This window comes from Gleimia hominis, from assembly GCF_032085515.1.
GTDB classification, from domain to species: domain Bacteria; phylum Actinomycetota; class Actinomycetes; order Actinomycetales; family Actinomycetaceae; genus Gleimia; species Gleimia hominis.
Window position 1 is genome coordinate 1291367 of record NZ_JASXSX010000001.1, and the last position, 57671, is coordinate 1349037.

General features: G+C 57.8%; 47 protein-coding genes (2 of these 47 running past the window's edge). 26 read left to right on the forward strand and 21 right to left on the reverse strand.

What is annotated here, in order from left to right:
- The 5 genes from QS713_RS05510 to QS713_RS05530 all read left to right on the forward strand — a co-directional run.
- Positions 1–25, forward strand: the 3' portion of a protein-coding gene (locus QS713_RS05510) for a DUF3046 domain-containing protein (RefSeq protein ID WP_102215906.1). 197 nt of this gene lie to the left of the window's left edge; 25 of the gene's 222 nt are visible here — the last part of the coding sequence; the start codon falls outside the window, past its left edge; its stop codon occupies positions 23–25.
- A 72-nt stretch (positions 26–97) separates the two neighbouring features.
- A complete protein-coding gene (locus QS713_RS05515) occupies positions 98–1219 on the forward strand; it encodes a diacylglycerol/lipid kinase family protein (protein ID WP_313273143.1) in 1122 nt (373 codons plus the stop codon).
- Between the two features lie 237 nt (positions 1220–1456).
- The gene (gene recA, locus QS713_RS05520; protein WP_313273145.1) at positions 1457–2593 is read left to right on the forward strand and encodes a recombinase RecA; all 1137 of its coding nucleotides are present in this window, start codon (positions 1457–1459) and stop codon (positions 2591–2593) included.
- On the forward strand, positions 2593–3171 hold the full coding sequence (locus tag QS713_RS05525; protein WP_313273146.1) for a regulatory protein RecX: 579 nt from the start codon (positions 2593–2595) through the stop codon (positions 3169–3171). Before recA ends, QS713_RS05525 begins: the two co-directional genes overlap by 1 nt.
- A gap of 51 nt (positions 3172–3222) precedes the next feature.
- A complete protein-coding gene (locus QS713_RS05530; RefSeq protein WP_102215902.1) occupies positions 3223–3714 on the forward strand; it encodes a CinA family protein in 492 nt (163 codons plus the stop codon).
- A 145-nt stretch (positions 3715–3859) separates the two neighbouring features.
- Here QS713_RS05530 and miaB read toward each other — a convergent pair whose 3' ends face one another.
- Complete coding sequence (miaB, locus tag QS713_RS05535) at positions 3860–5377, reverse strand: tRNA (N6-isopentenyl adenosine(37)-C2)-methylthiotransferase MiaB (protein WP_313273149.1); 1518 nt, start codon at positions 5375–5377, stop codon at positions 3860–3862.
- A gap of 126 nt (positions 5378–5503) precedes the next feature.
- Between miaB and QS713_RS05540 the strand changes: the two genes are divergently transcribed.
- Positions 5504–6202 carry an MgtC/SapB family protein gene (locus tag QS713_RS05540; protein ID WP_102215901.1) on the forward strand — a complete coding sequence of 233 codons (699 nt, stop codon included), beginning with the start codon at positions 5504–5506 and terminating at the stop codon, positions 6200–6202.
- Between the two features lie 99 nt (positions 6203–6301).
- Here the strand turns inward: QS713_RS05540 and QS713_RS05545 are convergent, their stop codons facing one another.
- On the reverse strand, positions 6302–6772 hold the full coding sequence (locus QS713_RS05545; RefSeq protein WP_313273151.1) for a YbjN domain-containing protein: 471 nt from the start codon (positions 6770–6772) through the stop codon (positions 6302–6304).
- Positions 6765–7235 (reverse strand): hypothetical protein, encoded by a 471-nt coding sequence (locus QS713_RS05550; RefSeq protein WP_313273152.1) that lies wholly within the window; start codon positions 7233–7235, stop codon positions 6765–6767. The genes QS713_RS05545 and QS713_RS05550 overlap by 8 nt, the downstream gene beginning before the upstream one ends.
- A 62-nt stretch (positions 7236–7297) precedes the next feature.
- Here QS713_RS05550 and miaA point away from each other — a divergent pair, with 62 nt between their 5' ends.
- Complete coding sequence (gene miaA, locus QS713_RS05555) at positions 7298–8203, forward strand: tRNA (adenosine(37)-N6)-dimethylallyltransferase MiaA (RefSeq protein ID WP_313273153.1); 906 nt, start codon at positions 7298–7300, stop codon at positions 8201–8203.
- Here miaA and QS713_RS05560 read toward each other — a convergent pair.
- Complete coding sequence (locus tag QS713_RS05560; protein ID WP_313273155.1) at positions 8170–8790, reverse strand: class I SAM-dependent methyltransferase; 621 nt, start codon at positions 8788–8790, stop codon at positions 8170–8172. The genes miaA and QS713_RS05560 overlap by 34 nt on opposite strands.
- A 65-nt stretch (positions 8791–8855) precedes the next feature.
- Here QS713_RS05560 and hflX point away from each other — a divergent pair, with 65 nt between their 5' ends.
- From hflX to QS713_RS05575, 3 genes are read left to right on the forward strand one after another with little or no spacing between them, the layout of a single operon-like run.
- Entirely contained in the window at positions 8856–10382 is a 1527-nt protein-coding gene (hflX, locus tag QS713_RS05565; protein ID WP_313273157.1) for a GTPase HflX, read from the forward strand.
- Positions 10372–12276, forward strand: coding sequence for an ATP-dependent DNA helicase (locus tag QS713_RS05570; protein ID WP_313273158.1), 1905 nt, complete (start codon positions 10372–10374; stop codon positions 12274–12276). The genes hflX and QS713_RS05570 overlap by 11 nt, the downstream gene beginning before the upstream one ends.
- 33 nt (positions 12277–12309) lie before the next feature.
- Positions 12310–13302 (forward strand): L-lactate dehydrogenase, encoded by a 993-nt coding sequence (locus tag QS713_RS05575; RefSeq protein WP_233187290.1) that lies wholly within the window; start codon positions 12310–12312, stop codon positions 13300–13302.
- Between the two features lie 195 nt (positions 13303–13497).
- Here QS713_RS05575 and QS713_RS05580 read toward each other — a convergent pair whose 3' ends face one another.
- The 5 genes from QS713_RS05580 to QS713_RS05600 all read right to left on the reverse strand — a co-directional run bounded on the left by QS713_RS05580 (position 13498) and on the right by QS713_RS05600 (position 22321).
- The gene (locus QS713_RS05580; protein ID WP_313273164.1) at positions 13498–18381 is read right to left on the reverse strand and encodes an endo-alpha-N-acetylgalactosaminidase family protein; all 4884 of its coding nucleotides are present in this window, start codon (positions 18379–18381) and stop codon (positions 13498–13500) included.
- Between the two features lie 287 nt (positions 18382–18668).
- Positions 18669–19508: a class II fructose-bisphosphate aldolase gene (locus QS713_RS05585; RefSeq protein WP_313273166.1), complete on the reverse strand. Its 840-nt coding sequence runs from the start codon at positions 19506–19508 to the stop codon at positions 18669–18671.
- A gap of 32 nt (positions 19509–19540) precedes the next feature.
- Positions 19541–20473, reverse strand: a complete 933-nt coding sequence (locus QS713_RS05590) for a 1-phosphofructokinase family hexose kinase (RefSeq protein WP_313273169.1) — start codon at positions 20471–20473, stop codon at positions 19541–19543.
- Between the two features lie 10 nt (positions 20474–20483).
- Positions 20484–21440: an ROK family protein gene (locus QS713_RS05595; RefSeq protein ID WP_313273172.1), complete on the reverse strand. Its 957-nt coding sequence runs from the start codon at positions 21438–21440 to the stop codon at positions 20484–20486.
- On the reverse strand, positions 21440–22321 hold the full coding sequence (locus QS713_RS05600) for an SIS domain-containing protein (protein ID WP_313273175.1): 882 nt from the start codon (positions 22319–22321) through the stop codon (positions 21440–21442). Before QS713_RS05600 ends, QS713_RS05595 begins: the two co-directional genes overlap by 1 nt.
- A gap of 188 nt (positions 22322–22509) precedes the next feature.
- Here QS713_RS05600 and QS713_RS05605 point away from each other — a divergent pair, with 188 nt between their 5' ends.
- From QS713_RS05605 to QS713_RS05625, 5 genes are all read left to right on the forward strand, one after another.
- Positions 22510–23301: a DeoR/GlpR family DNA-binding transcription regulator gene (locus QS713_RS05605; RefSeq protein WP_102215888.1), complete on the forward strand. Its 792-nt coding sequence runs from the start codon at positions 22510–22512 to the stop codon at positions 23299–23301.
- A 53-nt stretch (positions 23302–23354) separates the two neighbouring features.
- Positions 23355–25604, forward strand: a complete 2250-nt coding sequence (gene gnpA / locus QS713_RS05610; protein WP_313273178.1) for a 1,3-beta-galactosyl-N-acetylhexosamine phosphorylase — start codon at positions 23355–23357, stop codon at positions 25602–25604.
- A gap of 123 nt (positions 25605–25727) precedes the next feature.
- Entirely contained in the window at positions 25728–27050 is a 1323-nt protein-coding gene (locus QS713_RS05615; protein ID WP_313273180.1) for an ABC transporter substrate-binding protein, read from the forward strand.
- A gap of 87 nt (positions 27051–27137) precedes the next feature.
- Entirely contained in the window at positions 27138–28124 is a 987-nt protein-coding gene (locus QS713_RS05620; protein ID WP_313273182.1) for a carbohydrate ABC transporter permease, read from the forward strand.
- A gap of 8 nt (positions 28125–28132) precedes the next feature.
- Positions 28133–29056 (forward strand): carbohydrate ABC transporter permease, encoded by a 924-nt coding sequence (locus tag QS713_RS05625; RefSeq protein WP_313273789.1) that lies wholly within the window; start codon positions 28133–28135, stop codon positions 29054–29056.
- 410 nt (positions 29057–29466) lie between these two features.
- On the opposite strand, the gene lexA is transcribed toward QS713_RS05625, so the two are convergent.
- Positions 29467–30213: a transcriptional repressor LexA gene (lexA, locus tag QS713_RS05630; protein ID WP_313273184.1), complete on the reverse strand. Its 747-nt coding sequence runs from the start codon at positions 30211–30213 to the stop codon at positions 29467–29469.
- Between the two features lie 190 nt (positions 30214–30403).
- Here lexA and QS713_RS05635 point away from each other — a divergent pair, with 190 nt between their 5' ends.
- Positions 30404–30928, forward strand: coding sequence for a LysM peptidoglycan-binding domain-containing protein (locus QS713_RS05635; RefSeq protein WP_313273185.1), 525 nt, complete (start codon positions 30404–30406; stop codon positions 30926–30928).
- A gap of 73 nt (positions 30929–31001) precedes the next feature.
- Positions 31002–31475, forward strand: coding sequence for a transcriptional regulator NrdR (gene nrdR / locus QS713_RS05640; protein WP_313273186.1), 474 nt, complete (start codon positions 31002–31004; stop codon positions 31473–31475).
- A 156-nt stretch (positions 31476–31631) separates the two neighbouring features.
- On the opposite strand, the gene QS713_RS05645 is transcribed toward nrdR, so the two are convergent.
- The 3 genes from QS713_RS05645 to QS713_RS05655 form a co-directional block, all read right to left on the reverse strand.
- The gene (locus QS713_RS05645; protein WP_313273188.1) at positions 31632–33635 is read right to left on the reverse strand and encodes an AMP-binding protein; all 2004 of its coding nucleotides are present in this window, start codon (positions 33633–33635) and stop codon (positions 31632–31634) included.
- Between the two features lie 119 nt (positions 33636–33754).
- The gene (gene serA, locus QS713_RS05650) at positions 33755–34966 is read right to left on the reverse strand and encodes a phosphoglycerate dehydrogenase (protein ID WP_313273190.1); all 1212 of its coding nucleotides are present in this window, start codon (positions 34964–34966) and stop codon (positions 33755–33757) included.
- Positions 34967–35053: 87 nt separating this feature from the next.
- Complete coding sequence (locus QS713_RS05655; protein ID WP_313273191.1) at positions 35054–37255, reverse strand: HelD family protein; 2202 nt, start codon at positions 37253–37255, stop codon at positions 35054–35056.
- A 167-nt stretch (positions 37256–37422) separates the two neighbouring features.
- Here QS713_RS05655 and QS713_RS05660 point away from each other — a divergent pair, with 167 nt between their 5' ends.
- Positions 37423–38439, forward strand: a complete 1017-nt coding sequence (locus QS713_RS05660; RefSeq protein ID WP_313273192.1) for a PAC2 family protein — start codon at positions 37423–37425, stop codon at positions 38437–38439.
- A 22-nt stretch (positions 38440–38461) separates the two neighbouring features.
- Here QS713_RS05660 and QS713_RS05665 read toward each other — a convergent pair whose 3' ends face one another.
- Positions 38462–39277, reverse strand: coding sequence for a spermidine synthase (locus QS713_RS05665; RefSeq protein ID WP_313273193.1), 816 nt, complete (start codon positions 39275–39277; stop codon positions 38462–38464).
- 122 nt (positions 39278–39399) lie between these two features.
- Here QS713_RS05665 and dinB point away from each other — a divergent pair, with 122 nt between their 5' ends.
- Together dinB and QS713_RS05675 are read left to right on the forward strand one after the other, a co-directional pair.
- Positions 39400–40635 (forward strand): DNA polymerase IV, encoded by a 1236-nt coding sequence (dinB, locus tag QS713_RS05670; protein ID WP_313273196.1) that lies wholly within the window; start codon positions 39400–39402, stop codon positions 40633–40635.
- 129 nt (positions 40636–40764) lie between these two features.
- Positions 40765–41157, forward strand: a complete 393-nt coding sequence (locus QS713_RS05675) for a DUF3040 domain-containing protein (RefSeq protein ID WP_313273197.1) — start codon at positions 40765–40767, stop codon at positions 41155–41157.
- A gap of 257 nt (positions 41158–41414) precedes the next feature.
- Here the strand turns inward: QS713_RS05675 and glgC are convergent, their stop codons facing one another.
- Complete coding sequence (gene glgC / locus QS713_RS05680; protein ID WP_313273200.1) at positions 41415–42653, reverse strand: glucose-1-phosphate adenylyltransferase; 1239 nt, start codon at positions 42651–42653, stop codon at positions 41415–41417.
- A 98-nt stretch (positions 42654–42751) separates the two neighbouring features.
- On the opposite strand from glgC, the gene glgA reads away from it, so the two are divergent.
- From glgA to QS713_RS05705, 5 genes are all read left to right on the forward strand, one after another.
- On the forward strand, positions 42752–43969 hold the full coding sequence (gene glgA / locus QS713_RS05685) for a glycogen synthase (RefSeq protein ID WP_313273202.1): 1218 nt from the start codon (positions 42752–42754) through the stop codon (positions 43967–43969).
- A gap of 122 nt (positions 43970–44091) precedes the next feature.
- Positions 44092–44889 carry an ABC transporter ATP-binding protein gene (locus QS713_RS05690; RefSeq protein WP_313273205.1) on the forward strand — a complete coding sequence of 266 codons (798 nt, stop codon included), beginning with the start codon at positions 44092–44094 and terminating at the stop codon, positions 44887–44889.
- Positions 44890–44965: 76 nt separating this feature from the next.
- Entirely contained in the window at positions 44966–46294 is a 1329-nt protein-coding gene (locus tag QS713_RS05695; protein ID WP_376779559.1) for a glutamine synthetase family protein, read from the forward strand.
- Between the two features lie 3 nt (positions 46295–46297).
- The gene (locus QS713_RS05700) at positions 46298–49405 is read left to right on the forward strand and encodes a bifunctional [glutamine synthetase] adenylyltransferase/[glutamine synthetase]-adenylyl-L-tyrosine phosphorylase (RefSeq protein ID WP_313273207.1); all 3108 of its coding nucleotides are present in this window, start codon (positions 46298–46300) and stop codon (positions 49403–49405) included.
- A gap of 13 nt (positions 49406–49418) precedes the next feature.
- A complete protein-coding gene (locus QS713_RS05705) occupies positions 49419–50129 on the forward strand; it encodes a histidine phosphatase family protein (protein ID WP_313273210.1) in 711 nt (236 codons plus the stop codon).
- 253 nt (positions 50130–50382) lie between these two features.
- Here QS713_RS05705 and QS713_RS05710 read toward each other — a convergent pair whose 3' ends face one another.
- The 5 genes from QS713_RS05710 to QS713_RS05730 form a co-directional block, all read right to left on the reverse strand.
- The gene (locus QS713_RS05710; RefSeq protein WP_313273212.1) at positions 50383–51168 is read right to left on the reverse strand and encodes an amino acid ABC transporter ATP-binding protein; all 786 of its coding nucleotides are present in this window, start codon (positions 51166–51168) and stop codon (positions 50383–50385) included.
- Positions 51165–52103 (reverse strand): amino acid ABC transporter permease, encoded by a 939-nt coding sequence (locus QS713_RS05715; RefSeq protein ID WP_102215869.1) that lies wholly within the window; start codon positions 52101–52103, stop codon positions 51165–51167. Before QS713_RS05715 ends, QS713_RS05710 begins: the two co-directional genes overlap by 4 nt.
- Before the next feature lie 5 nt (positions 52104–52108).
- Positions 52109–53050 (reverse strand): ABC transporter substrate-binding protein, encoded by a 942-nt coding sequence (locus QS713_RS05720; protein WP_313273214.1) that lies wholly within the window; start codon positions 53048–53050, stop codon positions 52109–52111.
- A 169-nt stretch (positions 53051–53219) separates the two neighbouring features.
- Positions 53220–53930: a DUF4191 domain-containing protein gene (locus tag QS713_RS05725; RefSeq protein ID WP_313273217.1), complete on the reverse strand. Its 711-nt coding sequence runs from the start codon at positions 53928–53930 to the stop codon at positions 53220–53222.
- Between the two features lie 12 nt (positions 53931–53942).
- Positions 53943–55280, reverse strand: a complete 1338-nt coding sequence (locus QS713_RS05730; protein WP_313273220.1) for an MFS transporter — start codon at positions 55278–55280, stop codon at positions 53943–53945.
- A gap of 284 nt (positions 55281–55564) precedes the next feature.
- Here QS713_RS05730 and QS713_RS05735 point away from each other — a divergent pair, with 284 nt between their 5' ends.
- The gene (locus QS713_RS05735) at positions 55565–56986 is read left to right on the forward strand and encodes a protein kinase domain-containing protein (RefSeq protein WP_313273223.1); all 1422 of its coding nucleotides are present in this window, start codon (positions 55565–55567) and stop codon (positions 56984–56986) included.
- 182 nt (positions 56987–57168) lie between these two features.
- Here the strand turns inward: QS713_RS05735 and sucB are convergent, their stop codons facing one another.
- Positions 57169–57671 carry the end of a 2-oxoglutarate dehydrogenase, E2 component, dihydrolipoamide succinyltransferase gene (sucB, locus tag QS713_RS05740; RefSeq protein WP_313273226.1) on the reverse strand. It continues 1291 nt past the right edge of the window, so 503 of the gene's 1794 nt are visible here — the last part of the coding sequence; its start codon lies off the right edge, out of view; its stop codon occupies positions 57169–57171.

Consider the following 57671-nt stretch of genomic DNA (forward strand, 5'->3'; position numbering starts at 1 on the left):
CCGGCAACCACAGCCCGCGCGTTAACATCACACTGTGGCTAACTTGAACGAAACTAATCGGACGAACAATTCCGAGGCTGGTTCGCGAGCTGATCGTATGAGCGGGGCGACGATCGGTTCGCCCGATGAATCGGTGGCCGGTCCGGCAGTTTCTAAGCCCGACTGCGGAGCGTACCTGATTGTTAATCCTCGGGCTGGAAAGCAAAAGTTACACAGTCGCGTGGTGCAGCTTCAAAGTCACCTTGCGCGGGCGCTTAACGTCGACCACGTGCCCGTGTATTTCACCCACGGACCGTGGGATGCTCCGAATATCGCGAGTGATCTAATTGCCCGCTCACCGCGCGCGTTGATCGCCGTGGCAGCTGGTGACGGAACTATCAGCGAGGTGGCGCATGCGCTGGTTGGTTCGCGCGCTCGGTTGTTGGCGCTACCGTATGGGTCCGGAAATGACCTCGCTCGATCCCTATACCGCGGGCATGCGCACCGTCCTCATCAAATTATTGACGCTATTGCCACTGGTGGCTTAGAGACGTACCGGGTGGATACCCTGCGGGTTCGTGCACCTCGATACCGGCTGGGCCGAGCCCGGCAGTGGCGCACCAACTTGGACCGCTACGTTATTAACGCGGTTTCAATCGGCTTGGACTCGCGCGTAGCGGCGATTGCGAACAGCATTCAGCGGCGGTGGCCCGCGTTGTCGAACGTTAGCTATTTTCTTGGCGCTGCTGTAGCAATGGTGGGGCGCAAGCCGTCGGCCATGCAAATGGGCCACAGCGACCCCAAGGGTAAGTGGCGCAACAAAGCGCGGTCCTACGACTTGTGCGCGGTGTGTAACGCGTCTTTCTACGGCGGCGGGTTCGAACCAAACCGCAGGGGCCGGTTGAATGACGGCATGATCGACGTGTATTGGAGTAAACCGCTCAAACTAGAGCAGATTATCCGACTCGTGGGGCGGTTCAAGACAGGTAAGCCGATCGATACGCGCGTGCTGGAGCGCTACCAGGGGGAACGGTTCGACTTCGAATCTCTCAGTAACGAACCTCTCGTTCTCACGCTGGACGGCGAAGTGGCTTACGTGCCGAAAGCGTACGTGCAGGTTGTGTCGCACGCCGTTAATGTGTCCTTACCACGCGTTTGGGGCACCCCATTGGGACTGCGTCCCGGAGCAGATGATTCCATATCGAACGCGCGCGTTCCGGGTGTTTCCAAAGCTGATTAGGGGGCCGCGCGGATCTGGTTGATTTTCAACAGGCGCTGGATTCGATTTCTTATTCGAACAGGTGTTCGGTTAGACTATTGGTGTTCGTGCACTTCGAAAGTTATTCACAATTTTACTTTTGAGGGTTTACAGCTCCTGGTCGGCTAGGCACGATAGGGGTATCCCGGAGAGGGAAGTATCCCTGTAAGACCAGCCCGGTAGTGCGCGGAGAGCGCGAGAGTTAAAGGAAGGGTTTCCATGGCCGCAACAACAGATCGTAATAAAGCACTAGAACTGGCTCTGAGCCAGATCGATAAACAGTTCGGTAAGGGTTCAGTAATGCGCCTGGGGGAAGACACCCACCGGCGAGTGGAAGTTATTCCCACCGGATCCCTTGCGCTCGACATTGCCCTCGGGGTGGGTGGGCTCCCGCGCGGACGTGTCATCGAAGTGTACGGTCCGGAATCGTCTGGTAAAACCACGGTAGCCTTGCACGCGGTGGCGCAGGCACAAAAACAGGGTGGTAACGCCGCATTCATCGACGCGGAACACGCATTAGATCCTGAATACGCGAAAAAACTTGGGGTTAACACCGACGACCTCCTAGTGTCCCAACCCGACACCGGTGAACAGGCACTTGAGATCGCGGATATGCTGATCCGCTCCGGCGGAATCGACATCATCGTCATTGACTCCGTTGCCGCACTGGTGCCGAAAGCAGAAATTGAAGGCGAAATGGGTGACTCCCACGTGGGCTTGCAAGCACGACTCATGTCGCAGGCGCTGCGGAAAATTACCGGCGCCCTTTCTGGAACCGGTACCACCGCGATTTTCATCAACCAGTTGCGTGAAAAGATCGGTGTTTTCTTCGGCAGCCCCGAAACCACGACGGGTGGTAAAGCCCTGAAGTTCTACGCTTCGGTCCGTATCGATGTGCGCCGCATCGAGACCCTCAAAGAGCAGGGGAACCCGGTGGGTAACCGCACGCGCGCGAAAATTGTTAAGAACAAAGTGGCGCCCCCCTTCAAACAAGCAGAGTTTGACATTCTCTACGGTAAAGGCATTTCTCGCGAAGGGTCGATTATCGACATGGGGGTTGAATCGGGCATTGTGAAGAAATCAGGATCCTGGTTCACCTACGGTTCTGACCAGCTGGGGCAAGGCAAAGAGAATGTCCGTAACTTCCTGCGCGACAACCCGCAGCTAGCGGACGAAATTGAAAATAAGATCCTGATCGAATTAGGCATCCGGGAAGATCCAAACGCGGTTTCGGTCGAGGCCGAATCCGATAATAAAGCGGAACCCGAAACTGCGGGCAAGAAGTCCGCGCGCGGAAAAGCGAAGAAGAATAACGCTAAAGTCGCCTCCGATCCGGCGGCAGAGGCTGGTTTCTAGTGAATCTTTCTTACGATCTAGACGAGCACGTAGTTAAGAAACGTCGGGATTGGAAAAAGCAGCAGCGCCGCCGGGAAGAACGCCGTGAGTGGGCCGCCTCGCTAGAAGGGGAGCAGGCAGTGGAGCAGGCAAAAGAGGTGGCGCTGCGGATGCTTGACCGGCAAGACCGCTCAGTCGGGCAGTGCCGGGCCCGCCTAAGTGAACGCGGGTTTCAGCCCGAACCCATCGAGGAAGCACTGCAACGCCTAGTGGACGCGAACATCCTCGACGATGAGCGGTACGCCCGCATGCTCGTTAGAACCCGACACGCGGAACGCGGCCTCGTGGGGCGGGCCCTGGTGGAGCAACTGCGGCGCAAACTAATCCCACCGGACGTGATTGAACAAGCGTTAGACGAAGTGGATGAAGATAATACCGACCGTGTGGCGAGTGAACTCGTGCGGAAACGATTGCGTACGATGGGGGGAGTGGATCAAAAGAGGCAACGACAGAGGCTACTGTCAATGCTGGCACGAAAAGGGTATCCACCTTCACAAAGCATTCGGGTAATATCCGAAGTGATGGAAGAAGACAACTAATAAAAGGCGGGAAAACCCGTCAACGGTTCCCAACAGACGAGCGGAGCGCAAGTGGCTAGTACAGCACGGCTGATTATTCGTGAACTCATCGAGAAACATGAGACCGTGGCAGTTGCCGAATCCCTCACCGGCGGTTTACTGTCCGCAGCGCTAGTGGATGTGCCCGGCGCGTCCGCGTGTTTGCGTGGTGGGGCGTGCACGTACGCGGTAGACACTAAAGCACGCGTGCTGAACGTGAGTGGCGCCGCCTTGGAAGAAACCGGGCCAGTGGATCCAAAAGTCGCGATGCAGATGGCACGCGGAGCAACGGAACTATTCGACGCGCGATACGGCCTGTCCACCACCGGGGTGGCCGGCCCAGGGGCCGCCGATGGTCATCCAGCTGGCACCGTGTACGTGGGTTTTCACGATCGCGAGGCAGGTACCTCAGCGGCAACCCTATTTTCACTAAGTGGAAACCGGATGGAAATCCGCCAAGCAGCCACCCAAGCGGCACTGGACTACTTCTACGACCAACTCAGCGGCGTCGAAGCCCTGTTCTAGCAAGCAAAAGCCTGTTCTAGAAAGCAAAAGCCTGTTCTAGAAAACGTGCGGTCCCCACTGGTGCTGAACTACCAGCGCTAACGTGATTCCTGAGGGGCGCGCTGAGGCCAATCCGTAGGGAAGTGCTAACAAGTCCCCACTAGTGTTAGCTGCGCGGGCGGATAGTGGGCATTCCCAAACCAACTTTACGGGCCTGTTCGGGCGTCGGATTAGCTTGCTGCCAAATGTCACCCGCCCGGGTGCGGCGAACCTCAAACAGCCCGTTTTCAAGTGCTGAATCTGCGATCAAATGGTGCGGCGCCCCGTGGGTGACGCGCGCACTCACCAAATCACCGGGACGCACATCCACCCCGAACTTCACGCCCGCCGGCAAGCCGACGTGCACCAGCCGGTTATCGCGCGCCCGCCCAGACAGACGGGCAGAAGCTGCATCCTTCTTCCCGTGATGCTCACTGACGAGCACCTCAACCGTTTGCCCCTCCAGTGCACGCGCATCCTCGGTGGAAATCCGGTCTTGTAACGCAACTAGACGCTCGTAACGTTCCTGCGCCACCTGCGGCGGTACCTGATCGGGCATGTCCGCCGCCGGCGTGCCAGGCCGCGGCGAGTAAATGAACGTGAATGCAGACGCGAATCGAGACCGCTCAACCACGTCCAGGGTCTGTTGAAAATCCTCTTCCGTCTCACCCGGGAAGCCAACGATAATGTCCGTGGTTATCGCTGCATTCGGAATCGAGGCCCGTACCTGCTCCAAGATTCGGTCAAACCGGCGGGTGCGGTAAGATCGGCGCATTGCCCGCAAAACCCGGTCTGACCCAGATTGCAGCGGCATGTGCAGGCTAGGCATAACCGTGGGGGTCTGTGCCATAGCTTCAATCACGTCCTCACGGAACGCGGCCGGATGCGGACTGGTGAAACGCAACCTTTCCAACCCGGGAATCTGACCGGCTTGGCGCAGCAAATCCGCGAACGCCCCGCGGTGGCCGAAATTGACGCCGTAAGAGTTCACGTTCTGCCCAAGTAACGTAACCTCGATTGCACCTTGAGCTACAACCGCTTCAATCTCCGCCAGAATCTCACCGGGCCGACGGTCCCGCTCCTTACCGCGAAGGTGCGGCACAATGCAGAACGTGCACGTATTATTGCACCCCACTGAGATGGAAACCCACGCGGAATAACTGGATTCGCGCCGCGTGGGAAGCGTGGAGGGAAACACTTTGAGGGACTCTTCAATCTCCACCGCGGCCTCGCGGTTGTGTGCAGAACGTTTTAACAATACGGGCAGCACATCGATGTTGTGCGTGCCGAACACCACATCCACCCAAGGAGCTTTTTGCACAATCTTTTCGCGCATCTGCTGCGCTAAACAGCCACCCACTGCGATCTGCATGTCGGGGCGTTCACGCTTCACAGCAGCTAGCTGCCCGAGGTTACCGAACAGTTTATTCGCCGCATTTTCGCGCACCGAACACGTGTTAATTACGACCACGTCCGCACCTTCGTCACCAGCTTCCGTGGCGCGCGCAGCCGCTTGCGGTACTTCTTGAACCCGCACCAGGCCCTGTTCTTCGAGCAAACCGGCCATACGTTCGGAATCGTGTACGTTCATTTGGCAGCCGAGCGTACGGACCGTGTAGGTTTTTGGGGAAATTGCAGTATTCATCGCCGCCATTGTAATAGACGGGTAAGCGAATGGGAATCTGAACTGGCGGCGCTGATGGGCGCGTCACAACGCATAAAGCGGTAGGCTCAAAGAGGTACGTAACTGAGTAATTTTGTCGGAGGTCTGGTGGATCCACGAATCTACGTGATGCCCGCTTTGGGATCACTACTGCTAGCGACCACGCTGTGTGGCCTAGTTGGGTTGGAACGGCAGATTCGACACAAGAACGCGGGGATTCGCACGATCGCGCTCGTCGGGTTAGGGGCGTGCCTGTTCACGCTCACCGGCCGGTTCGGTTTCGTGGTGCATGAGGCGGTGGCGGGTGACATGACGCGTATCGCCGCGCAAGTGGTTTCCGGAGTTGGTTTTCTGGGTGCCGGGCTGATTTTCGTCCATCGAGATTCCGTGCGCGGCCTAACCACCGCGGCTTCCATCTGGATTTCCGCTGCCATCGGAGTTACCTGCGGGGCGGGCCTGACATATATTGCGTTGGCGGGCACGCTCGTGTACTTCATTCTCACCTTTATTCTGCCGCCGCTGATTCGGCTGCTGCCCAAAGCGGATCCGCAGCGAGTGGTTGATATTGAGTATTTGGAGTACCCCGGCACGCTGCGGCGGTTACTGCTGATCGCATCCGATCTGGGGTTTGATGCGCAAATAATTGCTTCGCGGCGGCTCAATAAAGAAAAACCACCGCTCGTAAACGTGTCGATTCGCTTCACGGGCAGACTTCATTTAACCGAGCTGGCGGCCGAACTGGGGGCCACCGAAGGGGTAGAGGCCATCCACATTGAAGACACCCCAGAGATCGCGGATGCAGATTAGTCCCCATAAATGTTGCGTGACTATTCGGCGCAGGACACTTTTACGTTATGTTTTGCGAGTTTAGGCAAATATGACGCCAGGTTCGGGAATCAGGGGAGGCTACGCCGGGGGAATCAGTTCGGGCAGTTCCTCCATGGCTTGTTTGATGCATGACCGGGCTGTGTTGAAAGCCAACTGGAACTGTTCAATCGTCAATCCAGCTTCCGCGTAGAACGCGCAGTCAAGGCGGATCACCCACTGTTTCCCAACGCGCGCTAGGTACGCGTTCGGGTAGTGACACCGGGCGTTCCACTCATTTGTCGCATCCGTCAGCAGGTGCAGGGCTTTTTCCACGTCCTCGAGCGTGTCGTCCGGTTGCCCGCCGAAAGAAGCGCCGGGGGAGGGCACGGGAAATGATGATTTTATGAGCATCCACACGTGATCGCTTGACACTCCCACGTTTAACGCCATGTCGTCGACCACCACGTCGAATGCCGTTTCTTGCTGCGCGACTATTTGGATTTGGCACAGTTCTAAGAGCTGGCCTAACCGATTCATATCAAGGGGGTAGAACAGTTGGTGGTTACGCATCGCTATCGGGCCTTTCACTCTCCCACGGATCCGGAAATGCGGTGTTGAGCTGGCTTAAAACGTAGTTTGTGGAACCAATAATAAGGTTGAGTTCTTGCAGGATCTGCGTATCTGTTGCCCCCGCGCTCCAGTTGAAAGCCCACGAGGCATTGAACCGGATCTTCCCTTCATCCATCACGTAGTAGGCGATTTTGGGGGCGTAGATAGTGCCGTTTAATCGCTGCACCACGTCCTTAACTTCCCGCAGGTACGCGATGTTCACCGACCGAGCCCAAGGAGCGTGGATGCGCCACAGGTACTGTCCGTTTTCAATCGCCGAGTGTCTGAGTTCCATGAAATGACCGTAGAACGGGATGATTGCGCGACCGTCCGTGCCGGCGACACACTGAACCTTCGCTTGCTCTAATGCGGCGTACACCCGTTGCGGGGTTACCGCTTGCAAAGATGCGGCTTGGTCGAACATGCGTCTAGTCTAGTGGTTTTTTGTTTGGTGAGAAACCACGGGCCGGCCGCTAAGCTGTATGCGTGATAGGGATCGTTGGTTCAACCGCCTCAGGTAAGTCCGCGCTCGGCATGGCGTTAGCGCAGCATCTGCAGGGTGCGATTATTTCCGCGGACGCGTACGCGCTTTACCGGGGGATGGATATTGGAACGGCGAAGCCCTCGGCGCAAGATCGCGCACAAGTACCTCATTATCAAATAGACGTTTTAGATATTCATGAGGTCGCGTCGGTGGCTGCCTACCAGCAGTACGCGCGGGCGGACGCGGATGCGATTGAGGCGGACGGGCAGGTGCCAATCGCGGTGGGTGGTTCCGGATTGTACGTGCGGGCACTGTTCGACCAAATGCATTTTCCGGGTACGGACCGGCAGATCCGCGCGCGGCTCCAAGCGGAAGCGGACGAGTTAGGGAGCGCGGCTATGCACGCGCGGTTAGCGGCGGCCGATCCAAAAGCGGCGCAGCGACTGCACCCAAATAATGCGCGCCGCATAGTGCGGGCCCTGGAGGTAATTGAGCTAACCGGCCAGCCATTTAGTGCAACACTGCCGAAAGAAGAGTTCGTGCGGCCCAGCGTACTCATCGGGGTGAGGCGCGAAAATGACGACGTGGACCAGCGGATAACTGCCCGCACTAAGCAGATGTTCCAGGCGGGGTGGGTGGAAGAAGTGCGCGTACTTATGCGCCGCGGGTTCGCTGCCACACCCACCGCGGTGCGGGCCACGGGCTACCGAGCAGTCATGGACCTCATAAACGGCGAGCTAACCCCGCAGGAAACGGTGGATGCCGTGTGTTTACAAACCCGTCAGCTGGTGCGCCGGCAAGTAAAATGGTTCCGTAAAGACCCGCGCATCCACTGGCTGAACGCCACCGAGATGAGCCAAGACCAGCTGGTGGATCAGGCGTTGCGCATAATCCGCAAAATGCGGTAACCCTTCTTCGAGGCGGCGCGCTGTGCATCCCAACCCTGCGCCGCGGCCCAGCGTTGGAACGAATCCGCACCGAGGTTCCGGGCGATCACCAACCAGGCTTGACCGTTTGGTGACAAGTGCTGCATCCACTGCGTGATCATGGTCTGTAACGCGTCTTTCCCCACGCGGATCGGTGGGTTCGACCAGATGCAGTCGAACTGTAAAGATTCTTCTTGAGCGCGCGCCAGTGCCTCATCGGCTGTTAAGACCGTCAAATTTGAGCAACCGTTAACACGCGCGTTCTGACGCGTAAGTTCCAGAGCGCGAGTATTCACGTCAACGCCCCACACGTGGGCCTGAGGGCGCTCTTTCGCCATCGCCAACGCCAGCGGACCCCAACCGCATCCTAAATCTAAAAACAAACCACTTTCAGGTAAAGGCGGAGCTTTCTTGAGAAGAGAGGCGGTCCCCAAGTCTAGCCGGTGCGCGGAAAACACGGACGACGCGGTTTTCACGTCGAAGTCAAACCCGCGGGCACTAAAGCTCAAAGACTCAGTTTCGGCGTTCGTTGCTGCTTGCGTATCAGTGAAGTAATGGCTCACACGCATTAGGATACCGGAAACGTGTGCACACTCTGGAGATACGCGGAAAGACATGAGAAAATAGAGCCAGTATGGCTAAAAATGAGGTTTCTTTGGCTCACTCTGATGATGCAGAACTAGAACGCGCCCGCGCGGTCGTGCAACGCGTTTTGGAACGGCAAAAACGTCGCCCCGTGGCGCAGGCACTTAGTTCCACTACCGAGCAGCATGAGGAAGGCGCGGGAAGCCTCGAGCGGCAGGCCCGGGCCGCGCGCGGGGCTCTGCGGCAAGACCGCGTGGCGAGCGCGGAACTGGAAGAAGTTTCCGAAGTTGAGTACCGGCAAGTGCGGTTAGAGCGCGTGGTCCTCGTCGGAATCTACGCGCATTCACAGCGGGACGCGCAAAACTCCCTCAACGAACTCGATGCCCTGGCCCGTACAGCCGGGTCCGCAGTGGTGGGCCACATGCTGCAGCGGCGGGACATGCCGGACACGGCCACGTACCTGGGTTCGGGGAAAGCGAAAGAACTCGCGCGCCTCGTGCGGTCAACGGGGGCGGACACGGTGATTGTTGACACGGAACTCGCCCCCTCGCAGCGCCGCGCACTAGAAGACGTGGTGCAGGTCAAAGTGGTGGACCGCACGGCGTTAATCCTCGACATCTTCGCGCAGCACGCCCAGTCGCGCGAAGGTAAGGCGCAAGTTGAGTTAGCGCAACTGGAGTACCTGCTGCCGCGACTACGTGGCTGGGGTGAGTCCATGTCCCGCCAATCCGGTGGCCGCGTCGCGGGTGGTGAAGGCATTGGATCGCGCGGGCCGGGGGAGACGAAAATAGAGCTCGACCGGCGGCGTATCCGCTCGCGCATGGCCCGTCTGCGCCGGCAAATCAAAAACATGCGGCCCACCCGGCAAACCCGGCGCCACCACCGCCGAATGGGACGGATCCCGTCGGTCGCGATCGCGGGGTACACGAACGCGGGTAAGTCCACGTTATTGAACCGGCTCACGGGGGCGGAAGTGATGGTTGAAGACGCGCTGTTCGCCACCCTCGACCCCACTGTGCGGATGGCACAAACCCCAGATGGGCGCGAATACACCCTGGTGGACACCGTTGGGTTCGTGCGCAACCTCCCAACCCAACTTGTGGAAGCCTTCCGTTCTACGCTTGAGGAAGTGGGGGAAGCGGACGTTATCGTGCACGTCGTGGACGCGGCCCATCCAGAACCGTTCGCGCAGATCCGCGCGGTGAACGAAGTGTTAGAAACAATCGACGGTGCCGCGCATATTCCTCAGATCATAGCGTTGAACAAAGCGGATCTAGCTCCCGCAGCGGACCTGGCGATTCTGCGGTCGCGCCTGCCCAGAGCGGTTGCGGTTTCCGCTCGGACCGGTGCGGGCATTGAAGAACTTGCGGAACTGATCGCCCAGACCCTACCTCGCCCCGATGTGCACGTGGACGTGGTGGTGCCATACGAACACGGGGACCTGGTGAATAGTTTCCACGAGACCGGACAGATCGAACAGGAAGAATACCTGGAAACCGGCACCCGCCTCGTAGGGCGCGTGAACGGATCCTTAGCGCACCGATTACAAGAGGTGGACGTCGCAAATGGCCAGTGAAGACCAAGACTTACTGCGCCGCGTAGTTGACTCGTTCAACGGAAAAGAACGGGCTGGCCAGCAGAAAATGGTGGACGCGGTAGCCAGTGCACTGGACGAGCAGCAGCGACTACTCGTAGAGGCCGGCACCGGCACGGGGAAATCACTGGGGTACTTAGTGCCCGCCATGCGTCGGGCAGTGGAACACTCCGAGCGCATCTTAATCTCCACCGCCACACTGGCTTTGCAACGCCAGATCCTCACTAAGGACGCCCCGCAGGTAGCAGCCGCAATGGACGCGGACGTGGACGTGGCCGTGCTCAAAGGGTGGTCAAACTACCTGTGTATGCACAAGGTGTCTGGCGGCTACCCCGATGACGACGACACGCTGTTCGCCCCCGCTCCCTCCTCAACCACCGGCAAACAGGTGGTGCGGCTGCGAGCGTGGGCAGAAGAAACCACCACGGGGGACCGCGATGACCTCACCCCCGGAGTTAACAATGAGGCGTGGCGAGCCGTGTCAGTAAACACTAACCAGTGTTTAGGAACCGCGTGTCCGATGCGGTCCGAATGCTTTCCCGCTATGGCCCGTGAGGCAGCTGCTAAAGCCCAGATCGTCGTCACCAACCACTCGATGCTCGGAATCCACGCCGGTACAGACAACCGCATTCTCGGTGAGTTCGACGCCCTCATAGTCGACGAGTCCCACGATCTAGCCCGCGTTGTTCGCGACCAATCCGCCCGGCAACTCGCCCCAAACTGGGTGTCCTCCCGGGCCCGAAGGGTTACGCGCCGCTCCAGCGTGGACACGCACGCACTCGAGGACGGCTCTGAACTGTTCAACACCGCGTTAGAATCCCTCGACGAAGGCCTTCTTACTGTGCGCCCACCCGAACTCGTCGAAGCCCTCTCCGCCATCGACTCCCAAGTGCGCGACGTAGTGCGACAAATCGGAGCTCAATCCGGGTTAGAAGCAATCGACAAGAAACTGGCGCTCGCGGCCCTGTCAGACACCCAAGCGTTCTTGGATGCCTGGGGGCGGGACCCGGAGCGGATGATCACCTGGGTGTCGCGGTCAAAAGATGAGCAGCAGACGTATCTTAACTGCGCCCCGTTAGACGTGGCGGGAGCCATTGCGCACAACTTGTTTGCCGAACGTGGCTGCGTCCTCACGTCCGCGACCCTCAAGCTCGCGGGCTCGTTCACATCCATGGCGCGCGAGACTGGCGCATCACTGCTGCCAGGCACGGTGCACACCCTCGACGTTGGAACCCCATTTGCCCCAGAAAAACAGGGGATCCTCTACGTGGCTTCGCATCTGCAGGTGCCGGGCAGGTCGGGGGTGAACGCCGATGCCCTCACAGAACTCGTTGAACTCACCCAAGCGGCGGGTGGGGGCGCGCTCGCCCTGTTCTCATCCCGCGTGGGTGCCCAAGAAGGGGCGGCCGCACTGCGCGAAGCACTGGACGTACCCGTTTATGTGCAGGGGGAAGAACAGTTACCCGCACTGATCAATAAGTTCGCAGCAGAGGAAGATTCGTGCCTCGTCGGCACCTTGTCGCTGTGGCAAGGAATAGACGTAAAAGGGCATGCGTGCCGACTCATCACGATCGACCGGATTCCGTTTCCAGTGCCCTCCGACCCGGTGGTGGCAGCCCGGAACCGCGAAGTTGCAAAACGCGGGGGGAACCCATTTAAAGTGGTGTCGCTCGACCACGCGGCCCTTTTGATGCGCCAAGCAGCAGGCAGGTTACTGCGCTCAGATGAAGACCGGGGGATGGTCGCGATTCTCGATTCCCGGGTGGCGAGCCGTGGCTACGGTAAATATCTTCTGACTTCGCTGCCGCGCATGTGGCGTACCGACCAAAAGTCCGTTGCTTTATCCGCTTTAAGGCGTTTGAATAGTGGTAACTGACCTTGATCAGTTTCAGAAATGGAGAAAACAGCTATGAGCAGCACTACCCCTAAGTCGTTATACCCGTCCCACGTGCCAGGTGGCCCGTCGAAAATCAGTGTCGTGGGTGCGGGCGCGGTGGGGACCGCGGTCGCATACGCGTCAGCTATCCGCGGTGACGCGCGCAAAATCGCGCTCTTCGACATTAATAAAGAAAAAGTTGAAGCCGAAGCGATGGACATTGCCCACGGCATCCAGTTCACGGGCTGCGGTTCCGTGGAGGGGTCAGATGACATCGCGGTGATTGAAAACTCTGACCTGGTGATCATCACGGCGGGGGCAAAGCAGAAACCGGGGCAGACGCGTTTGGATTTAGCGGAGTCCACCGTGAATCTGATGCGCAAGATTGTGCCTCAAGTATGCGAATACGCGCCGAACGCGGTGCAAATGTATATTACGAACCCGGTGGATGTGGTGACGTACGCGGCGTTGAAGATTTCGGGTTTGCCGCGCAACCAAGTGTTCGGGTCCGGCACGGTGCTCGACACTTCGCGCCTGCGGTACCTAGTATCACGGCACACGGGGGTTGCAATTAAAAATATTCACGCGTACGTGGCCGGTGAGCACGGAGATTCCGAGGTCGCGTTGTGGTCCAGTGCGGAGATTGGTAACGTTCCGCTGCGTCATTGGGGTCCCACTGTGGATGGACGGATTTTTGACCGCCAGTTGCGTGACGAAATTGCGCATGAGGTAGTGCAGTCTGCATACCGGATTATTGAAGGTAAAGGCGCTACCAACTACGCGATTGGTTTGGCAGCGACTAATATTGCGTCCGCGGTGCTACGCGACGAGAACCGGGTGCTGACTATTTCGTCAATGCTGGATGATTGGCAGGGGATCTCCGATATTGTGATGGCCGCACCGACTTTAGTTGACCGGCAGGGCGCCGGGCGGGTGTTGGAACCGCCGCTGACCCTGCATGAACGCGACGGGCTAACGAGGTCCGCTGAAAACCTGCGTGAGGTTGCGAAGAGCCTGGGGCTGTAGTTTTTCCTGGTCTTGTGTGCGGATGGTTGCGTTCACCCACGCAAAGTGAAGTAAGAGGGGGTCTGTGGAGTTAACTCCACAGACCCCCTCATTTACATCTGCACCCGTGCACTCCGGGCTAAAGTAGATCCGGGTCTGAGTGGTCCCGAAGTCTGGCAACTGGATTGCGCCAGACCGCGGGCACCAAACTCGTTACTACCGGGTCCTGCGCCGGGCCAGTACCAGCCCCGTGCCCAACACCCCAGCGCACGCTGCGAGTGTGAGCCAGCCAGCTACTTGAGCGCCGGTGCGGGACAGCGAACCGTGCTTACCACCAGTGGTCTGCTTGTGCCCAGGCTTACCCGGGGTAGTGTTCCCACCACCGGGGGTCTGCGCATTGCCACCTTCACCAGGGGCGTCGGTCTGCGCGGGCGGTACCGGCTGCTCGGACCCACCTGGCTCGGTTGGTTCCGTGGTCGGCTCATCCGTGCTACCTGGTTCGGTTGGTTCCGTGGTCGCACCGTCGGTCTTGCAGTTGCCACCGAGGCGGATCTCAGCTGCCCCACCGAAGGCCTGGCCATTGAGCGCATTCTTCTGCACCATCTTCGCGTACGAGCCTTCCACCGGGTCGAACTCGAATACCTGCGGTTTAGTGCTGTCGGTCAGCGAGGCGGACACAACCGGGTCACCCCAGTTCTTGCCATCCTTCGAGATGAATAGGTCGAAGTCCTTAACCCGACCGTTCTGCGCGTTCCCACGCGTCGTGTACTCAAATCCCGTGATGGTGCAGCGCGCACCCTTTTGGGCCGCTTCTGCTGGCCGAACTGTAATCCAGTGCGGGTACTTCGCTACCGACGGCGAGTACTCGGTGTGCCAGTAGGTATTGGGATTGCCATCTACCGCTGCACTAGCAGGACCGTTCGGTTCCGGTTCACCCGACTTCTGTTCCGAGCTCACGCCCTGAACCGTCAACTTCTTGAACGGGTTGAGCAGGGTCAAATGCTGCGGGTCGATTGTGAACCGGCGTTCACTGGTGCGTTCTTCACCGTTTTCCGTCCACGTAGGTTGGAATACGATGTCGTCGGCCTTCGCGTTTCGAGGCAGTGTGAGTTCCCAGTGCGCAACTGATTTCTCGCCCGGCTTCACGGCATTAACACCGTCTTTCACCGGTTTAAGCGACCAGCCTTGCGGTACTTTCACCGAGTGCTTCACGTCCTCCAACGGGCCTTGAATTGCCTCCACAGAAGTGGTGACGTCGAACGCGAGCGTTTGTTTATCACCGGAATCCACGCGTTTCACATCCAGGTTGATCGCCGGTTCAGTTTCCACCCGCTCCACCCGGAAGTTGTCGATAACCAGGTCCGCTTGCGGATACTTACCTTGGTTGAGAATCCCTAGGTACACCGGGTCTTTCGCATCAACCGTGAACTCCTGCTTGAACTGTGCGGTACCTTTACCGGCTTTACCCGCACCCGCCGGGTCACGGTCAACCCCCTTGTAGCCCGTACCACGAGCCATCTTCAAAGGCCACTTGTCCGCGGCGTATTCAGACCATCCCTTGTCGCCGGGCTTATCCACCCCGAGGAACAACGTGTAGTCGTCATCAAACGCAGTTTGGTAGTCGAACGATACGCGGTACTTGTAGCCGCGCTCCAGCGGGACAGAAGCTTGCGTGGTGCGCAAGATCAGCCCCGGGTTCTCCTGGTGTGCCATGAGCGACCATTCCCCATCGAGCACGTTGTCGAGGTACTTGCCGCCGTCAGTTGCGGTGCTGTCCTTATCCTCGATAATGCCGTACCAGCCGGATTGTGAGAATGGAACGTGCTTGCGTGCCAACTGGGTGCGTGCGTCACCGGTCTTGTTTGAAGACCCGGTTACGAACGGCCAGTAGCCGTCGTCTACGTCCTCAAAATCGGTGAACACTATGGTCTTATCCGTCTGGTTCGGATCTGTGGGTGGTTGCCATTCGACGATCCGCAGATCATCGACTGCCACTTTCGCGTCCCCTGCTTCGGCCGCAATCGTGAATGTAAACGGTTTCCCATCCGTCTTAAACCGCACCGGGACGCGCTGGAAGTACTTGCCTAGCTTCTCGTCCGAAGCAGTGGCGTTGAGCGCAGAAGAAGCGTTAATCTCCGTCACCGCTTTACCTGTCTCACCCGCTTGGTTAGCGATCGGCGAAACGCCCTCACCGGTAGCGGAAACCGTTACTGGCCGGGTCTTCCCAGGTTGGATTTCTACCCAAGCCCACGCGGAATACGTGCCCGCTGGAACCTTGAGTTCTTGTGAAATCGCAGCCTTATCAGCTCCCAGAACCGCCTGCTTATTGTTGCGGTTCGACGTTTCAACCGAGGTGTTCCCCTCCGTGTCGTACGCGTCAAGGGTTCCCGAGAAGAAACCCGGATCCGTTATGTTCGATCCCTGTCCCCAGTTAGGCTCAGGCTTCTGCGGAAGCTCCGAAGTGGGGTAGAGAACGTAGGCTGCGCCCTTATCCGTTTGCGGAAGAGAGACGGAACCATTCGAAACAGACACGTCCGAAACCTTCTGCCGGCCCGTATCCGTGAGCTTGTACAGCGTCAGCGCGCTCTGCCCAGACCACGTATTCGTAAGCTTCCAGGTGCTTGCTTTCCCAGAATCGTTCCAGTAGTACAAGCGGTCCTTCCCACCATCAGCCCACGGCAGCAGGTAGGAACCGTTTTCGTAAACGGTTGCGCCGTCGAACTCTATCTTGCGGTTCTTCGGAATCTCATCGCCACCGATGGAATCCAGTGGGGAGGTTACTTTAGTGCCGTCCTCAAACTGGATTTCGTGGTCTCCCCAGCGCATAATCTGCGAGCGCTGCAAGAACTTCGCGGGCAGGTTGCGTTCCCACACGTTTTGGATGAACGCGTTGTAATCCACGTGTCCGGTCCAACCCTCGAACTCCACGGTATTTGGGTTCCCAAGCATCGGGTCGGGGTTGAACGTGTCGCGCCCTGAGTTGTAAACCATGCGGAACAGCTTGGAGTTAATCCCCTTATTGCTCGAACCACCGTATTTCTCGTCGTTCGCCCAGTGCGACCACGTGTTCACGGTTGGTAGCGCATCCGACCATTCGGAACCTTGCCGCCATCCCTGCTTAGCGATTTCCTCAGAGAACCGGACGCCTTCCCACCCACGCGGGTAGTAAACGTCCCAGTACAACCAGTTCAGGTTCGAATCTTTCGGGAAGTCTTTGCGCAGTTGCTTTAGCCGCTTGAGGACATTGCCGGTGGCTAGGTCCTTCTGGTTGTTCATGTAGTACGCCTGGTTCATCCATCCCCAAGCTTTTTGCGGCGGCATCTTCAGCAGATCGGGGCCGAACACGTTGGCTTCCGAGTAGCTTTCGGTAGCATTCACGTGGATCCCGAATGTTGCGTTCCAGTCTTTACCTTCGTTCACGAGGGTCCGCAGGTCTTTCAGCCCACCAGCTTTTTCGTTGTAGTTACCCGCGTAGTCACCTTGCGCGGAGTCGTGGCCTTCCGCTTGGTAGCCCTTGAGCAGTACTTGCTGCCCGAGGTTGTCGGTTGCCAGTGCGATCCGCTTCGTGTCATCCAGGGTGCGCAGGAACGGGTGCGTCGCCTGCGACACGATATTGAACGGAATGCGCACAATCACGTTGTTCGCCACGTCTTCAGCACCTTCCACTTCGGGAACGATGTCGCGCGTGGCGATTGCCGCGTCTTGCCAGTCCACTTTTTTGTCATTGTTCTGGTCCGCAACAACTTTGACTTTCACGTACGGGTCTGCGTCCGGGCCGATTCCGTTGCCATCGTCGTAGGTTTGGATGGCTTTGGAACGCCACGTCCAGGTGGCGGGCCCTACGTGTCCGGCACGCTGGTTTTTATTGACCGTGAGGTCGTATGTGAATCGAGTGTTGTTTGACGTGTTCGCTGCCGTGTTATCACCAATCGCGTTAGTGTCGAACGCAGCGGCTAGGTCACTGTTTGCAGCAACCGCCATGTATGAGGTACCGGCTTTCGCCTTGTCTTTTGCCACGTTCAAAAGCGTGTCACCAGAGGATTCACGGTTTACGCTCGTGTTCGCCGCCATCACTTGGGCAGCGGGGTCATCGCCGGTCACCGTCACGAGGGAAAGCCCGGGAATCGATATGTGCCCAACTTTGTGATCGGGGTCTTGAATGTTGGTGAGCTTGTAGGTGAGTGTCCCGTCTTTGACAGACATTTGCACGTCGAGGCTCACCGCGCCCAGGTCTTTGAGTTTCAGTGGGTAGGTTACTGTAGTTCCATCTTCTGAGGTACTGACGTCCCCTACCTGGACCGCGTAGTCTTTGCCGTCCACCTGGATTTTCGAAAGTGGATCACCGAGCTGTCCGATGAGTTGTTTCTCACCGATGCGGTAGTCGATGACCTGCGGGAAATCTGGGTGGGTGCGCACCGTGATGGTGTCGTCCGTAATTTCCTTCGCACCATCTGGCACGGTTACTTCTGGTGCGGGAGCCGGTTCCTCCGGCTCTTCAGCTGCTTTAACTTCGCCGGTAAAAGCGTTGAACTCCGCTAAAGAGGCCACAGTTTCCGCACTGCTATCCCCACCCCAGCTGGACTCGTACTGCACTTTCACGCAGTTCGCCTGCACGGGATCAAAGGTGATCTCTTGGTTGTTTGTGCCCTCACCTGCATCCACCGACCCCGTTTTAACCGGATCGGTCAATTCAAATGCGGCGGCGTTACAGTCATCTGTATCCACGGCATAAATACTGTATTCGTGCACACGTCCGGAGCCGTTGGAGCTTTGGCGGGGGAGTAGGTCTACTCGCGCCAATGGAACCGCTTTGTCAGCGAGTTTCACCACGAACCAGTGCGGAAGTGGATCTTTCCCATCACTCCATTTTGTGTGCCAGTAGGTATCGGGATTTGAATCCAGTATCAGATCCAATGCCCCGTTGGAACCTTCGCCGGTTTTTTCGACTGACGATGCTTCGACAGCCGCCATCGCGCCCTGCTCAATTTTCGTATACTCCACTGTGGTTTCGGCCGTGAACGCGTGAGTGCCTGTCAATGACAGGGTAAGAGCACACGCTGCACCCGCCGCCACAGCGGTAGCCGGTAGGCGTTTTCTCAAGATGCCCCCTTCTTCCTTGAATATTGGGCTTGTATGTACTATCTGGGACTAATCGCGAAATGATCAGTTGTGAGTAGAAAGAAATCTTTCATTCATAAACGCTCAAATGCGATCACGTTCAGCATAGCTGATAATCACAGCTTACGAAACTAGTATAAAGGCCTATTTCTTTATTTGAGCGGCCCGCGTTTATCTAGCACGGAAAGAAAAAACAAATCGTCAAAAATTATTGTGCCCGCAAGACACGGGTTTCGGTCTTGCGGGCACGGTAGCTACTGAGGGGGAAACTAGTTACCTTGGTACAGGCGCAGGAGGCGCTCCACTTCCTGTTCCACAGCCTCCGTCGCTGGGCCGTTGTACTTGCGAGGATCAACGAGAGTCGGTTTGTCCTCCAGCACGTTCCGCAGCACTTGCGTGAAAGTGACGTTCAGGTGTGTGGACACGTTGATCTTCGTCATGCCCGCGGCGATCGCTGCCTGCATTCCTGCATCTGGCACGCCGCTGGAACCGTGGAGCACTAGGGGAACATCTACTTGCGATTTGATTGCGGCAATCAGGTCGTCATCTAGCACCGCGGTGCGTTCCGACATGGCGTGTGAAGACCCCACGGCTACGGCAAGTAGGTCAACGCCCGTGTCTGCAACAAACTGGGCGGCATCGTGTGGATCTGTGCGGGCACTGGGGTCGTGCACTCCATTCTTACCGCCTACCTCACCGAGCTCGGCTTCAACCCCAACGCCGCTGCCGTGCGCGTACTCAACGATTTCGCGGGTGGCCGCGCGGTTTTCCTCATCGGGCAATTTGGAACCGTCATACATAATGGAGGTAAATCCCATATCCACTGCGGCGCGGCACAAATCCAGGTCCTCCGCGTGATCAAGATGCACGGCTACATCCGCGTCAGTGCTCTTCGCCAGTTCCAGCAGCGCGGCACCAATGGGGCGCAAATGGTTGCCGTAGTACTTAATCGCGTTTTGCGATAGCTGCAGCACCACCGGCAGGCCGGTTTGCTCCGCAGCCTGCACGAACGCGTGCGCGTGTTCTAGTAAGACGACGTTGAATGCCCCTAAGCCGCGCTTTTCGCTGGCTGCAGCGCGGGCAGAATCCACGCAGTTAACTAAAGCCATTGTTCATTTCCTCTCGACAAAAATTATTAAACCTAAGCTTGTGCGTGCAGCAGGCGATCGTAAACATCCATAACGATCTCACCGGCCACGGGAGCGGCAACCGCGGCACCAGCTAAAGCAGCGGCGTCCACGAGCCACTTTCTAAGCACCGTCCCATCTTGCGCCGCGGCTAACCCATCGCGTGCAGCGCCGCGCGCTAGAGCAGCGACCGACGCATCTCCAGCGCCAGTTGGGTTACCGGCAATAACTGCGGGTGGCGCCACGCGCACTCGTTCACCATGATTAATCTGAGCGACGAAACCATCCTCACCGCGCGAACAAACCACGCCACCGGCACCGGCACCGAGCAGAAAGTCGATTCCTCGCTGCAGGTCGTGGCTATCCGTTAAGTCCGCTAACTCCTCGTGATTAGGCTTCAAGATATCCGCCCCAGCCTTAGCGGCTTCCAGCAGTGCTGGGCCAGACGTGTCGACGATACAGGTACCGCCCGCCTGCTTCACTGTTTTCACAATATGTGGCAGGTAGTCGCTGTTACCAGGCGGAAAGGAACCGGAAATGGCCACAACATCCGAGTTTCCAACCGCCGATAGCGTGCGGGTGAGCGAAGCGAAATCTGCCTCGGTGAGCCCCGCACCCGCCTCGTTGAGCACGGTCGCTTCGTTTTGCGCAACGATCGCAACCGAACGCCGCGTCTCGTGGTTAGTGCGCACAAACGCGGGGTGAATAAAAGAGTGGCCTTTGCATTCACCTAACAGCTGTTCAAACAGGTCACCGGCGTGCCCGCCGATGAATCCCGTAGCCGTTGTCTGCACCTCTAAGGCCGCGAGCACGCGCGAAACGTTAAGTCCCTTCCCTCCGGGACGCACCTGCACGTCGTGCACGCGATGGACTTGCCCGGGGCGCAGTTCACTCACCCCGTAGGTGATATCGAGTGCAGGGTTAACCGTAACTGTCCAGATCATCATTACCTCCTGATCACGCGTTACGAAGATCGGTATTAGCCTTGGGGCCATACGTGTCGAAAAGCAAAGCGGCCGCACCTAAAACCTGACTATCCGCCCCCAGCTGCGCCAGCGCGACCGGTGGCTTCACCATGGGGTGCACCAGGTCCTCCAAACGCTTCTCAAGAGCGTGAAGCAAATCTGGACCTTCTTTCGAGAGCCCGCCGCCAATCACAATCTGGGCTGGGCCCAACGTGTAGGTGAGTGAAGCGAGGGCTTGCGCGAAACTGTCTAAACCGCTTTCCACTATCCGGCGGGCACTAGCGTGGCCCTGTTTAGCGAGCGTGAACACTTCGAACGCTCCCGCGTGTTCGTCCAACAAGCCCGGTTCCATGGCCTGCAGCCTGGTCGCAAAGGCTTTCGCGGAACAGACTTGCTCCAGTTTCTTCAGTTCCGATGGGGCGTTGGGATCGGGAATTAGGGTCTGCCCAATTTCGCCGCACCACGGATGCGGCGAGTAAAGCTGCCCGGCGCGGATATAGGCGGCGCTTATGCCCGTGCCCACCGCAATGTAGTAGCTATCTTCAGCTCCAGCGCCGTATCGGAACTCGCCGTATCCTCCGGCGCGGACATCGTGGTGTAAGAGTACGGGGGCCTCTAGCCGCTCTTGCAGTGCGCTGCGGAGCGGAAAATCGGTCCACCCCAGGTTCGCGGAATAAACGGCCACCCCCGTTTTTTCGTCTACAATTCCGGGGCAGGTAACGGAAACAGCGTCTGCGAGCGGTTGCTTCTGAACCGAGAGGCTCGTCGTGGGCCGAGCTTGCCACTGGGAGCGGGCTCGGCCCACGAGCTCGACGACGCTGTCGAGCACGGCTGTGCCACCGTGAGGGGAACGCGCGCTCCACCGCTGGAGGACACGTCCCGTGTTCGTGGCGACCACCGCTTTAATGGTGGTACCGCCAATGTCGATGGCGAGTGCGGGTTGGGTCATTACTCGTCGTCCGAGAGGATAACGGAGCGTGTCAGGTGCCGCGGTGTGTCTGGGTTCAACCCGCGGTTTTCCGCACGAGCAACGGCTACGCGCTGAGCCAAAACCAGGTGGGACAGCGGGTTCCACTCAGAGGTAACCATTTCGGCTCCCGTTTGCTCCACCTGCTTGTCGAGGCCAGCGGGGACCTCACCAAACACCCACACGAGGCGTCCGGGTTGGGCAATCGAGATGGGGCCGTGCCGGTATTCCATAGCGGAGTAAGCTTCGGTCCAGGACTGCGAGGCTTCGCGGCACTTCAACGCGGCTTCATTAGCGATCCCGATGGTCCAGCCCATGCCGAGGAACGTGATTTGGTCCGCTTCTACCCACCGCTGGGGGATTTCAGCTTCGAGGGCTTTGCGGCAGTCTTCTGCAGCGGCTTTAACGTCGAAGTCGAGTGAAGACAGGAGCCATGCCAAAGCGGTGGTGGCGAAACGGGTTTGGACAACCGATTCCTCATCCGCTTCTTCGAATACGATCTCGGAATCTACATATGGGCTGGCGGGGCCGCCCGCAACTGCGGTAATCAAGATCGCGTGGATGTCGTTTTCGTGACAGTGCTTGGCCAGTTCAACGATCTCGCTGGTGGTTCCGGAGCGGGAAAGCAGAATTAGCGCGTCGTAATCGTAGAAGTCAGGGAACTCTGTGGCCGTGTACGCGTCAGAGACTGCGTTGCAGTTTAGCTGACGGTAGCGGCAGTACGCCTGCGCCATGAACCAGGAAGTTCCGCAGCCGATTACTGCTACTTTTTTATCGTTGTCGGGGAGGGCGTCAGTGGGGCGCGTGGATAGTTTCAGCCACAAATCCGGCTGGCTCATGATCTCGTCTACAGTCAGTGACATGGTTACTCCTTCGTTTATTCGAATGATTGCGAACGATTAGTTATGATTAGTGTAACGCAAAATCAATCACAACGTGCGTGTGAACTTGTTTTTGAAGGCGAAGATGTCAAGAGTTGTGGTTGTAGTTAGCGAAAACAATCGTAATAATGATTGCGATCAGATTGTTTGATTGGAGAAATGGGGGCGGTATGAATCAGCATGACCGTCAAATGCGCATTGTGAACCTGGTCGTTGAACGCGGTTCTGCCACGGTTGATGAACTCGTGGACGCACTGGGGGTTTCCCCCGCAACCGTGCGCCGGGACCTGCACGTACTAGATAACCAGCAGCTGTTGCAACGCGTCAGAGGAGGGGCACGAGCCGAAACCGGGGCGGAAGTGGACGTGCCGCTGCGCTACCGAGAATTGCGTGAGGGCGACGAGAAACACGCGATTGCGCGCGCGATTGCGCAAAAGCTTAAACCCGGAGAAGTGATCGCCCTCAACGGAGGGACTACGGCTGCTGCGATTGCCGCCGAGATTGGGCGAACGTTTTGCAATAACCAACGGGTCGACGCGACCCCGCTCACCGTGGTGACTAACGCCGTGAATATTGCCAACGACCTCACCATGCGCCCTTCGATCCGCGTTGTCGTTACCGGCGGGGTGGCGCGGTCGCGCTCTTACGAGCTGATTGGGCCACTCGCCGAACACGCCCTAGCGCAATACGGGGTGGACACCCTCTACTTAGGGGTCACGGCTATCAACTTTATGGCGCGTGCCTTCTACACCCACAATGAGGGGGAGGCGATGACTAACGCGGCCCTGGTTAAGATCGCGCAACGCGTGGTGGTGGTTGCTGACCACACGAAGATGCATCAGTCGGCGTTCGCAAAAATCTGTGATTTCGACGCGGTAGACGAGTTGATTACAGACCGGGGGGCAGACCCAGAAAGCTGCCGGGAACTAGAGGAAAGTGGAATCAAGGTGACGGTCGTTTAGGTGACCAGAGCCTCAATGAACTGAAAAAACGCCCGCGGGCGAGAGGAGAGAAAATGAGCCAAGGACGTCTTACCCTACCGATCGAAACCGGAATCGACGAGCAAATTCGCGAACTCGCGCAGCGGTTACAACCCGACGCAGTCCGAAACTCTGATGGGACGGAACTACCAGAAATCGCCCATGAACTCGTAGACAAGGTCTATTCAACGTACTTCCCGGCCCGTGGTGACAACGAGTGGGCCGATAAGCTCCCTGGGCAGCGTGTGTGCCAGTACCTCATGTCAGAACCGGTTACGGCGCAGACGAGCGAGCCCCTCAAGATAGACGTAATGGAGGGGTACTTTGCCTGGCAATTTGCCCCGGATCTGGACTGTGACCGGGCGAAATACTGGCAGGTTATTGACCGCACAACAGGGCAAACTCTGCCTGTGGACGCGTGGTCGCTCGACCCCAGTGAAGTGCAGTACCCGGACGCAGCGAAGTTGGCTGCCAAACCCGGTCCGAAAGATTCGGAGTCGAAGTCCGCGATTGTGACGATCCACAAGCCGCAGCGGTACCACGTGTACACGGTGAACTTCCTGGCGCGGCAAATCTGGGATTCCACGCAGATGTACAACTACCTCACGAACGATTGGGCGTTGGACCCGAAGCGGCGTCGGGACCGCACGTACGACGTCGAATACCCGCAGGTGTGGGCACACGTGAAGGAGTCGCTTGCGCAGTGGTTGGACGCTCATCCCGAGGTGGACGTGGTGCGTTTCACCACTTTCTTCTACCACTTCACGCTCGTGTTCGATGATCGTGCGCGCGAGCGGTACGTGGATTGGTTCGGTTATTCCGCGAGCGTGTCTATTCCCGCGCTGGAGGCGTTTGAACAGCGGTACGGTTACGCGTTAACCCCGGAGGATTTTGTTGACGCCGGTTTTTACAACTCGCCTTTCCGCATTCCGTCTGCGCACTACCGCGATTGGATGGAGTTCACGGGGCAGCGAGTGCGGGAAAAAACTGCGCAGCTGGTGAAGATGGTGCATGCCCAGGGGAAGGAAGCGATGATGTTCCTGGGTGACAACTGGATTGGGACTGAGCCGTACAGCGAGGATTTTGAGCAGGTCGGTTTGGACGCTGTGGTTGGTTCCGTGGGGAACGCTGCGACCTGCCGGATGATCAGCGATATTCCCGGGGTGCGTTACCGGGAAGGGCGGTTGCTTCCGTACTTTTTCCCAGATGTTTTTAACGATGAGGGAGATCCAGTGGGGGAGGCGCGCGCTAGTTGGCGAGCTGCTCGGCGCGCGATTATCCGTAAGCCACTGGAGCGGATTGGATACGGCGGATACCTTTCGCTCGCCCTGAAATACCCGAAATTCGTGGACGAGGTGGAGCGGATTGTCACGCAGTTCCGCCAGCTTCACGACAAGACAGGTGGGCGCGCTCCGGCGGCTTCGCGCGTGCGCGTTGGCGTGTTGAATGCGTGGGGGAGTTTGCGTTCTTGGCAGACCCACATGGTTGCGCACGCGCTGCCGTATCGGCGCACAGATGCGTACGTGGGGGTTATTGAGGCGCTGGCAGGTTTGCCGTTTGACGTGCGTTTCGTTTCTTTCGACGAGGTGAAGGCCGGGGCGTTGCAGGACTTGGACGTGATTATTAACGCGGGGTCTGCGGGCACGGCGTTCAGCGGTGGTGAGTACTGGGCGGATCCGGACCTGCTGACACGCGTGCGCGAGTTTGTGGCGCGTGGCGGCGGATTCATTGGGGTGGGGGAGCCGTCTGCGCTTCCGGAGTCTCAGACCCGCACGTGCGGGAACGTGTTTGCCCTCGATGACGTGTTGGGCTTGGATATTGAACGCGATTTCGGCTTGTCACGCCACTTGTACACGCAGGTTACCGCGGATCATTTCGTCACTCGTGATCTGACTGAACGTTTCGATGCGGGGCCCGCTGTGGAGGGAGTTTTTGCTACTCGCGGTGGAGCTGAGGTGTTGGATAGTCCCGAGGGAGGCGTGTCTCTCGCGGTGCATGAGTACGGTGCTGGTCGAGCTGTGTACTTTAGCGGTTTGCCGTATTCGGTTACGAATGCGCGGTTGCTGCATCGGGCGTTGTATTGGGCCGGTGGCTGTGAGGAGGCCTTTGAACGCGATTGGACCTGTGACAATCCTGCGATTGAGGTTGCCTACTATCCGAACGTGTCCTTGCTCGCTGTTTCGAACATTACCGATCAGCCGCAAGAGGGGGTTATCCACGGTGAGGGGAAGACGCTTTCGGTGCAGCTTGGGGCCGACGACCTAGTTTGGCTGGAATGTGAGTGATAGCAAGCCCCTGATCGCGATGATTAATGATGCTCAAAGATTGATTGATCGTGATTGGTTTGCTATTCTTTGATTGGTAGCTGGGAGCCAAAGATGGCTTTCACCCATTACCTGGAGGTAAAGATGAGTAAGAGCATGAGGACGTGCTCCGGATTGATCGCCATGGCGGCAGTCGCGGCCCTAGGGCTGGGAGCGTGCAGCAGTGGTGGCAATAGCGGAGATGAAGCCAAGCCGGCTAAATCCGGTGAAAAAGTTGAGATCAACTACATGCACCGCCTGCCCGACGGTGACGACATGACGAAGGTGAATGACGTCGTCAAGAAGTGGAACGACGCGCACCCGGACATTCGGGTCAAGGCCGAGAAGTGGCAGGGCCAAGCAACCGAGATGATCAAGAAGCTCGAGACCGACGTTAAGGCCGATAACGCGCCTTGCTTGGCACAGGTTGGCTACAGTGAAACTCCGGAACTGTACACCAAGGGTTTGCTGAAGGACGTCACTGAAGAAGCGAATAAGTACAAAGACAAGTTCGCTGAAGGCGCGTTCAACATGATGAAGGTAGGCGACAAGGTTGTTGGCCTGCCACAGGATACGGGTCCGCTCGTGTACTACTACAACGCGGATGAGTTCAAGAAGCTCGGCATCGAGGTGCCGACTACACTGGATGAGTTCAAGGAAGCTGCTAAGAAAGCGGCTGAGCAGGATAAGTACATCGCTGCGTTTGAGCCCGATGAGGCCTTGAACTTCTTCGCTGGCCAGGCGGCTGCTGCGGGCGACACCTGGTACTCCGTTGATGGTGACAAGTGGAAAGTTGACACAACTGGTGAGGGTGCAAAGACTGTAGCTGACTTCTGGCAGTCCATGCTCGATGACAAGTCTGTGCTCGTGATGAACCGGTGGGATGACAGCTTCAAGAACTCACTGACGTCGAACAAGCTGATCGGTACCATTGGCGCTGCGTGGGAAGCTGCGTTGCTAGCCGGTGACATGGAGGGTACTGACAATGAGGGCAACTGGATGGTTACGCAACTACCGGATTACGGTGAGGGCGTAATGTCGGGCCCCGATGGTGGTTCTGGCATTGGCGTGACGAAGAACTGTGATCACCCTGCGGAAGCGATGGAGTTCGCTGCATGGTTCAACACTCAGATTGAGCCACTGGTTTCTCAGGGCCTGGTGGTAGCCGCAACCGGGGACGTGAAGACCCCCGAGGGGCTGTCGAAGTTCTTTAGTGGTCAAGATGTGTACGCAATACTATCGACGGCTAATGAGGTAATGTCGAAGGACTTCGCTTACATTCCTGGTTTCAGCGCGGTTGGTCCAGAGATGATCACCGCTGCTGACGCAGCTGGGAAGGGCGAGAAGAAGGTAGCCGATATCTTCACTGCAGCTCAGGATGCGTCTGTGAAGGCGCTCAAGAACTTGCAGCTACCGGTTGCTGAATAGTTCGACACGTAAAACAGTGGTGGGGGAGCTCATCCTCCCCCGCCACTGAACCGCCCATGTAACGCAATGACGCGAAGAGGATTGCACATGACTACGTCCGCATCGGTAGGTACGCGTGCGCGCCGATCATCCGTATCTACAGCACAGCAGAAAAAGAATAAACGTAAGCATCGGCCCAGTAAAAGAGACGCACGAGTAGGTCTGGCGTTCGTAGCTCCATTCGCTATCGGGTTCGTGCTAGTTTTCCTGATTCCAATTGCCGTTTCGATCTATATCAGTTTCTTCCGCACGGTAACTGAAGGCGGTGACCTGTATGGCACGGGTGAGTCCGTCCAACAGTTCGTTGGTTTAATGAACTACGAGTACGTGGTGACGAGCCCACAGTTCTGGCGGGGAATCTTGCGGGTTTTCATTTACACGTGTTTCCAAGTGCCCGTCATGATTATCGCGGCACTCGCGTTAGCGTTAGCGTTGGATTCCTTCCTGGTTCGACACGTTACTATTTACCGCCTTGGCTACTTCCTTCCGTTTGCGATTCCGGGGATCGTAGCTGCAATGATTTGGCTGTACCTGTATTCGCCAGAGCTTTCTCCAATCGTTAAGGGTCTTGCCGCTTTAGGTTTGAACGTTGATTTCCTCAATCAGAATATTATTTTGGCTTCTATGGCAAATATGACCACGTGGACTTACACGGGTTATAACATGCTTATTTTCTTAGCGGCATTGCAGGCGATTCCAAAAGATTTGTCTGAGGCAGCCCGCATTGACGGGGCAAGCGGTTGGCAGATTGTTACGCGGATTAAGATCCCGATGGTGCGCGGTGCTGCACTGCTGGCGGTGCTGCTGTCGATCGTTGGGACTATTCAGCTGTTTAACGAACCTACCGTGTTGGCGGCGTCGCAAACGTGGATGGGTAAGGACTACACGCCGATGATGATGGCGTACAACACGATGATGGGGACGATCAGCCCGTCGGGGGATGGGCCGGCATCCGCTATTTCTATTGTGATGGCCGCGATCGCGGGGGTGCTCGCGGTGGTTTACGCGGTGGCGTCAGAGAAAGTAGCCAAGTGATGAAGCAGATGACGAAGACATTGTTTGGGAAAGCACGGTGGAAGAAGACGGACCACGTGGTGGATGAGCCGCCTCCATCACTGCGGCCGAAGAAGGTTACGAAAGTGATCACGGCCGTAGTACTCACCGTGGTGCTAATCTACTTCTTGTTCCCCATTTACTGGGTGATAGTGGCGGCCACGAAGTCGAACCTAGAACTGGTTTCTACTAACGGCATCTGGTTCGCTTCTAACCTGAGTGAATTGCCAGGGGCAATCGCCGCTAACTACGCGCGCCTCATGGGGTGGACGCAAGGACTGTTCTGGCGGTGGATTGCGAACTCACTGTTCTACTCCACGGCAGCGGGCGTAATCGGTACGTTGCTCTCGGTTATGGCAGGGTACTCGCTGGCTAAGTTCAAGTACCGGGGCCGCAACTTCATCCTCGGGATGATCATGAGTGGTCTGCTGATGCCAGTTGCGTTGCTGACGATTCCGATGTACATCGTGTTCCACGGGATTGGGCTTACAAACACGATGGCGTCGATCATCATTCCGTCTTGTATCTCGCCGTTTGGTGTTTTCTTGGGACGGGTTTATGCGCAAAGCTCAGTGCCTACGGAGTTGATTGAGGCTGCGCGGATTGATGGGGCCAGTGAAGCGCGGATCTTCTTCACTATTGTCTTGAGGCTGTTGGCGCCCGCGATGGTGACGATCTTCTTGTTCATCTTTGTTGCCACGTGGAATAACTTCTTGCTGCCATTGATGATGGTTTCCAGCGCCGAGATTCAACCGGTAACACTTGGGCTGTACGGCATGATGAGTTACTTTAACCCAGAGAAGGGAGCGGTAATGATGGGTGCTCTGTTTGGTGTCTTACCGTTGATCGTTATCTTCCTCGGATTGCAAAAGTACTGGCAGGCCGGGCTGGCAGCCGGATCGGTTAAACAGTAGCCGCGGGTTTGATGCTTGGCACTGTTTTGCCGCTCGACGCGGGCTTGACGCTTGAAGCAAGCTTGTCGCTAGGAGCTGGCTTGTTGCTTGAAGCAAGCTTGTCGCTAGGAGCGGGCTTGCTACCGTAGCTGGTGCGGCAGTGCTTAATGAGTTAAGAACTACAGATCGCTAGGGGCGTCGGGTGAGTTGATTCACCTGACGCCCCTAACTGTATATTTCTTAGCTGTGTATTTGTGCGCATCTGCTACCGTGCGGGACCCTTAACTGTATGCTGAACTTAAGAACCTCAGGTTCGCATTTCACTGGTTCAAAAAGCGGTGCGGTTTAACAACGTTCAAACTTCAGGGGTTCGGCATAATCCTGCGAGAATAAACCTGTGTGAAGCGGGTACGGGCCTGGTGTAAAACGGGTTAGAGTGCGCGAATAACAGTCACAACTTTTCCGAGAATAGTAGCTTCATCACCTAGAATTGGTGCGAAATTTTCGTTTCTCGGTAGTAACCACACGTGCCCATCGGCGTGCGACAGAACTTTTACGGTCGCTTCCCCGTCTATCATCGCAGCCACAATCTGCCCGTCCTCTGCGTTCGGTTGGGCGCGTACAACCACGTAGTCGCCGTCGCAAATCGCGGCGTCAACCATTGATTCCCCAGAAACTTCCAACATGAAGAGTTGACCGCCTCCTGTGAAGCGCTGTGGAAGTGTATAGGTGTCCTCCACTGACTGCTCGGCGGTGATGGGGGAGCCAGCCGCAATCCGTCCGACGAGTGGGGCGGTAGCGGTGGGTTCTGTCGCTTCTGTGTCAACCGACACGGGGAGCACGAGTGGATGCGTCGCCGTTGAAGCCTCCTCGGTGGGAGCAGCTGCGGCGTCTTCTTCCACCAGTTCCATTGCGCGAGGCCGGCCGGGGAAACGCCGAATAAATCCCTTATCTTCCAGCCCATCGAGTTGATGCTTCACAGAAGAAGGGGAGGACAGGCCGACTGCAGAACAAATTTCTCTCACCGAAGGTGGGAATCCCTGCTCAGTGATCGCCGTGCGGATACACGCCAAAATCTCTTCTTGCCGCGCTGTCAAGCTTGCGCGTGCAACGCGCCTGCTGTGCTCAGGCCCAGCCGTGTCCAGCTCGACCGCACCTTCCTTAGTTCTCTTACTCATGCATAGCTCTCTTACTCGTTAATGCTCTGCGGGAAAAGCCCACGCATATGCCCGCGACCTCATTTGGCTATTACCTAGCTTACGCACAAATATAACAAAATGGAACATATGTTCGAAAGTGTCTCGACAAACCTTCCCGATCGGTGTATCGTACAAGTGTTCGACGAACACACGTTCGAAAGGTGGAGTTATGAGCGCCCTGCAGATAAGCCCGCAGATTCCAAGTGCCGGCAGCGAGCACGAAAGAACCCGAATCCGTGTAAATCAGCGCGCGAAAGAGTTACTGAATCCAGCTTCAATCGGAAGCGTGCGGCAAGCGGGTGTCTCGCCCCGGCCCCACTTGTACGTGGTGCCGGACCGGCCCCCTCAGACTTCCGTCGGGAAGTTGTCTCTCGCCCCCAAGGAGGGCAGCTTTTCGGCGGAAACCATCACTGCGTGGTGGAAAGCATTTTTGCGAACCACGCGCTCACTACTTGTAGTGACATTAATCGGCGCACTGGGCATGGTATTGGGCACGTTAATGCAAGATGAGCCGTCGTTAGAAGCCTCCGTCAGCTACGCGGTGCAAAACGGGGAATCCCTATGGGCAATAGCGCAGTCACTGGGGGATTCAAACCATAAAACCACCGAGATCGTTAATGATATTCGCAAGTTGAACGGGTTGAACAACGACGTGGTACAACCGGGGCAAGTGCTTCAAGTACCGAAATACTAGCCTGCGGAGCAATAAAATGTTACGAAACTTGGGCTATGCAGATAAACTTAGTGATGTATTTAAAGCACACGTAGTGGAGGCCCATTTGCATTGCCCGTTTTGTCACCATGAGGATTCGCGCGTAGTCGACACTCGCCTGTCAGAAGATGGGCTAGCCATCCGACGCAGACGCGAATGCACCGCGTGCGGCCGCCGGTTCACCACTCAAGAAACCTCGAACTTCTCCGTAACAAAACGCTCAGGTGTGGTGGAACCATTTTCACGCGAAAAAATCATCTCAGGAGTGGCGAAAGCCTGCCAAGGGCGCCCAGTTAACGAACGGGAACTAGCTAAACTAGCGCAGCAAGTAGAAGAATCACTGCGCACAACCGGACAAAGCACCGTATCCGCCGACGAGGTGGGGCGAGCCATCCTGCCGTACCTCAAAGAACTAGACGAGGTCGCTTACCTGCGGTTCGCATCCGTGTACTCGAACTTCCAATCCCTCTCAGACTTCGAACAAGCAATCACTGCGCTGCGCGAAAACCGTGAAGAACGCGGCCGCTAGCAGCAAAACACCGCCCCACGCAGCCTAAGTCAAGCTTGCTCAGATAGCTCGTGCAGATAAACGCGTGCGGCTAGGGTTTACGCAGGCTTTCAACATACGCCCGCACTCGGAGCTCTTATCTACCTTATGCGTTTAGCTGTTAATCACCCATAGTGTCTATATTCTCTTTGCGTCAGATCCGTCATCGCCCGCGGCGGCAGAGCCGTCACCACCCGCGGCGTCAGAGCGCTCACTGCCCGCAGGCCCACCATCAGCAACAAAACCGTGCTCGTGCGAAGCCTTAGGGGCACCCGGAGATTGCGGGCGGTAATCGCGAATAGAATCCAACACCGCGTCCGCAGCATCCTCAACCTGATCCGACAGCTGACCAGCAAAATCGCGCAACTGATTCAACGCCACTTCCGAACCTGCAGAAAGCTTCTCGCGCACCTCATCAGAAGAACGCGCAATCCGCTCACGCAAATCCAACGTCGACTCCTTCATGGAATCCCCGGCCTCAACTAAATACTCCTTGACGCGGCGGCGCATAACCTTACCAATCTGCGACCGCGGCAACTCCGAAAGAAGCACAATCTGACGCGGTAACGCATAGTGAGCAATAGACTTCTCCGCCCACCGACGCACATCATCAAGCGACACCGTGGCACCGGGCTCCAGAATTAATGCGGCCACCACGTCCTCACCGCGGGTACTACCTTCCAACCCCACGACGGCGACATCCTCAATCCCAGGCATGGTGCGCACCGCGTCCTCAACTTGGGATGGGTAAATATTAAAACCACCCGAAATAATGAGTTCCTTACGGCGGTCAGCCATCTTCACGAACCCATCAACTACCTGCGCTAAATCACCGGTGCGCAGCCACCCATCGTGGAACGCCTCAGCAGTTTCCTGCGGATTATCCCAATAACCAGCAAAAACCTGTGGGCCCCGTGCCAGCAACTCACCCACTTCACCGTCGGCCACGTCCCGATCCGGATTTTCCGGGTCCACAATCCGAACTTCAGTGGACGGAAACGGGATCCCCAAAGTAGACGGACGCCGATCCGCAGATAGGGGAGAGCCAAGAATAATTGGCGACGCTTCCGTCATCCCGTAGCCCTCAATAAGGTAACCGCCGGTGGCATCCTCCCACCGCCGTGCGATCTGCGGATCCAAAGGCATCGCCCCCGAAACGGCGTACTTAATGCTCTTCAGGTCCACGTCCTTGCCCTCCACGCCTTTCGCCAGGCGGTCAAACATAGGAGCCACACCGGGGAAGAACGTGCACGGCAAACGCTTTTGCGCCTCCAGAACAATATCCACATCGAACTTTGGGAACAGTACGTTAGTTGCCCCAATGCGGATCCCAGCGCAGAGGTTAACGCTCAAGCCGAACGCGTGGAAAAACGGTAGTACCGCGAACATAACTTCCGCGCCCTCGTGTAAGTTAGGGACCCAAGCTTGGGACTGGGCCGCGTTAGTACCCACGGAGTGGTGCGTCAACTTCACGGCCTTAGGCACGCCCGTTGTCCCCCCGGTGTGCAAGAGCACGGCAATGTCTTCTGCGGATCCGACAGGATTGTTCGGCCACGGAGCAACCCGCGCCAAAGCCTTGTCCCAGTCTCGCGCCCAGCTGGGTGGGGGCGTACTCATCTGCGCTTTACGCGCCCGCGCCGGCGCTACCGGCAGATTAATAAGCAGGCGTGACATAAACGGAAGTGCCTTCGTCAGATCCACCGTGAACACGGCGCGCGGGCGTAGTTTAGCCACGTCAATCGAGGATAGCGAGTTCTCCCAGCAGATAATGACTTTGCAGCCCGCGCGGTCCAGTTCCGCGGTCAACTCCGATTTAGGTGCCAGCGGATTCGTTTCCACCGCGATCGCGCCCAGCATGAAGATCGAATACAACGCCACCACGTGTTGGGTGCAGTTCGGCAGTGTAATGGACACGCGGTCCCCAGGTTTGACACCAGCCCGGTGCAGCGCCGCGGCTCCAAGACGCACCTGGTTAACTAACTGCGCGTAAGTTAGTTGCGCCCCTAAAAAGTCTGTTGCCACCCGGTTGGGGTACCGTTCGCTCACGTCCAGTAGTACCTGGGCAAGAGTGCGTTTCTCCTCCTGAACTTTAAACGGAACCCCGTCCGCATAAGATTCCCGAAGCCGATCGGTAAGCGTCACAACAAAACTCCTAACTTACGCTTGCGTAAGTAACGTTACCGTAAGTTTGTCTCCGTGTGGCGCTCAAGTGCAAATCCGGTGACCTACAAAAACAGCGGCGAGCGCAACAAAGTGGGGTATTAAGGCCGGGCTAGAATGCGCAGACGTATGTTCTCTTGCAAAGAGTCGATAGCAGTTATCGCTTCCGCAGGAAGCTCTGACGAAATGTCGGTTAATGCGTATCCGATTCCACCTGAGGTTCCTAAAATCTGCCCGTCAATATTTGCACCATGTTCAGCGAACGTCTGGTTGATCAAGGCCAACACACCGGGGGTGTTGCGGTGTATCAGACCCACGCGGTAGCGTGAAGCACTCGCTGGCAGCAACGTCAGGTTAGGTAGGTTTACTGACATGTCCGTGGACGCGGTTTGAATGTAGTCACTGACCTTGTGGGCGACAAACTGACCGATGTCGAACTGAGCTTCCTCAGTTGACCCACCGACGTGGGGCGTGAGGATCACGTTGTCCATACCTGCCAGAGGGGATTCAAACGGGTCCCCGTTTTTCTTTGGTTCCTGTGGGAATACGTCAACCGCAGCGCCTGCTAAACGGCCGGATTCTAAAGCGTCTACGAGGGCGTCAATGTCAGTTACGAACCCGCGTGAGAGGTTGATGAACATGGCTCCGGGCTTCATCTGTTGAAACTCCGCTGCAGTGAACATCGAGGTGTTTTGCGGCCTGCCAGACACGTGGATGGAAACAAAGTCGGACTCTTGCAGTAGCTGCGCCAGTGAGCCCACTGGCCGCGCGTTCCCTAATGCTAAGCGTTCAGCAATATCGTAGAAGATCACTTCCATCCCCAGGGATTCCGCAAGAACGGACAGTTGAGTCCCAATATTTCCGTATCCTACGATTCCGAGAGTTTTACCGCGGACCTCATGGGAACCGGCCGCACTCTTAGCCCACAGCCCGCGGTGCAGGTTCGAGTTTTTAACGGTTAAACGCCGGTTTAATGCAATGATTTCTGCGATCGCTAGTTCCACCACGGAGCGGGTGTTCGAATAGGGCGCATTGAAGACCGCCACCCCCGCGTTTGAAGCGGCAGCAAGATCGATCTGATTCGTCCCAATACAGAACGCGCCTATTGCCAGCAGCTGCGGATTCGCGTCCAGCACCTGCTTACTTACCGTGGTTTTCGAACGCAACCCGAGGATCTGAAAACCGTGCAGCGCTTCTTTCAGCTCGGATTCGTCCATTGCCCCCGTGTGGCGAACAACCTCGATTCCATTGTCTTCGAAAATATTGTCCGCTTTCGAATGGGGATTTTCTACCAGTAACGCTCGAATACTCATATTAGTATCGTCGCATGTTTCAAGAAATAATTATTCTCCCGCTGAAACGAACCGCCCCCTCTTGCAGGCCAGCAAGCTCTTTTGGCCTTAAACGCTGAGTGCGCGTGGAATCGGGTGCTGCGCCACCACGCGCAGGCGTTGGGTTGGGCGCGTCATGGCGACGTAGAGGTCCCCGGCACTTTGTTTCGCAATCTCACCCGGTTCCACGATGAGGACGGTGTCGAACTCCAGGCCTTTAGCAGCGGTGGGCGTGAGGACCACCACCCGCGGGTCCAGGGGCGCACCGTCGTGAATAACCTGGGTGAAGTCCCGGTGACGCTCCGGGTCCAAAATAACTGCCAGGCGCCCGCGGTCAGTGCCCACGAGGGAGTCCAACACCTCGAGTTCTTCCTCGAGCGCGAGGCGCAACTCGTCTTTCCAGTGCGCGCCCTCAGGCAAATGCGTTAAAACATACGCGTCCTCCAGGTCTCTGGCGGCAACCAGGGGGGAAGACAGGGGGAAGCCCAACTCTTCCATGACGGCTTGTGCCCGGTCTAAAATCTGTGCGGGCGTGCGGTAAGAAACCGTGAGCACAGCGGAACCAGCGTAAGCCCGCATCGCCGGGCCCAGCAGGTCCGACCACTGCGTGGCCCGCGTGTACGAAGACTGGTCCAAATCACCCGTAACTGTAAACGAACGCGATGGGCAGCGGCGCAGCAGAATATGCCACGCCATGGGTGAAAGCTCCTGGGCCTCATCCACAATAATGTGTCCGTACGCCCACGAACGGTCCCGCGATGCACGCTGAACTAGCGGCTGATCCGCATCCGGTTCCGTAGAGCGGTCCGCCAGGGTCTGGGCAGAAACCATGCCGCCACCGAGCCCCATTGCTTCAATCGCCTGCGCCGCATCCGCGACCGCGCGACGCCGTTCCTGCTCCCGCTGCTTAGCAGCTGCCGAAGCAGTGGGCAAGTCACCCAACTGTTCTTCGAGTTCATCGAGGATGGGAATGTCGCTTTCAGTGAGGGCACTGCCACGCGGGCGCATTAGCGATTCGACTTGCTCAGCACTGAACCGCGGCGCGCACTGCGCCAAGAACTGCGGAGAAGAAAACAAGCGCTCCAACAGTTTCAACGCACTCATCGGCAGCCAGGCCAGGTTAATGGCCCGCTGCGCAGCTTTTGAGCCGCGGATGTAATCGTAATACCACTCCAAATCCGAGTGTGCACTCACTTGCGCATCCATTTGCCGAGCGAGGTTTTCCATGAGTTCGTACGCGAACGATTCCCACGCCTCGTTATGCGGCCGGCCACTGCGCCGCGCCCGCGACCGCGCCGCCGCCACGTCCGCCGATCGCAACACAACGTTGTAGCCCGCAATCGCTAGGGGCGTGTCTGCGGGGACGCGTTCAAGTGAACGCACCGCGTTTTTCACAACCTCAATCCAGTAGGTGTCGCCTTTGATGCGCGCCACTTCTTCTCGGTCGCGTCCGGCAGCTTTGTAGCCGGGGACGAGTTGGCTGAGGGTCGTGGAGACCACTCCGGTTTCCCCAAGGGAGGGCAATACTTGGTCGATGTAACGCAAGAAAATTGGGGAGGGGCCAACTATGAGCACGCCCGAGCTTTCCAACCGGGCGCGGTGCGCGTACAGCAGGTACGCAGCCCGGTGCAGCACCACCGCGGTTTTCCCTGTTCCGGGCCCCCCTTGGATTACGAGTAGTCCGTCTGCGGGGCGGCGAATGATTTCGTCTTGCTCCGCTTGGATGGTGGAAACAATGTCGGACATGTGGCCGTCACGGGCTTGTGAGAGTGCCCGCATGAGGGCCCCTTCACCTTGGAAGGTCAGGTCGGAGTCCGTGGGGGTGTCTAAGGATTCGTCCTCTAGGGCAACGACTGTGCGGCCTTGGGTTTGGATGTGGCGGCGCCGCACCACCTCGAGAGGGTGCGCGGCGGTGGCTTGGTAGAAGGGGCGGGCGGCGGGGGCGCGCCAGTCCATGAGAACCTGGTTACCTTCGTCGTCACGCAGTCCGGCGCGGCCAATGTAGTTGCGGGCCCCGTCGGTCATGTCCAGGCGGCCAAACACTAGGCGTTCTCCGATTGATTCTAACCGCGCAGCTTCGTCTCCCCAGTGGGCCGAGAGGGCGTCTCTTTCCGTGTATGCCTGCGGGTTAGCGCCCAGGCGGGAGCCTTGGACGCGACGTTGACGGGCGCGGTAGCGGGCCCGGAGCGCATCGAGCACGCTGTACGCCCGGTTCACGAACGCTTGTTCGCCCTCGAGGTCTTGTTGATACGTCAACGGTGTGTTAGCCAATGTGTCCTCCGCGCCCAGTTGAAAACCGACTATCTATTATGCCTTCTTTCGCGTTTGCTTTCCTACGGGGGCAGAACTGTTCACCCAAAGCGTGGTCTGCGCGCCGCTCCTGCCAATGTTGCTAGGCTTTGGATATAGTCTAATTTGCCGTGGAAAGAAGGAGGAGCATGAATCCTAAGGACCTCATAGAAGTCCGTCGTAATACGAGTTTTCAAGCTCCCGTTATGCTCGTCCACCTGAGTGGAGCCACGGACGCGGGGAACGCTGGGGGGATGGCTGTGGACCAGCTGCTTGCTTCACTGCCGTCGCAGCGGGTTGCGGAGTTCGACACGGATCTTTTGATTGATTACCGGTCCCACCGTCCTTCGGCGACACTTGAAAACTGGTCGTTGTTAGACATGGAAGTGCCGGAGATAGCGGTTGATTTAGTGCAGGACGATCAGGGCACGCCGATTCTTGTGCTGCATGGCCCGGAGCCGGATATGAAGTGGCAGCGTTTCGGAGCCGCCGTTGCAGATTTTGCGCATGAGGCTGGGGTCGAGTTAGCGGTGTCTTTGATGGGGATGCCGGCGGGCGTGCCGCATACACGCCCTACCGTCGTGCATTTGCAGTCCACCGACCCGTCGTTGGTGGCCGATCAGCCTTCGATGGAAGGGCAGATTCAGGTGAGTTCGTCTGTGAACACGTTTTTGCAGCACGTGCTGCGTGAGCAGGGGACGCAGTCGCTTAATTTTTTGGCAGCGGTTCCGTACTACGTGGCGCGGATGGATTATCCGCAGGCTTCGCTCGCGCTACTTGACCGCATGGGGGAGAAGTTGGGTTTGTCTCTTCCGACGGGCAATATTGAGGCGGGGAACCAGTTTGTGGGGGCTCAGTTGGCTCATTTGATTGATGAAAATGAGGAAGTAACGGGTTTTATCCATATGCTGGAGGAGCAGTTTGACGAAACTGTGCAGCCCGATCCTGCGGCTAAACCTCAGTTGCCTTATGTGCCGGGTGAGGGGCGTAAGGCTGAGCGGATGGATGCGGATGCGTTGGCGCAGACAATTGAGGCGTTTTTGGCCCGCAGTGAGGGGATATCGGTGGAGCGTTCACCGCAGTCGCAGGAGTCTACACAGCCGCGTCCGCGCCACCGGGCGCCTGGAAAAACGGAGCATTCCCCCCAGGAGGATGCGGACGAGTAGGGCAGCTGTACCTACTGCTTGCCTATCCAATGTCGGTAACGGGTTGGCTGGTACCCACCCAACGTTTCGCTTTAGAGGTGGGGAGGAACCGGGGAGTGAACGCAAGCTTGCGTAGTTCACGTTGTAATAGCTGAAAGTAGTCTGCTGGGGGTTCGTTGAGCGCGATAATGCACACGTTGCCGCGCCGACCGCCGGAGAGGACTTTGCTTTCCGCACAGATCGCTACGTGTTCGAAGGTTGCGAGTGCGCCGGCCACGTCTGTGCGCGCGTCCACTCCTTTACCGTGGGCGGCGTTCACCAGCAGAACCCCGGTGGGGGACAAGACGCGGTGCGCGGTTTCAAAAAATTGTTTTGAGCGCAGGTTCTGGGGCGTGTGCGCGTCGGCGAATACGTCGCGCACAATCACGTCGAAACGACCTGGCGCATACTGGTTTAAAGCCTCACGCGCATCCGCAACCCGGATTTTCAAGTGGGGGCTGCGGGGCAGGTCGAATAGGTTCCGCACCACGCGCGCAAGGTCGGCGTTTATTTCCACGGCCACTTGCTGTGAACCGGGGCGTAAATGGTGCCAGGCAAGCGGGAGGCAGCAGGCTGCGGCACCTAGATGTAGGGCTCGGACCGGGCCGGAGGGGAAAAGCACGCTCATGGCGGCGGTCATTTGCTGCATGTATTCGAACTCGAGGGCGGTTGGATCCGATAGGTTAATACAAGAGGATTCAGCGCCATCAATAAAGACGGTTGCCAGCTGGTTGTCCACCCGCAGTTCTAACGTGGAAGTGCCGATGGATACGCGCAGGCCGTCTTCTAGTGGCTGGTGGTTATGTGTAGGTCGAGCCATGATTAAGACGCTACGTGCCCCGCAGACTAAATCCAAATGAGACAGTTGGGTCACGGATGGTAGGAAAAGTGTTGGGTCATGGACGGTAGGAAAAGTGTTGGGGCTCAGACGGGAGGTGGAAGATGTCGAAAGCTCCGCGGGCTGCTTGGGTGCGGCGCAATTGGGGTCGGGATGATTCGCAGTGCCATATTTTGCACGTGGATATGGATTCGTTTTTCGCTTCCGTTGAGGTTCTGCGCAACCCACAGTTGAAAGGTAAACCCTTGATTGTGGGTGGGAAGTCCGCGCGCGGCGTGGTGACGTCTGCTACCTACGATGTGCGGGCGCGTGGGGTTTACGCGGGTATGCCGATGGCGCGGGCATTGAGGTTGGCGCCGAATGCTTCCGTGGTGCAGTCAACGCGCGGAGTTTATTCACAGTTTTCCCGCCGGGTCATGGCGATTTTAGATCAGATCACCCCGCAGGTAGAGCGCATCAGTATAGATGAAGCATTTTTAGATGTTCGAGGGGCTACGCGCCGGCTCGGTTCCCCAACGCAGATAGGTACCCTGATTCGCCAGCGAATCCGCGAGGAAGTAGGGCTCGTGGCTTCGGTTGGGATCGCCCCCGTGAAGTCGGTTGCTAAAATCGCGTCTTCGCATGCTAAACCCGATGGGCTGCTGCTGATCCCCGCAGCCGCGGTGGTACCATTTTTGCATGCCCTGCCCGTGGGGGCCCTGTGGGGCGTTGGCTCGAGCACGCAAGAGCGGTTGAAAACCGCGGGAGTGGACACGGTTTCAGATTTAGCGCACTACCCGCTGAGCAAACTGGATCGGTTACTGGGGGTCGCGCACGCGCGCCGGTTGCACGACCTAGCATGGGGAGTGGACCCGCGGGCGGTCACGCAGCGGGCGCGAGAGAAGTCCATTGGAACGGAAACCACGTTTAGCGCTAATGTCACCGGCTTGGATGCGCTGCTGAAAATGCTGTTGCGTCAAAGCCACGAGTGTGCTCGGCGGTTGCGGGCAGCGAACCTCGTGGGGTGGACTGTGAGTATTAAAGTTCGGTCCGCAGATTTTAAGACCGCTACCCGGTCAGTTACGTTGCATGCGCCAACGGATCAGGCGCGTGAAATCACGCACGCGGCCGAGCGCCTCCTGGTGGATTACGGCGTGCCCAAAGGTGGGGCGCGACTGCTGGGGCTGCGGGTGGAGAACCTACAGGACCGCGCCATGGGGGTGGCGCAAACGTTCGACTACGATGAGCGCACGCTTGAGGCAGAGCGGGCAATGGATGCGATTGCGCAGCGTTTTGGAGAAACTGCACTGCAGCCCGCGTCTTTACTGAGTGATAGTGGTGAGGAGGATGGCCGGGAGTGAGGCGGCAGGTAGAAAAAGCGTTCGCTTAACTCTTGTTTTCAGTACGGTCGCACAAGTCGATAGGATAAGGTTACAGTGCGTTATACGGAACGCATTTTTCTAGAGGGGAAATACCCGGGGGTGAGAACAGTGGCGTTGTCAGAACAGGAACGCGCAATCCTCGAACAGATGGAACGTGAGTTGCGGCGCGATGACCCACGACTGGCATCAACAATGTCGCGGCAACGCACGAATCGGACTGGGCGGACCTATTCGCCTCGCCGCGTCGGCGGTGGGGTAGCGCTACTGCTGGTAGGCCTGGCGTTACCAATCATTGGTTTAACGATTGGCATACTGTGGTTGACAGTACTGCTTGGAGTAGCGGGATTCGCCCTCATGCTCACAGGCATACTGTTTATAACGGTTCCAACAAAACCAACTGTCCCGGCGGCTCGGACCACCTCAGGGGGGAAGAGCGGTTCCAAACGTTCATTCATGCAGAGGCAAGAAGATCGGTGGGAGCGGCGCAAACGCGGCGAATAACCAAAGTTGCGCCAAAACAGTAATTGCGCGCTGGCGCAGTTGGTGAGTGCCGTTGATGAAATTAAACTTTGAGGGTTACGCACAGCTCGTGCGTAACCCTCATCTGTTGCGCTTAGCGTTCTGAATTATTTCGCGTTGCAAACTCGTCCGGGCTGGCTGGGCCTATCTTGGCTAGGAACGCTCATCCGGACCAGGACGGTGATTCTTAGGTAGAAAGACCATCCTGGTCGAAGATCAATTTTGACTGCAAGAGCGGCCTACGGGTTCACTACGTAACCTTTTGGTACGACCGTGATTCCAGATTCTGTGACAGTCAGGCCCCGCGCCCGATCGTGTTCCACATCGACACCAACTTGCGCGTCTTCCATCACGACCACGTTCTTGTCCAAAATCGCCTTTGACACCACGGCGTTGCGACCAATCCGACAGTTGTCCATCACCACGGAATCTTTGATCTGCGCCCAGGAGTGCACGTAAACGCCAGGTGAGATGATTGAACCTTGGATTCTTCCACCAGAAACAATCACGCCAGGCGACACAAACGAGTCAACCGCGTGTCCCATCCGCTCGTGTTCTTGCGCGTAAACGAACTTAGCGGGCGGTAGGTGGCCGGGAATCTGCGTGTGGGTGGGCCACCGGTGGTTGTAAAGGTTAAAGATGGGGTGGACGGAAATCAGGTCCATATTTGCCTCATAGTACGCGTCCAGTGTTCCAACATCCCGCCAGTAGTCCCGGTCGCGTTCAGTTGAACCGGGAACGTCGTTGTCAATGAAGTCGTATACCCCGCAGCCTCCGTGATCCACGAAGTAGGGAACAATATCGCCACCCATGTCGTGCTCAGACGTTTCATCAGACGCGTCTGCCCGCAGCGCTTTGACGAGCGCGTCAGTTGTGAAAATGTAGTTCCCCATGGAGGCGAGGAACGAGTTCGGGTCGTCGGGTAGGCCCTCGGTAGTTTCTGGTTTTTCTACGAACCGTTGGATCCGACCGTCTTTCGCTTCGATCACCCCAAAGGATTGGGACAGTTCGATGGGCTGGCGAATCCCAGCCACGGTGCAGGGCAAGCCCGATTCAATATGGTGATCCATCATCTGTGAGAAATCCATGCGGTAAATATTGTCGGCCCCCACGATGACGATGTAATCGGGCTTCTCATCGTCCACAATGTTCAGCGACTGGTAGATTGCGTCCGCGGAACCCAAGTACCAGTGCGGGCCCCGGCGCTGCTGCGCAGGGACAGGAGTTACGTAGTTACCCAGCAGGTTCGACATGCGCCACGTGGTGGTGATGTGGCGGTCCAAAGAATGGGACTTGTACTGAGTTAACACCACCACTTGCAGGTAGCCAGAGTTGACAATATTTGACAGGGCAAAGTCAATCAGTCGGTAGTGGCCACCGAACGGAACAGCTGGTTTGGCGCGATCGGTGGTGAGGGGCATAAGCCGCTTCCCCTCGCCACCCGCGAGGACAATTGCGAGCACATTAGGTTTAGCCATGCTTCCATCATAGTGTGAGGAACATAACTTAGGCGAACGAATGGTCTTATACTGTTTATAGGAATGGTAAAAAAGCAATTAAAGATGAGGTAAGACCGATGCGAGTAGATCTGCTGACCCGTGAATACCCCCCGCATGTTTACGGTGGTGCGGGTGTGCACGTTGAAGAGCTGGCGCGCGTGCTCAGTGACCTAATCGACGTGCGAGTCCACGCGTTCGACGGACCCCGCGGCACCGACGCACCCGAGGTGGTTGGCTACGACTACTTACCTGGCCTAGATGAGGCAAATCCCGCGCTGCGCACCATGGGGGTTGACCTGCAAATGGCGCAGGGCGTGGAAGGCACGGACCTGGTGCACTCGCACACCTGGTACGCAAACATGGGTGGGCACTGGGCCCACCTGCTTCACGAGGTTCCCCACGTGGTGTCCGCCCACTCGCTAGAACCCTTTCGCCCGTGGAAACGCGAGCAGTTAGGCGGGGGATACAACCTCTCTTCCTGGGCCGAACGCACCGCTTTTGAAGCAGCCGACGGAGTCATCGCCGTGTCCAACGGGATGCGCGAAGACATCTTGCGCTGCTACCCGAAGATCGACCCCGACCGCGTCCACGTGGTGCACAACGGGATTGACCTTAGCCGGTGGAACAAGCCACAAACCGATGAGGAAAAGCAAGCAGCGCGCCAGACCCTCAAACGATTAGGAATCGACGAAAACCGGCCAACCGTAGTATTCGTGGGGCGCGTGACACGACAAAAAGGACTGCCCCACCTGCTGCGCGCCCTGCGTGAAGTACCCAAAGAAACACAAGTGGTGCTGTGTGCCGGAGCGCCCGATACGAAACAGATAATGGAAGAAGTCCGCGGCCTAGTGGACGAACTGCGCGAAGAACTGAACTCGGTGCACCTAATCACCGAAATGCTGCCGCGCGAACAACTAGTGGCCGTGCTCAGTGCCGGAACCGTGTTCGTCACCCCATCCGTGTACGAACCATTAGGGATCGTAAACCTCGAAGCCATGGCCGTTGACCTACCGGTGGTGGGAACCGCTACCGGAGGGATCCCCGACGTGATCGTAGACGGCGAAACCGGGTACCTCGTGCCAATAGAACAAAAACAAGACGGGACCGGCAAACCACTCGACCCACAAAAATTCCAGCACGACATGGCCGAGCGTCTAACCTCCCTGCTAGAAGACCCAGACTTAGCGGCACGAATGGGGAAAGCGGGACGTGAACGCGCCCAAGCACAATTCTCGTGGGAAACAATCGGTAAACGCACCGTGGAAGTGTACGAACAAGTGCTGAACGCGCGATAGACGCACGCGCACAGACTCTGAGCACGCCACTGCAAAAAGCAAGATCGGGCTGAACAAGCGGTACTTCAAGCAAGTGGGAACGGCGCCGCCCCGGCGCTCGCGGTGCGCGGTAAGGTTAAGGCATGGAAACAGTTGTGACACTCAAGCACGTGGATGTTCGCCGCGGCGGAAAACCGATCCTATCGAACATCGACTGGACGATTGGTCCGAAAGAAAACTGGGTGATCCTCGGCCCCAATGGAGCGGGAAAAACGACGTTAATAAACCTCCTCACCGGCCGAGTTTTCCCCTCCTACTCCAAAGACAGTAACGCGGAAGCGAAAATCCTGGGGTACAAACTTGGGGAAGTGGACGTGCGGGAACTACGTACTTACGTCGGCCTGTCATCCTCCGCGGAACGCTCCTTGATCCGCCCCGAAGCCACGGTCGAAGACCTAGTCTTAAGTTCCATCTACGGTAAAACTGGGCGCGGACGCGAAGAATATGAACAGCAAGACGTTTCCCGCGCACACGACCTCATGCACTTGTTTGGTATTGAGGCCCTTGCGGACCGCAAGTTCAGCACCCTCTCCGCTGGGGAACAGCAACGAACGCAGATCTGCCGGGCCCTGATGGCAGACCCGCAGATCCTGATCCTCGACGAACCCGTGGCCGGGCTAGACCTGGGAGCGCGGGAACTGCTGATGCTAGCGCTCGAAGAGATCGCGAAGGATCCGCGTTCACCAGCGCTCGTGCTCATCACCCACCACCTGGAGCAGATCCCGAAAGGCTTCACCCACGCAGCCCTCATGAAAAACGGATCCATCATCGGTCAGGGGCCGCTCCACAAGGTACTGACCGACGACCAGGTTTCTGACACCTTCGGCTTACCGCTGCGCGTCGGTGAAGACAACGGTCGCTGGTGGGGACGCGCCGAATAAGATCTGGGCCGTAACGTTTGAGCCACCCAAGGCCTCAAGCAACAAAAGAACCCAAGGCAAAACGAGAGGAACGGGTGTGCACCCAGCAGCGCAAGAAGTAATGCGAACCGTAGTTGAATCGGACATCCGGTTTATCCGCCTGTGGTTCACGGACGTATCCGGCCAGCTCAAAGCCGTGGCAATCGACCCGGGCGAACTAGAAGCCGCGTTCAGTGAAGGTTTGGGATTCGACGGGTCCGCAGTGCAAGGCCTCACCCGCGTGTACGAATCCGACATGCTCCTGCGCCCAGACCCGACCACGTTCGCGCTCCTGCCCAACCAGGGGGAGAAAGTGGCGCGCATGTTCTGCGACCTGCTCACTCCCGAAGGGAAACCGGCGCTCTCTGACCCGCGGGGCGTACTGGAACGCACCCTGCGACGTGCCGAAGAAATCGGATTCAGCGTGCAAATCCACACCGAAGTGGAGTTTTACATGCTGAAGCAGACCAGCGACCCCCTCGCTATCGAACCGGTCGACAACGCAGGATACTTCGACTACGTCGCCCGCGGCGGTTCAAACGACTTCCGCCGCAGGGCCGTACAAGCGCTGGAAGACATGGGAATCTCCGTCGAATTCTCCCATCACGAAGCCGGGCCCGGGCAAAACGAAATCGACCTGAGGGCCGCGGACGCGCTCACCGCAGCGGACAATATCCAATCCCTCCACACGGTGGTGCAAGAAATCGCGTTGAGCGAAAACCAGATGGCCACGTTCATGCCAAAACCCTTCATCGACTACCCCGGGTCGGGAATGCACACTCACATCTCCCTGCTCGAAGGGGGCAGTAACGCGTTCTACGACCCCGCTGGGCAACACCGCATGTCCCGCACCGCCCGCGCCTTTATCGCCGGGCTGCTACGCCACGCCCGCGAAATATCCGCCGTGGTGAACCAGCACGTGAACTCCTACAAACGCCTGTGGGGTGGTGGGGAAGCACCCTGCTACATCTGCTGGGGCCACAATAACCGGTCCGCACTAGTGCGCATCCCCCTGTACAAACCTGGTAAAGGCCAAGACGCGCGCGTGGAATACCGTGCAATCGACTCCGCTGCGAACCCCTACTTAGCCTTCGCGGTCCTAATCGCCGCTGGGTTAGCGGGCGTGCAGGGACGCTACGACCTCATGGAAGAAGCCCAAGACGACGTGTGGCAACTATCCGACAGCGAACGGGCCGTACTGGGAATCGAAGACCTACCGCATTCGCTAAAAGACGCGATTGACACAATGGCGCGCTCCGAACTGGTTGCCGCCACGTTGGGGGAGGAAGCGTTCGACTACGTGCTGCGCGACAAGGTTTCGGAATGGAACGCCTACCGGGCCCAGGTGACACCGTGGGAGCTCCGGAAGTCAATCCGCCCTCTGTGACCCATGGAATCGAAGCAGTCACCCACAACTCTCGCGCTCACCATAGGTTTCATGGATCCAGACCGCGCCTGGCGGCAAGCTCGCGAACTCGCCCGCGAACTAGACGGCCCGCCGCCACAGCAGATCCTGCGTTGGTTTAACGTGGCGGACCCAGATGCAGCGCTGCTGGCGTGCCGACGCCTGCTGGACACTGATTCGCACACACTTCGCAGCGTGCTGGCTGATGCTCAAGACCGAGATGCGCTCCTAACTGTACTGGGTGCCTCCCACGCGCTCGCGAACTACATCGTCGCCCATCCCGCGTGCATGCGCATCGGGAGCATTCCCCCGTTGCCGCAGCCGCGCGTGGTTCCAGGCCTGGAGGACGAGGCGGGGGCGGGTTCGCACGAGAGCCAGGTACTCGCGCCGGAGGGCCAGGCGCCAACGCAAGAATCCACGGCGAACAACTGGGGCGACGACAGCGAGCCGGCGGAGCAAATGCTGCGGTGGATGCGAAACCGGATTGAGGTACAGCGCCAACATGACCCTGCGGCGAGCGGGCAGACGCTAATTAGGCGCGCCTACTGGCAGGCGATGATTCGGATTGTGCTGCAAGATTCCCAGGCACCAGACCGGTTCGAACAGGTCGCCACCACGAGCGCCATGATCTGCGACTTGGTGGACGCTACTTTGGAGCTGGCGTTGGAATACGCCAAAACGAGGGTGCCCGAGTGTGCGCACTGGGCGTTCACAATAATGGCGATGGGGAAAACCGGTGGGCAGGAGCTCAACTATATTTCCGACGTCGATGTACTCTACCTGTACGAGCCGGCGCCCGACACCGCTGAGAACAGTTCGACAACCGGAAGCGCGAGTGCGGACGATAATCGGGGTGGCGAAGCGCACGAACACGACCTGTGCCGTCAGCTGATTGGACATGTGCGCACGTGCTGCTCAGCGCCGGGCGCCGAACCAGCATTGTGGACCCTAGACGCCGGGTTGCGTCCTGAAGGTCGGGATGGGCCACTGGCGCGCACGCTTGAAAGCTACGAGCAGTACTACCGCAAGTGGGCGAAACAGTGGGAGTTCCAAGCCCTCATGAAAGCCCGAATTGGAGCGGGAGACCGGCGGTTAGGTAAACGGTTCTTGCAACTCGTGTCGGCGTTTGTGTGGAATATTGCGGCGACCACCGGTTTCGTAACTGAGGTGCGGCAGATGCGAACGCGAGTTGAACATTCGGTGCCGGCAAAGCGCAAGGAGACAGAAATCAAGCTTTCGCCCGGCGGATTGCGGGACGTGGAGTTCAGCGTGCAACTGCTACAGCTAGTACACGGCCGGTCTGACCCGCGTTTGCGCGTGCGTTCCACGTTGGGTGGTCTTGCTAGGCTCGCCCAACTGGGTTACGTTGCGCGGTCCGATGCGCAAGTGTTCTCCACTTGCTATCGCACCTTGAGGGTGTTCGAGCACGGGGCGCAACTGCAAGCGTTCCGGCGTACGCACCAGTTACCGGCCCAAAAGAAGACCGCGCACGTGCTGGCCCGGTGGATCTGGCCGGGTAACAGTGCGGGGAAAGAAGTCTTAGACGAGCAGTGGAATGCGGTCCGCGCACAGGTGCGGGACCTGCATCAACGGTTGTTTTACCGCCCGATCGTGCATACTATTGCGCAGCTAGATGAGCAAAGCGTACTGCTGAGCACCGAGGGAGCAGCCCAGCGTCTGCAAGCCCTGGGGTACCGCGACCCGAAAGGAGTGATGCGGCACGTGCAGTCCCTCATAGCGGGCCCGAGCCGGCGTGCCACCATTCAACGCCACCTGCTGCCCGCGATGCTCGCGTGGATCAGTGGGGGAGCGGAACCTGATCGCGGGATTTTGAACTTCCGCCGCCTCTCGGACACCATCGGGGGGTCGCACTGGTACCTGGCGTTACTGCGCGACTCCGCGCATGCGGCGCAACGGCTTGCACGCATCCTCCCCACCTCCACCTACGCGGTGGAGATGCTGATGGAACATCCGCAGGCAGTGCAGTGGTTGGATGGCAATGGGTTAGAGCCCGTTGACTCCGCCGCGTTGGCACGCGAGTGTTCTGCAGTGATGGAACGCAACGCGGATACGGAGGATGCCCTGGAGCGGGTACGCTACATCCGGGGCCGGGAGTTCACTCGCAGTGCGATCGCTGACGTTTCCACGCGCATTGACGTTGGTCGGGCACGTACCATTTTGACGGTGGCGACGGACGTGGTGATTGAGGCAGCGCTGTTGCGGGCACAGCAGGAGGTGGATGCGGATATCCGAGTGTGCGCCGTGGCGATGGGACGCTACGGTGGGCAGGAGGCTTCGTACGGGTCGGATGCGGACGTCATTTTTGTGCACGAAACTTCTCTACCGCCGCAGCGGGGGCAGGAGTTAGCGACGCAGATTGTGCGTAGAACCATTGACTTGTTGGGGCGCGTGGGCCGCACTCCGAGCGTGCAGTTGGATTTAGATTTGCGGCCTGAGGGACGCGATGGGACGCTGAGCCGAACCGTCGAACAGTACGCGCAGTATTGGCGCGAGCACGCGCGCGCGTGGGAGCGGCAGGCGCTTTTGCGGGCGCGGCCGATTGGCACTAGTGAGCTAGCGCGGAAGATGACGCACGCTCTGCAGCGCCCCCGCTATGAAGCTGAACTGCAGCCCAATGATTTGCGCACCGTGCGTTTGCTGAAAGCACGGATGGAGAACGAACGGATTCCCCGGGGCGCAGTTCACCATTTGAAGTTGGGGCCGGGTGGGCTCAGTGATGTGGAGTGGTTGGTGCAGTGGTTCCAGTTGAACTATGCGCGGCAGCATCCGCAGTTGCGAACCACGGGTACCCTGGCGGCGCTGGAGGCGATTGAGGTGCAAGAACTGCTACCTGCCGATGAGGTTCAGGTGCTGCGCGACGCGTGGGTGTTTGGCAGCCGGCTGCGAGCGGCTAACGTGCTGGCAACTGGGAAAACACGCAATCTGGACAGACTTTTCCCCGGCCAGGCGGAGCAGCGAATGATTGCCCAGCTAATGGGATACGATCTAGACGATTACGAGCTGCTGGCGAACGACTATTTAGCAGCGGCCCGCAGGGCGCGCGCGGTGTTCACCCGGTATTTCACCAAATAGGAAAGGTGTGGTTATGAAGTTAGTTCTGGTTCGGCACGGACAAACCGCTTCTAATCGAACGAGGGCTTTGGATACCGCTGCTCCGAGGGCGCCGTTAGACGAAGTAGGGCGGGCTCAAGCGCAGCGTTTAGCCGAAGAGTTTGAGGCCCGCACCGATGTTTTGCCTGGTTGTATAATCGCTTCCAACTTGTTGCGTACGCAGCAGACTGCCCGCCCTCTCGCCACCCGGTATGACCTGCCGGTGCGTATCAACCCGGGGGTGCGGGAGGTGACTGCCGGCAGCATGGAGATGTCCACTAAACCAGAAGATATTCAAACGTACCTGCAGGTTGTCCACGCGTGGGTCGCTGGCAAATGGGATACGCGCATGCCCGGTGGGTACGGTGGGCAGCAAGTGCTTGACCAGTATTTGCCGGTTATTGAAAGCGCCTGCGAAACCCACCGGTTAGATCCAGACTACGCAAGTGATAAGCGTGCGATCGTGATCGTTTCGCACGGCGCAGTGTCGCGCGTAATTAGTGCGTATTTAACGGATCAGATTGACCTGCCCCTGGTTGCAACGCACCCAATGGATAACGCGTCCACCACCGTGCTTGAGCACGTGGGGGATTCCTGGACAGGCCCGCGTAGTTGGCGGGGCCTCACGTGGAGCGACCGGAAAATCGGGGATTACGACCGCTCCCAACTTTCGACCACACCAACGGCGTCGCGCCTGCGTGACTAGTACGCGTCCGACGCTAGCGATGCCCCGCTCGGGCGCGTAATGCCCGTTGTAGCGGCCACAGCAAGAGCCCGCCCGGACGCGTAATGCGCGTTGTAGCGGCGACAGCAAGAGCCCGCCCGGACGCGTAATGCGCGTTGTAGCGGCGACAGCAAGAGCCCGCCCGGGAGCCCCCGCTCGGGCGCGTAATGCGCGTTGTAGCTGCGACAGTAAGAGCCCGCCCGGAGCCCCCGCGCCCTCCAAGGGGGGCGGGACTTCACAGTACAGTGGACAAAAACTGAGCGGTGCGTTCCTGCTTGGGGCGAGCCAGGATCTGCTCCGGGGCTCCGCGTTCAACGATTCGCCCCTCATCCATGAATACGATCTGGTCGGCAACTTCGCGGGCGAACCCGATTTCGTGGGTAACCACAATCATCGTCATCCCCCCTTGCGCCAGGTCCTTCATGACCCCCAGCACTTCCCCCACCAGCTCCGGGTCTAGCGCGGAGGTGGGTTCGTCAAACAGCATGATCTCCGGGTCCATCGCGAGCGCCCGGGCGATTGCAACGCGCTGCTGTTGTCCGCCGGAAAGTTGGGACGGGTAGTGTTCGGCCCGATCCGCCAACCCAACGCGATCCAACAGTTCTAAAGCGCGTTTTTGTGCCTCAGGCTTCTTCACCCCCCGCACCTGAATTGGGGCTTCCATCACATTCTCGGCGGCCGTCATGTGGGGGAAGAGGTTGAAACGCTGGAATACCATGCCCATGCGCGCCCGCTGAGCAGATACCTCTTTATCTTTAAGCGCGTACAGTTGCGAGGAACCATCCGCGCGCGTTTCTTCCCGCATTCCCAACAGGTCGCCATCGAGGTAGATGCGGCCCGCGGAGATCTGCTCTAAACCGTTCACGCACCTAAGAAGCGTGGACTTACCCGACCCGGACGGGCCGAGGAGTACGCACACTTCACCGTCGTGCACGTTCAGTGACACGTCTTTGAGCACGTGCAGGTCGTCGAAAAACTTATGAATATTTTTGATTTCAATTTTCGCGTTATTTGAGGTCATGGGGTCACATCCAAGAACGGGTCATTTTTAGTTGTATTCGCACTGAGGACTATGCTCTTGCGGTTCTTGCGGTGTTTCTTTTTAGCTGAACCACCGTTGTCGAAGCCGCGTCCGAAGTAGCGTTCGAGGTACATTTGCCCAATCATCAGCACGGATGTTATCAGCAGGTACCAGATGGCCGCGACCATGAGGAACGGCACGGGTTGGAAGTACTGCTGCCCCTTGTCGTTAGTAGCGAATGTGAGTTCTAAAATGAACGGAATCGCAGACGCCAGCGAAGTGGTTTTGAGCATTGAAATAGTTTCGTTCCCAATGGGGGGAATGATGACGCGCATCGCTTGCGGGAGGATAATGCGCCGCATCACCTGGGAGCGGCTCATCCCCAGAGCGGTCGCGGCCTCCGACTGGCCGGAGTCAACCGCATTCAAACCCGAACGGATAATTTCCGATAGGTACGCCCCCTCGTTCAGGGACAGCCCCACTACCGCCATCCAGAACGTGGTGAAGTATTTTGAGGTACTAAACGTCACGAACTCGGGGCCAAACGGAATGCCAAGGGAGAGCGTGGGGTAAAGCACGGGAACGAGAGACCAGAAAATCAGTTGCGTGTAAATGGGGGTGCCGCGGAAGAACCAGATGTAGAACCAAGACACGCCCCGCAGAATCGGGTTTGGGGATTGGCGCATGATCGCCATGGTGATCGCTAGTGCGGTGCCGAACGCCATGGCGAGGACCGTCAGAATCAGAGTGAATGCAACGCCAACCATAACGGTGCGAGAGAAAAACCATTCCCACACCACCGGCCAGTTAAACGTGCGGTTAGTGATCAGCGCGTTTATCCCCATCGCAGCTAGGACCGCCACCACGGCAGCTGAAATGTAGCGGCTCGGCCGGGGAACTGGCTTTGGGTGGATAAAATCTATTTTGTTCGACATTGGTGCTACTTCCCAGGGTTCAGTTGCGCTTCACTTAGGGCCGCAGATTCCGCGCCGTAGGTACCGAGGATTTCCTTCAGATACCCTTCGTCCATGAGGTACTGCATCGCGGCCTGCACAGCCTTGGTGAGTTCCTCATCGTTCTTACTGACCACTATGCCTTGTGGTTCGGATTCGAGAACGTCCCCAACTTGTTCAAGCTGGTCTTTTGTTTGTTCAATCGCGTAGCCGGTTACTGTGGAGTCGCAAAAACCAGCGTCGTACTGGCCGCCCGCAACTTTCGTGACCACGTCCGTGTTGAGTTTGTGGGGCATCACTTTTATTGCTTCTTTCCCATCCGACACGCATTTATCGGATAGTTCCCGCGCGTAGTCGTGCTGGTAGGTACCGGTTTGTACGCCGATGATTTTGCCACACGGGTCTTTGGGGTCAAAGTGTCCGGGGTTGCCTTTTTTAACGGAGTACGCGGAGCCGACTTCTACGTACGCGATCATGTTGGCTTCTTTAATGCGGTCGGGCGTGATGGTGAATGCGGAGGCACCCACGTCGAACTTGGATCCGAGTGCGGGGATGATAGCGGGGAATTCTGCGTGTGAGGTTTGCCCGTCTTTTAGTCCCATCACTAACGCGAGGGCTTTGACGATGTCGATGTCGTAGCCCATGGGGGTTTGCCCATCTGTGTCCCTAAATTCTGCGGGCGCGTAGTCAGTTGAGGCACCGTTGCGTAAGATTCCTTGGTCTTTAACCGCTTGAGGGACCATGGCGGCGATGTTGTCTTGCGGTTTTAGTTTTGAGAAATCGAATGTTTTGGTGTCTGTTGATTGGGACGCTGAGGGGGCGGCGCCGTTCGTGGTTTTGTCCGCGTTGTCATCGGGGTCTGAACAGCCGGCGAGTGCTAACGAGCCGGCGAGGGTGATGGCGCATACCAAGGCGGGTAACTTTTTCACAACTACTCCTAAGAATTACGTATAAACCGATTATCCATACCTATGAATAGTTATGCAACCCGGTTGGGGGATGCGTGCGACATCTCACGAGCACAGCGCGGGCAGCAGCGATAAAAATGGGACGCACTGTGAGTGCGTCCCGATGGAGAGAATAAATATTGAGTTCGGATCAGTTTCCGCGCAGTGCGCGCCGGGAAATCCGTGCTTTAGTTGGATCAATCCCATGCGGAAGCGCGTTACCTTTGTTTGCCGCTATCGCACTGATCCGGTTAGTCACAATCGGCACTTCGTTGCTACGCAGTTTACGCGGGAGCTTACGCAGGGTTTTCTCTAGGTCCTCAAGCTTAACTTGCCCCTTGTTGTTCCCCACGTGGATCACGTGAATGGGGACGTTGCGCATGATGCGTTTGAGGTTGCGTTCCTCCCGGTTAGAAAGCTCACTCGCCCGTCCGGTTGGACCTTCCGTGATGAGGACGATTCCGGGGCGACCGATGATGCGCCACAACAGGTCTTGATGTCGGTTGGCTGCGATCGGTTCTTTCTCGATTGTCCAGCCGCGGCGAATCTGTGACAGCACCCCGTAGACGGCGCCGAGCGTGCCACCTATTTGCCGGTACATGGCTTTTTTAACTAGTAGCGAGAGGATAACCATGGGAATCAGCAGTGCCATCATGATCGCCATGATGATCATGATGACAATGTTCATCTTGCCCCAAATTCCCAAGAGGATAACCAGGGCTGCGCCCAGTATCGCGCCCCCGAGCATGAACCAGGGGACCATTGGGAAGGAACGTTTTGTGACGCGGTAAGCGTCCATCACATTGTGGTACCAGCGCCGCTTCTTCGGTGCCGACGTGTTTGCAGTATCTTTCTCAGCCATGATGTGTTAAGCCTACCTGTTTTTCTTCGATTTCCCTACCTTGAGGGCGATTCCCACGCCAGTTATCACTAAGGTCATAATGCTCGTGGTGATTAGTGCAGGCACATCACCCCAGGTTTGCGCCACGTATCCACCTACCGCGGACCCGGAGGACGTGCCGACGGTGAGTGCGGACTGCATCAGCGTCATTGCTACGGCCATGGCTTGGGTGGGAGCGAGGACCTCAACGATTGAAAAATTCGTAACCAGAGTAGGTCCGATAAACAGGCCGCACACGAGCAGGAGGAGGCAGGTGAGAGCCAGGTGGGTGGACAGGGCGGTGGCAGACATGAAGAGGAACAGTCCGCATCCGCCTATCATGAGGCGTTGGGCGAGGCTGATGCGTTCAGGAATGAGGACGCTCAGGATGGCCATTACGGCGGATCCGACCCCCATGAGGGCGTAGATGAGACCGGCAGTAGTAGGTTCGCCCAGTAGTTGCATCCGCATGGTCAGGCCGGCTTGGGTGGCGCCGAAGAAGAATCCGATTGTTACCGCCACTATGATGCACGGGAAAACGAGCGTGACTATAGATCCGATGCTCGGGGTGGAAGTGTGGGTTCGTGCGGACTCGGGATTTTGTTCAAGGCCGGTGCTGTCCGTGACCTGGAGGTTCTTTCTGTGCCGGAGGTCCTGTGTAGAACTATGGTTGTTTGCCGCGCCGAGCGTTTCTGCCTCCGGGGAGGCCGGCGCGGCGGTGGGATCGAGGCGTCGAGGAGTGCGGAGAGCGAATGCCATTCCGAATGTGGCCACCAAGATTGTCGCGAGCAGTAGGGGGATGGTCGCGTTCGCGGTGGATGCAGCGATTCCAACCAGGGCGGGGCCGAGTACGAAAACGAGTTCGTCGGCCATGGATTCATACGATAGGGCAGCGGCCATCTGCTGCGGTGTTTGGACGCGCGATACCCACTGGGAGCGCGCGAGCGCCCCAATGGGTAAGGAGGTGCAACCAACCGCGGTGCACGCCAGATACAGTGCGGCGGTGGGTGCCGGATACGTGGTGCAGATAAAAAGCCCGGCAAGCGCGAGGGCATTCAACGGCGTGAGGATCAACAGTGGAGCGCGGTGCCCACTGGTGTCGGCCCACCGGCCGATGAGTGGTACGGCAATCGCGGTTGCGATGGCGACAACGCCGGTGGCGAACCCACCTTGGGCCACGGAACCCGTGGACACGGTGACGGCGGTGAGGGTGCCGAGCGGAATCATTGCGTACGCAGCGCGGGCTCCGAAGGCGAATACTAAAAAGGGCCAACCCGCCAGTGCGGGCAAGAGCCGGTAGTGTGTTAAGGCGCGGAAAGGTGAACTCTGCATCTTGTCCCTATGCAAAACTTGGGCCCCACCCGGGACGAACCTGGGGTGCATGTTGGTGCCGCCTAGGCAAACCGCGCAAGCACGCTGGCCGTGCAGGTAGGGAGCTTACCGAAGTAAGCGGTATAAGTTTACTCCTTTGCAGCAATGCTAATCCAGGTGCGCACTGGAGTTAATGCAGGTGAGTACTTAGTTATCCAAGAAAATAGGCTGAAACCGGGTGGGCGGAGCGATCCGGTTATCCACAGGGGGTTCCGCAGTGGTCTTATGCGTGATTGTCTTTAACTATGAAGCGTACTTTTCAGGTTGACGAGCCATACGTGATGACGCAGTCCGGGCCACTGTGGCGGGGCCGGGACGCGCACGGGGCGTGTCTGATTAAGTTTTTAGCTCTTCCACTTCCGTCTGAGCAGCACCAGCGGGTTGAGCAGCTAGCTGCGCTGCGTTGCTCGTCACTGTTGGTACCGCGAGATTTGATTGCCGATGGGCAACGGTTAGCAGTTACTTTCGATGAGGTTCCTGGTACGCCGCTTGCAAGCAGGTTAGAAACCGCGGGGGCGTTACCACCCATGTTGGCGCGCCGCGTGTGCTCTGATATTGCTGCGGCGTTGACGGTTTTGCATGAGGCGGGTTTGGCGCACGGGGATTTATCTTCTAACAACGTGATTGTGTCTGATCGCGCGGTGGTGATTGACACGCTTGAGACCGGTGGTTACACCCCTGGCTACGCTGCCCCGGAGCGGCTGAGCGAGAGTGAACTGACGGTAAATGAGCTGCAGTGCAGTGACGTGTGGAGTTTCGGTAAGCTCGCCGAAGAAATGGGGATAACCCACGATGTCGTGCAACAGTGCTTAGATTCTGACCCGGCTGCTAGGCCAGAAGCGAGTGCGCTGAAAGAGGCGTTCGAACTAGAAACGACTCCCGCGGGGGCAGGAGCGGCGGACACCGATGGTTCCGACACGTGCGTGGCCACGCAACTTCGAAATGAACTCGCCCGCGAACACACGGTGATGCGGACGGCGCCAGGGCGGCACTTGCGTCCAAGTCGGACGCGTGCGCGCAAGCGACTTGGGATGGTTTTGGTTCCAGTCGGGTTGCTGGCGGGGTTGATTACGGTTGGAATAGTTGGGATTCCCGCGTTCTTTTCACCTGAGGAGCAGACGTCGGTGGCGGCTGCGCCCGCGCAAAAAACGGTACCGAAGAGTTCACAGTCCGATCAGTCGGATCCTTCTGCATCTCCGTCTACTTCTGCATCGCCAGCTGCTTCTGCATCTCCGTCTACTTCTGGACCAGCAAATGAACCGAGTGGTGAGCGCGGAGGAAAAGCCGATTCGAAACGTGCGTGCATGAGTGTTCCCGCGGCCGAGCAGATTCTTAGGGAACTGTCCACGGCTCGCACGGAGGCGTTTACGAAGGCGGATGCGGCGCGTTTATCTGCTGTTTACCCCGAGGGGGTGGATGCGTTCAGTGCAGATCAAAAACTGATTACCCAGTTGAAACAAAACGGCGTGAGCTTAAAACGTGTTGAGTTCGCTTACGATATTGAATCGGTGTCCTGTGAGGCAAACCCGCGGGTTAAGGCGAAAGTTACGCAGTTCAGTTCGCAGTGTGTAAAAGAAAAATGCGTGGATAACGAACCATCTACCCAGGACCTAGTGTTCACACTGAAACCCGACCCGTGGCGGATCAACAAAATCGATCGCAACTGATAGGGCAGGAATGACGTGAGTCACAACTGATAGGGCAGGAATGACGCGAGTCCCAACTGATAGGGGGGGGGAGAAAAGCATAAGTTTGGGGCTCCAGATATCTCTGGAGCCCCAAACTGTCTATCGCAGTTAGCTGTGGCCTACAGGCCGAAGATAGTTATGGCTTACAGCCCAACTATGGCTTACAGCCCAACTTCTGCTTCGAAGTCACCTTCTTCAAGGCGTTTCTTCACGGTCATGAGGTAGCGGGCTGCATCCGCACCATCCACCAACTGGTGGTCGTACGACAGTGCCAGGTACACCATTGACCGGATCCCAATCGTTTCGTTCCCCTCCGCATCTTTCACAACGACGGGGCGTTTAACGATCGTGCCCACCCCGAGGATACCCACCTCAGGTGCGTTGAGCACCGGGGTATCGAACAGAGCGCCGCCGGAACCCGTGTTCGTAATCGTGAACGTGGAGCCAGAGAGCTCATCCGGACCGATCTTCGAATCACGCGTGCGGGCCGCCAAGTCGTTGATCGACTTCGCGATCCCCGAAATCGTCAAATCCCCAGCGTTCTTAATCACCGGCACCAGCAGGCCACGCGGCGTGTCAACTGCGATCCCAATGTTCTCGTAATCGTAGTACGTAACCTCTTTACCGTTGATGGACGCGTTGAGCTTCGGGTGCGCTTTCAGAG

Excerpts from the sequence above, each read along its gene's own strand:
- QS713_RS05665 (WP_313273193.1), bottom strand. The coding sequence starts at position 39,277 with ATGGCTCGACCTACACATAACCACCAGCCACTAGAAGACGGCCTGCGC.
- QS713_RS05705 (WP_313273210.1), top strand. The coding sequence starts at position 49,419 with ATGAAGTTAGTTCTGGTTCGGCACGGACAAACCGCTTCTAATCGAACG.
- lexA (WP_313273184.1), bottom strand. The coding sequence starts at position 30,213 with ATGAGTAAGAGAACTAAGGAAGGTGCGGTCGAGCTGGACACGGCTGGG.
- QS713_RS05690 (WP_313273205.1), top strand. The coding sequence starts at position 44,092 with ATGGAAACAGTTGTGACACTCAAGCACGTGGATGTTCGCCGCGGCGGA.
- miaB (WP_313273149.1), bottom strand. The coding sequence starts at position 5,377 with ATGAATACTGCAATTTCCCCAAAAACCTACACGGTCCGTACGCTCGGC.
- QS713_RS05515 (WP_313273143.1), top strand. The coding sequence starts at position 98 with ATGAGCGGGGCGACGATCGGTTCGCCCGATGAATCGGTGGCCGGTCCG.
- QS713_RS05725 (WP_313273217.1), bottom strand. The coding sequence starts at position 53,930 with ATGGCTGAGAAAGATACTGCAAACACGTCGGCACCGAAGAAGCGGCGC.
- QS713_RS05595 (WP_313273172.1), bottom strand. The coding sequence starts at position 21,440 with ATGACCCAACCCGCACTCGCCATCGACATTGGCGGTACCACCATTAAA.
- QS713_RS05730 (WP_313273220.1), bottom strand. The coding sequence starts at position 55,280 with ATGCAGAGTTCACCTTTCCGCGCCTTAACACACTACCGGCTCTTGCCC.
- QS713_RS05735 (WP_313273223.1), top strand. The coding sequence starts at position 55,565 with ATGAAGCGTACTTTTCAGGTTGACGAGCCATACGTGATGACGCAGTCC.
- QS713_RS05570 (WP_313273158.1), top strand. The coding sequence starts at position 10,372 with ATGGCCAGTGAAGACCAAGACTTACTGCGCCGCGTAGTTGACTCGTTC.
- QS713_RS05560 (WP_313273155.1), bottom strand. The coding sequence starts at position 8,790 with ATGCGTGTGAGCCATTACTTCACTGATACGCAAGCAGCAACGAACGCC.
- QS713_RS05620 (WP_313273182.1), top strand. The coding sequence starts at position 27,138 with ATGACTACGTCCGCATCGGTAGGTACGCGTGCGCGCCGATCATCCGTA.
- QS713_RS05590 (WP_313273169.1), bottom strand. The coding sequence starts at position 20,473 with ATGATGATCTGGACAGTTACGGTTAACCCTGCACTCGATATCACCTAC.
- QS713_RS05600 (WP_313273175.1), bottom strand. The coding sequence starts at position 22,321 with ATGTCACTGACTGTAGACGAGATCATGAGCCAGCCGGATTTGTGGCTG.
- glgA (WP_313273202.1), top strand. The coding sequence starts at position 42,752 with ATGCGAGTAGATCTGCTGACCCGTGAATACCCCCCGCATGTTTACGGT.
- glgC (WP_313273200.1), bottom strand. The coding sequence starts at position 42,653 with ATGGCTAAACCTAATGTGCTCGCAATTGTCCTCGCGGGTGGCGAGGGG.
- QS713_RS05700 (WP_313273207.1), top strand. The coding sequence starts at position 46,298 with ATGGAATCGAAGCAGTCACCCACAACTCTCGCGCTCACCATAGGTTTC.
- QS713_RS05575 (WP_233187290.1), top strand. The coding sequence starts at position 12,310 with ATGAGCAGCACTACCCCTAAGTCGTTATACCCGTCCCACGTGCCAGGT.
- recA (WP_313273145.1), top strand. The coding sequence starts at position 1,457 with ATGGCCGCAACAACAGATCGTAATAAAGCACTAGAACTGGCTCTGAGC.
- QS713_RS05545 (WP_313273151.1), bottom strand. The coding sequence starts at position 6,772 with ATGCGTAACCACCAACTGTTCTACCCCCTTGATATGAATCGGTTAGGC.
- QS713_RS05710 (WP_313273212.1), bottom strand. The coding sequence starts at position 51,168 with ATGACCTCAAATAACGCGAAAATTGAAATCAAAAATATTCATAAGTTT.
- QS713_RS05605 (WP_102215888.1), top strand. The coding sequence starts at position 22,510 with ATGAATCAGCATGACCGTCAAATGCGCATTGTGAACCTGGTCGTTGAA.
- QS713_RS05585 (WP_313273166.1), bottom strand. The coding sequence starts at position 19,508 with ATGGCTTTAGTTAACTGCGTGGATTCTGCCCGCGCTGCAGCCAGCGAA.
- QS713_RS05660 (WP_313273192.1), top strand. The coding sequence starts at position 37,423 with ATGAATCCTAAGGACCTCATAGAAGTCCGTCGTAATACGAGTTTTCAA.
- QS713_RS05550 (WP_313273152.1), bottom strand. The coding sequence starts at position 7,235 with ATGTTCGACCAAGCCGCATCTTTGCAAGCGGTAACCCCGCAACGGGTG.
- QS713_RS05715 (WP_102215869.1), bottom strand. The coding sequence starts at position 52,103 with ATGTCGAACAAAATAGATTTTATCCACCCAAAGCCAGTTCCCCGGCCG.
- dinB (WP_313273196.1), top strand. The coding sequence starts at position 39,400 with ATGTCGAAAGCTCCGCGGGCTGCTTGGGTGCGGCGCAATTGGGGTCGG.
- serA (WP_313273190.1), bottom strand. The coding sequence starts at position 34,966 with ATGAGTATTCGAGCGTTACTGGTAGAAAATCCCCATTCGAAAGCGGAC.
- QS713_RS05625 (WP_313273789.1), top strand. The coding sequence starts at position 28,133 with ATGACGAAGACATTGTTTGGGAAAGCACGGTGGAAGAAGACGGACCAC.
- QS713_RS05615 (WP_313273180.1), top strand. The coding sequence starts at position 25,728 with ATGAGTAAGAGCATGAGGACGTGCTCCGGATTGATCGCCATGGCGGCA.
- QS713_RS05635 (WP_313273185.1), top strand. The coding sequence starts at position 30,404 with ATGAGCGCCCTGCAGATAAGCCCGCAGATTCCAAGTGCCGGCAGCGAG.
- gnpA (WP_313273178.1), top strand. The coding sequence starts at position 23,355 with ATGAGCCAAGGACGTCTTACCCTACCGATCGAAACCGGAATCGACGAG.
- hflX (WP_313273157.1), top strand. The coding sequence starts at position 8,856 with ATGGCTAAAAATGAGGTTTCTTTGGCTCACTCTGATGATGCAGAACTA.